Source organism: Vitreoscilla massiliensis (assembly GCF_001457815.1).
GTDB lineage: Bacteria > Pseudomonadota > Gammaproteobacteria > Burkholderiales > Neisseriaceae > Vitreoscilla > Vitreoscilla massiliensis.
Genome location: NZ_LN898218.1, coordinates 1 through 55392, shown reverse-complemented (window position 1 = coordinate 55392; position 55392 = coordinate 1). Strand labels below are relative to the sequence as shown.

The window sequence follows — 55392 nt, the reverse complement described above, 5'->3', positions numbered from 1 at the left end:
TCTGGAAAATAATGAGCAGGTTTTAAACTAAAGTGGGCAGATTTTAATCAGGTTTAAACAGGTGTTAAAAGGCATTTAAACTTGTCGGCCAAACCAAACCACTCTGCCAATAATTTTTACGTCAGAATCTGTTTCAAGTAGATTCACTTCAAACGTCTCGTAAGCAGGGTTAGCTGAGCTAACCAATAAGCGTCCGTTAGGCAGTTGTTGGGTTTGTTTCACAATTAAGTTTTCACCTATTCTGAGGACGTATAAACCGTCGTCCGGTGTATCCAAATAGTGGTTAACCAAAATCACATCACGTTCATTTAAAACGCCATCCATGCTGTCACCCTTAACATCAATAACTGACAGCTCTTTGGGGCAGGCTCTTAAGTATTGTTCAATCCACTTACGGCGAAAAGCCATTGTAAACATTGGCTTTTCCGCATCATTAAAATGTCCACCGCCAGCAGCAGCATGAATGTTGTAGCGAGGGATAAATACAAATTCATTTATATCCACTTCATAACCTAATGTGTCATAAACCATAGGAGTATGAGGGGAGTTATCATTATTTACTTGCAACTGACTATGTTGTGCATCTGGAAATGGCTCACCTTCTCCAGTCATCAGCCAGTTCCAGTCACATTTTTTTAAGGTTTTAATCCTAATTAATGTCTCTGCTTTTGGCATCGTATCTTTTTCAAGAATTCTCAGCACTCCACTAATAGTCAAACCTATATCTTTAGCGATTTGAGCTGGTTTTGTGTCTTGCCATAGGAATAAGAGTCGCGATTTAAAGCTATTTTCCATATATCAGCCCATAAATTCTTTTGTTTAGAAGCCACATCGTTACTAAACAAAAAACTAAACAAAAGAGTTTGTTTTTTGTTTAGTAAATTTACTTAAAAGATTCAACATCTTGCAAATCAACTGCACAAAAAAGAAACTTTAACTTAACAAAAGATTTGCATTGTACTTTTTTGTTTAGTAATATCCCCTACAGATAACCCGTCAAGATAACCCACACAGGTGAATTACTATGCAAAAAAAATCAGCCTCTATTGTGTTAGCCGATTGGCACCCAGCCGATATTAAGGCTGAGTTAAATAAAAAAGGTTTAACGCTACGTGCTTTGTCTCTTGCAAACAATATGCATCAAGACTCATTAAAAACAGCTTTACGAACTCCCTATCCAAAAGGTGAACACATTATTGCTGCTGCACTTGGACATGAGCCTGAAGAGATTTGGCCTAGCCGTTACGCAAAACGTATGTTTAAGGCAGTCATTCCACCTCAAGCAATCAATGCCTGAATGATAGTGGATTTACTAAACAAATGCACATAAAACGATTCGCACACTAAGGTTTTGATGATGAGAAATGGCAAACGAATTTCGCAAAAGCATAAAGCAACGTCGCTTGATCATGCGATTGAGTTAACAGAAGAGTATGCAGAACAGTATCGCATGCCCTCCAAACGCGTCGCTGAACTGATGGGTGTTGAATATAAAACGTATCGCCGTTGGATGTTGGAAGGCACGTTGCCTTTAAACCGTCTGGTAACACTTGAGCACATTGTTGGTGCGCAGTTTATCAGTGAATACCTATGTGTGTTTCAAGGCAACAAAGTGGTGATTGACATTGCACGAGGCAAAAAAAGTGATGTGGTGGATATAGCGGAATTACAGGCACAAATTGCTCAAGCAACGGCATGTTTGGCTCAGTTTTACGCGGGTAAAGCCAGTGCTGACGACACCATTGCAGAGCTTACAGCCAGCATCACAGCTTTAGCCTACCAACGTGAGAATGTGCGCAAAGTTGAAACCCCGGAATTGTTGTTAGGTGAATGCGATGAATAGCAAGTTTTCCTCCGCTGAGTTAGCCGAAATGAACTTACTGAACATGCCAAAAAGTAAGCAAGCTATTGAATATATTGCGAAGCGTGATGGTTGGCAATATGAGTATGTGCTTGGTTTGGGGCGTGGAGGTAAGAAAAAAGTATTTTTGTTAAATGGTTTACCAATGGAATTACAGGATGCCATTAAGCAAAAACAACTTGATGACCTCATGCAAAAAAGCCAACCAGTGTCATTACCAAGTGTTGTTAAGAAAAAGAAGCTACCCGCTAAAACTAAAAAGCTTCCAGTAGGCAAAAAATCACAGCAGTTGGCTTTGGCCATAGATGAAGCCAACGGCTTAAACGATAAACAACGCGATATTGCTCATGCTCGCATGGCCATCGTGGCCGAGGTCAACAAAATGCACCAAGTGGGCGGCTTACCGCTTAAAGAGGCTGCATTTTACGTGACCGAGCAAATCAAAACCGGTGTTGCACCTGAATCCTTGATGTACATGGTTGAAGTGGCCAATGCCCGAGGCAACAAAAAGCGCACAGTAAGTTTTAGCAGTTTGTATCAGTGGACTTTGAAGTTTCGTGAGGCAAAAACACCCAATGAGCGGTTGCTGGCCTTGGCTCCAAAGTTAAGCAGTGTTGAAAAACCGTTAATTGAATATGAATGGCTACCTGAATTTATGCCCATTTGGGCCGATGCAAATAACCCTCCTTTAACACATGTTTATAAGAGCTTTGAAAAAGTGTGGGCCCAAAAAGGATTTGATATGGCACAGCTTCCATCATTTCACACTGTTGAAAGAGTAGTACAAAAAATGCCGTTAATCATGCGTGAGCGTGGCCGTAAAACTGGTGGTGCTTACAAAGCCATATTGCCCTACGTTAAACGTGATTGGTTGATCTTTGAGCCAAATGACATATGGGTGGGTGATGGCCATGGTTTTAAAGCCAAGGTGGCACACCCGATACACGGCCAGCCGTTTCAGCCAGAGATTACCGCCATCATCGACACTGCCACACGCTTTGTTGTTGGTTGGACCGTGAGTTTATCAGAAAGCACAGTTGCCCATGCTGATGCGCTGCGAGTGGCCATGAGCTTTAACGACCCTCCGCTGATGTATTACACCGATAACGGTAGTGGCCCCACAGGCAAGATGGTTGATGCAGACATCACGGGTATTTTGCCACGCTTGGGAATTGAACACCCAACAGGCTTGCCAGGCAACCCGCAAGGACGCGGCATTATTGAGCGCTTATGGGAAACCGTAACGATACCTTTGGCACGCACCTACGCCACTTATGTGGGCAATGATGCTGACAACTCAACCAAAACCATGACATTGCGCAAAGTAAACAGCGCCATGAATGCAGAAAACAAGAAAAAGGAATTAAACACAGAGCAACGGCGCAACCGCGCTAAGTTACCAAAATTTGAACAGTTCATGGTCGATTTGGCTAAGGCTTTTGATGATTACAACAACCGCCATGAGCACAGTGAATTGATGAAGGCCAGTAATAAACAGTATGGAACACCATCGGCATATCGAGCAGCGCGGTTGAAAGAGCTAGGCAAGACCGTGGTGCCATTGAGCCAAGATGAATTGGACATGATGTTTCGGCCAGAAGAAATTCGCACCGCCAATCGCGGACAAGTTGAGCTATTCAATAATATTTATTTTAGTCAGGCATTGGCTGAATTTAGCGGTGGGAAAGTCCGCGTTGGCTATGACTTGCACAACCCCGAAATGGTTTTAATCAAGCGCATGGATGGTCAGTTTATTTGCAAAGCTTTATGGGATGGAAACAAGGTGGCTGCTTTCCCTGTTTCTGTAATTGATCAACAACGTAAGAAGCGTGTTGAAGGCATCACCAAGCGAAAACAGGATGCCATTGCTATTGCTCAAGCCGAGCTATATCCAACAATCGAACACCAACCCGACTTTGGTTTGTTGCTGGCTAATGGTGCCAATGAAGTAGAAACAGTATCGGTTCAAAAGCCACCGCTTTTTATGTTTGAAAGTGACCGTGAAGCTTGGGAAATCGAACAGCGTAATAAATCGAAATAACACTTACTCAGGAAAATACAAATGAAACGTACCAATAAAAACCTTACTGACGGCACCCAAGTGGAAAGCGTTCGACTTGAATTAAAGAACTATATGGATGAGCACGGTATTTCTCGAGTGACCGTGGCGCGCGGCATCGGTAAAACCCATCCTTTGGTAAGCCAATTTTTAAACAATAAATATCCTGGTGATGTGGCGGAAGTGGCCCGTTTGATTGAGAGCTGGTTAGTCAAACAACATGAAAAAGCGGCCAGTAAAAAAGTTGTAATCAATTATGTTCAAACATCAGTGGCCAAGAAAGTGCGTGAAATTTTGCGTATCGCGCACATTGAAGCTGAAACCGTGGCTTTGATTGGCCAAGCTGGACTGGGTAAATCTACTGCGTTGAAAGCCTATTTAAATGAAAACCCAGACGCCATTTTAATCGATACCGACCCAACTTTTACCGCAAAAGTGATGATGCAGACTTTGGCTACATCTATTGGTGAGGATACACACCTCTCACTTCATGATTTGAATGAAAACATCATCAATCGTTTGAAGGGCTCTGGCCGCATTATTTTGGTGGATGAAGCAGAAAACTTACCCCTGCGTGCATTGGAGTGTTTGCGCCGTGTACATGATAAGGCTGGTGTGGGTTTGGTCTTGGCAGGTATGCCACGCTTGATGGTTAACTTGCGCGGTAAAAATGGCGAATTGAAACAGCTTTACAGCCGTGTCGCATTCAAGCTGGACATGGGCGAAGTCATACCTGATAGCGACTTGCGCATGATTGTTGATCAGACATTGCCAGGCATTGAAGAGGATGTTGCTTTGGAGTTTATCGCCGCAGCCGATGGTAATACTCGTAAATTATCCAAATTGATAGGCGGTGTTACCCGTTTGGCAAGAATTAACGATAACGCTGAAATTAGCACAGAAATGGTGCGCCAGTATAAAGAGATGTTGATCCACTGATAAGGGGCTGCAAATGAAAGCACTGATTGCAAAGTTATTGGCCAATGTTTGCCAACGTCAAATTCGCTACAACCAAAACCAATGGCAACTGATTGATGTGGCTCTTTCTTATGAGATGCGCAACATGCCAGTTTATATGGTGCAAGAGCGTGTGGCCACGCGTCAAAACGCTTTGGAAATGCAACGCTTACACACACAAAAACGCGTGGACTGGAGCAACCGCCTGAACCGAATCCAGCAATGGGCGAAGGGGTAAAACAACTATGAAATTCATACGTACTTTATGGTTTTACTTTTGTTTGCTCGTGATTTCATCGCCTTTTTTGCTGTGTTTTGTTTGGTTGGTTTTGGTGCTTAAGGAGTTGTTATGAAATGCATAGATAGAAGTCACCCTAAGTTTTTCAGTTTGTTGGCGGACATAGTAGAAGTAATGAAAAACAAAGGGATAGCGATAAGCGATGAAGAAGCTTTTATGAACACCGTTGAAGCAATTGAAAATGAACATGATGGGGTGAAACTGCGCTTTTTTGATGGGATTGAAGTGGCAAAACAAAGTAATGCTGAACAATCCAAGGTCACCATCACGCTTCAAGGACAAATAAATGAAAGAGCTTAAATTTACCTCATCAATGCAAGTGGCCATTTTGTTTGGCAAGAAGCAACAAACACGCTGCATTGTGAAGCCATTAAATGGTGGCGAAATCCTTGGTCATGGTGGTGTTGGCCTAGCTATGGAATTGGCTGGAAAGGAAGTGGATGAAGATGGCGAAACCACTTCTATGGTTAACACCGTGCCTTGTCCTTATGGCCAAGTGGGTGATGTGTTAAATGCACCGCAATTTCCTTGCTTGAGTTTGAAAATCACAGAAATTCGTGTTGAACGTCTGCAAAAAATCACGGAACAGGATTGTTTAAAAGAAGGTATTGGAAGTCCAATTCTACGCCAATGCTATCGGCCTGAGTTTATCGCCTTATGGAATGCGATTTATGGCTATCAGGCGTGGGATGTCAATCCGTTTGTGTGGGTAATCAGCTTTGAACGCTGTACTGACAATGAAAATGGTGAATGCAATGGATAAAAAAACGGCTTTAGCAAAAATCAAGAAATGCTTGGCGCTGGCCAAGTCAGCCAATGAGCATGAAGCGGCTCAAGCATTGAAGCAAGCACAAGCCTTGATGCGTGAATTTGAAGTAACTGAGCAAGATGTTGAATGGTCGCAAGTGAACGAAGCCTCACAACCGTACACCAGCCGCTGTGCGGTGTGGCAAGTCGGTTTGGTCAATATGTGCGCTAAGGCTTTCGGCTGCAATCATTTTAGCTGCACAAAATGGGACAACGGCCAATATAAAACCCGCATCAACTTTGTCGGCATTGGAGCACGTCCAGAGTTGGCCGCTTACGCTTATGAGGTGTTGTTGCGCCAAGTACGCAAAGCACGGTCTGAGTATCGCAAAACAGCACTGAACCGTTTACGTAATACCAAAACCATCAGCTACCGCTTGGATGCTTTTAGTGTTGGTTGGGTACGCAGTGTGCGTGATTTGGTGACTACATTTGCCAGTTCACCAACGGAACAAGCTATTTTGAACGGGTATATGAAGAAAAATTATCCTGATTTGATTGAGCAAGAAGTGAAACCTAAAGCAGCAAATCAAGCTTTGAAAACAGCAGCAAATATGGACTATTTACACGGGCAAAAGGCAGGTGAAAGCGCACAGCTTAACCATGCAATGGGCCATTCACCAAAACAACTGGGAGTAAATCATGGGTAATCAGGCTTTAAAAGACAAAATTTTAGAATTGTTGGGGCAAGGCCCACTCAGCGTTACTCAACTTGCTGGAAAGCTCATTTGTGCCAATCAGAAGGTGATGGAGGCTGTTGATGAGTTGGATGAGTATGGCTTGATTGTGTCTTCAGTTGAACACGGCTCAGTCTTGTATGCCCTTGTGAATGCTGCCGATGCAGAGCGGCCTGTAAGGTTGGATACCCAAGAAATTGTTGTAACCCGTAAAACAAAGGCTGATGACAAGCAGCTTGGAAGCAACAGCACAATAAGCAGCACCAAGCAAAAAATACTTGTTCTGCTGAGAGAGTCCCCCGATGGCACTTTGACCCGCGGGCATTTGATGACAGGTTTGAAAACAACACCTACCCATGAAATAGACAACGCTTTACCGAAACTCAAATCAGACAATGCGGTGCATTCTGTGTCTCGTGGTGTGATTCGTTTGGGTCCAATGCCAATTGAAGAAGCTACAGATGCCATTGAAAAGATTGTAACGCAAGCCATACCAGAGCAAACGATTGCGACTGAGGTTAATGCAGAAGCCGAACCAGTAGAGGCTATTCAGGCGACACAGGCAAAAGCCATGGAGGTTGAAACACAAGATGTGTGGGCATCAAACGCTGCGCCTTTAATGAGTGTTGTAGGCACGATAGAAGCCCCTGGATTTAATGAAATGAAGCTTGGCATATTTGACGACGGCTCGCTGTTGTTGAAATTTTCTAGCGGTATGAATTTAACGCTAACGCCCGATGAAGCACTGCGTGTATGTAAGTTTTGGAATCAATTTTATGGGAGCAAACAAGCATGAAAACAAGATACCCACGCTGTGAGGCTGAAAACAGCTTAGACGCAATTTTAAGTAACGAGGCAGCCAATGCCGCCTGAACATGATGGCCGCTCAGCCTTAACCCAAGCGATACAAACCCTCAAACAAAAGGACTGATTATGTTAATGAAAGCCAAACAACCCAAGAAAACCCGCAGTAGAACCGAAGCAGCTCCATCAATCACCCAAACGCGTGAAGAAGTGATTGCCAACATTAAACGCATTGGCGATTTACAGCGTGAACGTGAACGTGTGCAAACAAGCATGAATGACGCTGTTGCCCAACTGCAAGAACGTGCGGCCGAAGAAATTGCCCCGTTTGATGCTGAAATTGAAGAACTTCAAGCCAGCATTTTGATGTACTGCACCACCAACCGCGATGTGTTGACTGATGGCGGCAAAGTGAAATTTGCTGACCTGATCACTGGCAAAGTCTTGTGGCGTAACAATCCGCCCAAGGTGCAAATCCGTGGCAACGATGCAGTGTTGGCCTTGTTGGAGCAGGATGAAAAGTATGAGCGCTTTGTGCGTACCAAACGCGAAGTGAACAAAGAAGCGGTTTTGAATGAACCAGACTTTTTTGCAGGTAACCCAGTGCCAGGCTTGAGCATCGTGCAAGGCAAAGAGTTTTTTGTGATTGAACCCTACAACCAAGAATTGCCAGGAGTTTAAACATGAGCAAAGTAACGATAGTGATAGAAGACGGTGACGCAGGAGTCATGATTGGGGTCGTTGGTGATAAAGAATTCACCATGGGTGTCACAAAAGACAACACCTTGGCTGAAAATTTGGCTGTAGTTGCAACTAAATCTATGGAAGCAAATGCTGAAATTTGGGGATGCACACTTCGCGGCTCTTCAAATGTTTTGCGTCACTGAGTGAGGTGCATAAATGACCAATTATGTAACCCGTATTTACAGCGATGAGCATCCAGATTTTGACAAGCTCTCAATTCTCACTGCTGAAAAAGGTTTGGTTGCAGGCTCTTTTACCAACATGCTTCAGGACTGTATTGAATTAGAAGCCAAGGTTGAAGAATTAGAGCAAGAAATTGAACGATTAAGTTAATTAACCCGTGCGGCGCGGAACGCCGCTTTTAAACCACTTTTAAATAGGATTTAAACCATGAATAAAACCGAATTGATTGCAGCCATGGCCCAAGAAGCAGGCATTAGCAAAACCGAAGCAGAACGTGTGTTGAATGCCTTCACCACCACAGTGCAAAGCAGTTTAAAAGCGGGTGCGGATGTGGCAATTTCAGGCTTTGGCACGTTTGCGATCAGTGAGAGCGCCGAGCGCCAAGGCCGCAATCCTAAAACTGGTGAGAGCATCACCATTGCCGCGGCCAAAAAGCCTAAATTCAAGGCTGCTAAGGCATTGAAAGACACTGTTAACAGTTAAAACCCAAATCCTAAGCGGTTGGCAACAGCCGTTTAGTGTGTGAGTTTTATGAGTACAGGAGGAGATTATGGAAAACCGTCGCAAAAAGTTGATTGCCAAAATCAAAATTGCTCAACAACAGCTTGGCTTGGATGACGATACCTACCGTGACATGCTTGAAGGTACAGTCGGTAAACGCTCTGCTGCCCAAATGACCGACAAAGAATTAACTGTTGTCATTGAAGTGATGAAAAGCAAAGGCTTTCAAGATCGAGCCAGTGACCATGAGGCAGACAAGCCAGATGTGACGGAGGCTAAAAAGGCATTGGTGGGTAAGATTGAAGCTTTGCTGGCAGATGGTAACAAGCCATGGCGTTATGCCGAGGCTATGGCTGAACGGATGTTTAACCGTAAACGCATTCAATGGCTGAGTACAGACCAACTGCATCGCTTGGTCGCTGCCTTACAAATCAATGCCAATCGCGCAAAGGAAAAATCATGAACGAATTGCTGGATAAGGATGACTTTTTGGGCTTAGCGCATTTGTTACCAGAAGGCGCAAAAGAATTGGTCCGCTTGATTGGGTTTGAACCCACATTTTTGTTGATTAAACACCACGGTGGCACCCATTTCCCCGTCGGTCAAAACTACAATAAACATGGCAAAGCCTTATTTGCCGCACTGGCCGAGGTTATAGGTGAAGCCAATGCAGAAAAAATCACTCTGACCTTTGCCACAAAACGCCATTTCTTTGTGCCAAAATGCCAAACCCTAATGACGGAATTACGCCGTCGCAAAGTTAGAGCCGAATTTGATGAACTCTCCAAAGACCGGCCTGCCTATATTGCAGTGAAAGAATTGGCCAGAAAGTATGACTTAGTCGAATCCACCATTTGGTACATTTTGAAAACCATTGATGTTGAAACCATCGCAGACATCAGCCAAATGGATTTATTTTCCAAATAATTGCAGCCCCCAAGTTTAAACAGCTTGGGGGTTTTCTTGTACTCTCATTCGGTAAGACACCCCCAAACCATCACCTAACCATAATGAAACCCTATACAGATTAATTTGATATTCAATTTAACAAAGGGTTTTTATGGGCAACATCATCACCATCACAGCAGGCCACAGCAATACTGACCCTGGAGCCTGCAATGGCTTGCACAGGGAGGCGGACAAGGCGCAAGACATGCGCAATATCGTGGCCTATTACCTGAAACAAGCTGACGTGGAGTTTCGTGTCGATGGCGAAGGCAAAGGCAATTTGCCATTGAGTAAAGCCATTGACTTAATCAAAGGCAGCAAGTTAGCAGTCGAATTCCATTGCAATGCCTCTTCTAACAAAACTGCCCGAGGCGTTGAAGCCTTATCTCAACTCAAAGACAAGTCAATAAGCCAAAAACTGTGCAAAGCCGTTGCCGATGTGATGGGCATCCCTTTACGCGGTGATCGCGGCTGGAAGCCTGAAAATTCAGGCCAACACCATCGACTTGGTTATGTGGCTCAGGGTGGCATTGTTTTGGAATTGTTTTTCATCAGCAACGATGCTGAATTGGCCATTTGGGAAGAGCGAAAATGGTTGATTGGCAAGGCTGTGGCTGGCGTATTGATTGAGGTTGCCAATGGCTAGAAAACGCAACCGCTATTTGTTGGTGGGCTTGCTTCATGTGATTGCAAAAAGCCTACGTGATGCCAGTTTACCCCTCCAAAATCTGACCCATGGTTATTTCGCTGGCTATGTCACACCTGAGCGAGTGAATCGCAATAGTGGTGTGGCCAAGGCCAAGCGCGCTAAAAGAAAGGCCAAGCAATGAAAAATCCAATCGCTTCACCTTGGGTAAAGTCTTTTGTTAAAGCCTTGGCTGGCAATGAAGTCACTGGAGCCCCATCGCATACCAAAATTTGGGCCAGTGTTGCCTGTGCCACTGCTACTTGGAAGTTTATTCACATCCCTGAGCCGTCGGTAGATATTTGGATGGCTTATTTGGGTTTGGTCGGCGGGTATGCATTGGGGCGTCGTTGGATTGCTGCCAAGCAAGATGTGGAAACCAAAAAAATTGAAGGTACCAACAATGAAGAATAAGAAACCAACCAGCTTTCGCTTATTACGCTTATTGTTTAAGCGCCTGCAAGCAATCAATACCAGCCTTTTAGATAAGGCCGACATAAGCGCTAAAACAATTGATTTTGTCTTGAGTTTGCATGATGTGGTGTGTAGACGAGACCCAGAAGCACAGGTGCTGGTTAACCATAACTTGGATTTTGTAATTGTCACCGGCTGCCCATTGCCTTTATTGCGTGAAGACATTGCAGACATGGGCTGCTATCTCATCAAAGCCGAAACCAATACAAAAGTATGGGTGATGGATTTGGATGAATGCCCCAATGGTGGCCATCGCCGCATTATCCAACTGACTCAAGCGGAGGCATAAAGATGTTGACCAAAATTTGGCAAAGACTTTTAGGAATGCTTCCTGGCTTGTTTTTTTGTGTGATGTTCTTTGGCTCATATCTGCTTGGTTTTTCCAGTGGTGTGAACAAAATGCAAGAAGAAGTGGTGCAGTTGAAGCTTGACCATGCAGAAGCAAAGAACACAGCCAATGAGCTGCTTGTGAAACAGCTTACTCAATCTCAAAGTGAAATGGCCAAACTGCAAACCAAAGCCCAGCAAACCAGTAAAGCATTGGCCGAAGCCAATCAAACCATACAGCGCCAAGCCGCTGAAACCAAGAAAGGGATTCAAGATGCGATTGCAAAAGATAAAAGTGCTGCTGATGGTAAGTGTATCGACGGCTTCGGCGCTCACGGCTTGCGGCAATACAACCAAGCCTTTGGATACACCCATTAAGGTGGTTGAAAAGGCAGTGATGCCATCGGTGCCAGGTGAATTGATGGTGCAACCATTGCGCCCCAATGCCCCTAGCCAAGGCACCACCCAAGCTTTATTGGAACATGCGGTTGAATTTGGTGCCTATGTGGGCCAATTAGAAAACCAAAACCATGCTTGACGTTTATGGGCAACGGGAGGCACACCATGACCATCGAATTTGCTTTCAATATTTTGATGTCAATTGTCGCTGCTGCGATTGGTTTAATTGTTCGACGTTTGTTTACACAGGTTGATGACATGCAAAAACTCACCCAACAAATGCGTGTTGATTACCAAAGCCGTGAACAGGCTCTTTTAGAAAACCAAACCATCACCAAGGCATTGGACCGTATCGAGCAAAAACTTGAGCGTGTCAATGACAAATTAGACCGGAAGGCAGACAAATGAACGATAACAAAGAAGTCATGGCCATGTTGCAGCAAATCAGCAGCAAGTTAGACATTGTGGATGGCAAAGTAGATGAAATCCAGCGCGAAGCGGTCAAAGCCGGTGCAAAAGCCGGTGCTTTAACAGGTGCCGCTGCTGGCGGTGTGGCAGGTGCTCTGTCCAGTGGTTTGGTTTCAACTGGCATGTCTTTTATCAAAGCTCACTTGGGATTTTGATATGGCGTATCCGCAAGAAACGCGTGACAAGTTACGCAAGGCTTTTGTCTTTGACCAACTTTCCTTAGAAATTGCCGCTTTACAAGTGGGTATAGGCTTTGGGACAGCCCGACGTTGGAAGGCAGACGCCAAAGCCAATGGTGACGATTGGGACAAGGTTAAAGCCGCACATGTATTGGCAGGTGAAAGCACTGAAGACCTTGGCCGTGCCATATTGAGTGCCTTGCTATTGCAATACAACTCAACCATGCAAGAAATGCAAACCGCTCAAATGTCTGCGGAAAACAAAGCCAGTGTGTTATCTAGCCTGGCCGATTCATTCAATAAAGCTATCTCAGCGAGTAAGAAAATCCTACCTGAAACCCAAGAGGCGGCTGTGGCCATACGTACCGTGCGTTTAATGGCTGAGTTTATTGGTGACAAATACCCAGAATTAATGGGTGATTTTGCGATGATGTTTGACGATTTTCAGGCCATTATTGAACGGGAGTTTTAACCATGGCCAGAAGTCCATCGCCAAAACTGAGTAAAGACGAATTACGCCAACAAATGTTGGCCATTCGTGCTGACATCATCCGCAAGATGGAAGCGGTTGAAGTCGGCCTGTCCGATAAGCCAGACGACATCAAAACCCGCCGTGCAAAGGTGTTTGTTGGGGATGAAGCTGGTTTCCGTTTCTTTGCCAAAACCTATTTCCCGCATTACTTCCCTGATGACACGGAGTCAGCATTCCATAAATGGGCTTATAAAACCTTACCCGAAGTAGAAAAAGAAGCCGAGTCCATATCGTTGGTTGTGGCGGCTCCCCGTGGTGAAGCCAAAACCACATTGATAGCCCAAATCAAAACCTTGTATGACGAAGTGCGCAACGTCAAACACAATAATGTGATTGTGTCTGATACCGAAGAACAAGCGGATGGCATTATCGAAGGCATTAAGACCGAATTGGAGACCAACACTGCATTGGCCTTGGACTATCCAGAAGTGTGCGGTAAAGGCGCGATATGGCGCATTGGTGAGGTACGCACACGCCAAGGCAACAAGATTAAAGCCTATGGCCAAGGTCAAAAAATCCGTGGTGCCAAGAATGGTGCCAACCGTCCTGATGTGGTTTACCTCGATGACTTGGAGAACGATGACCACGTTAAAAATGAGCGTTTGCGCAAGAAGTTGAAAGACTGGATTGCCCGCGTGATTCAGCCACTGGGCGGTGCGGGCAATAAGTGCGACATTTTCTATGTCGGCACGGTTTTGCACATTGACAGTGTGCTGGCTCAGACGCTTAAAAACCCATTTTGGCGCAGCAGTCTGTTCTCTTCTATTCTCAAGTGGCCAGATCGGATGGATTTGTGGGATGAATGGGAAAACATTTATCGCACCGAAGGTGAAGAGCCGGCGAAGGCTTTCTATGCCACCCATGAAGCCGAAATGCTTGCAGGCAGCGAAGTAAGTTGGTCGAAGCGGCCTTTGCTTGTGTTGATGAAAATCCGCGCACGTGATGGCGTGGATGTCTTTAACACTGAGTATCAAAACAAGCCTGGCAATCCAGATGAGGCCATTTTCTCTGAATACATTGATGGTTCATATTATGCAGCCATGCCATTGGATGTGGTGTATTACGGCGCGGTTGACCCTTCACTGGGCAAGAAAGGCAAAGGCCGTGACCCTTCTGCCATCCTGGTCGGAGGCTATCAAAAGAAAACAGGCATTTTGTTTGTAGAAGAAGCCAGGATTAAAAAGCGGGTGCCAAGCCTGATCATTCAAGAAGTTATCGAGTTGCAAAAGCAATATGGCTGTCAGGTATGGGTAATTGAAACGGTCCAGTTTCAAGAGTTTTTTAAGGATGAATTGGTAAAAGAGTCTGCCAAGTTGGGCATACACGTGCCAGCGCGTGGTGTTACACCTTCGGTCGAAAAAGAGTTGCGCATTGAAAGCATACAACCGCACTTTGCCAATGGGTTTGTCAAACTCAGCCAAAGCCACCAAACACTGATCAGTCAATTGCGTGAATGGCCAAACCATGAGCACGACGATGGCCCTGACGCATTACAAATGCTGTGGATGGCTGCAACCACTGGGGCCAATCGGAAGCCCACCAAAGTCATACACATCCCAACACCGCAATTGCCACGATTTTAAAGGTAATACAAATGAGCAAATCAAAATCCAAAATCAAAGCACAGAAAAAACAGCTTAAAACCTCCGTTAACAGCCTGACTTCTGCTACCAGTGACGCTTTAGACATGGTGATGGCCAGTGGCGAAAGCACAGACCAGCTTCTGGAGCGCTTGGGTATATCGCGCCAAGAAGCTTATGCCATGATCACATCAGATGATGAAGTCGAAAGTTGCCGTGAAGACTTGCGCATGGCCATGCTGGCCCGCTCATGGCGCTTGTGGGGCGATGGTGCCGATGACGAAGTGGTCAGCAATAGAGACTGTGGCGCATCGTGCGCAAACACCTGCATGTGCTGGCTGAGGCGGTTTTAACAGCAAAACTGAATGGGTATGCAGTTCTGCGTTACATCTATGCAAAAGAAGACGATGGCTTTTTAACCATAGACACGATTAGCGACAAATCTTCGGAGTTGGACAAATACACACCTAAAACCGATGGCAGCCTTGTATATACGGGTGGTAGTGGTGAAGAAACCGTTGACACCAAAGTCATGTATTTGTTGTTGACCCATCGTGCCACCAGTACCAATCCAGCGGGCGAAATGGCGGGTGCTCGTTTGTACCCTGCGGTGGCATTACGTAAACATGGATTCATCTATGCTGCACAATTCATTCAGCGCTATGCCCAGCCGTTGCTGATCACCAAAACTGACAGTATCCGCACTGATGTAGATGACGAAACTGCCAAGGTTTACAGCCTACTCAGTGGTGGTGCCATGAACATGAGCCGTGAAGACGATATTGTGATGTTACAAAACAACGCCGATGGTCAAGCATTTCAACGTCTAGACCGCATGGCCAACTCACGCATTCAAAAACACATGCTGGGTAAGGTCAAGACCTCAGACTTGGAAAATGGCAGCCGAGCAGCTCAAGAAACCGAAGAGAACACCAAAGGTGACCGCATTGATGGTTATTTGCATTTGCTGAATTTGGCTGCACAACACTTGGTTGATGCATTACTGATGGTTAATGAAGCCTATGGCAAAAGCATTACAGCTCCCAAAGGCTTGTGGTTTGAGTTCAACAAAAAAACCGAAATTGACAATAAACGTGCTGACCGCGACACCAAATATGCCAAAGATGCCAATTTGCGTTTTACCGAAGATTACTACATTGATGTGTTAGGTTTTGAACCCAACCACTTTGTGTTGGCGGATGATGTCAAAACACCCAATGTTGGCAATGCATCTTTGTCAGCTAGGCTGTCAGGCAAACACAAGCAAGGCAATCCGTTGAATGGGTTTTCACAACCCAAGATCGATGCCATTGTATCTGCACTGGATGAATGTGAGTCGTTTGCTGATTTTGAAGCCAAACTTTCAGGAATGGACTTAAGCGAGGGTGACAATGCGTTGATCCAACGCGTATTGGGTGACGCCGTGCATGAGTTTATCAAAGGCAGCGAGGCTCAAAGCCATGGATGAAATTGAACTCAACCCCATTGGATTGATAGACCGTGCTGCGTTGGAGTATTTGAAGTCCAAGAAGCTGTTGCCAAGCTTTGCTTATGAAGATGTGTGGATGCATGAACATGCAGTGGCTTTTACGGTTGCAAAAATGCTGGATGCTGACTTATTGGCTGAAGTGAAATCGGCCCTAGAAGATGCTATTACAACTGGCAGTGATTTTAATGCGTTTAAACAGCGTTTAAAACCGTATTTAATGAGCCGTGGTTGGTGGGGCGAGCAAATCATGTTGGACCCTTTGGATGAGCAAGCAAAAGTAGTACAGCTTGGCAGTACCCGCCGTCTTGAAACAATCTTCCAAACCAACATGGCCACCGCATATGCAGCCGGACAATGGCAACGAATCCAGTCAACAAAATCGGCTTTGCCATATTTGCGTTACAACGCCAGTGCGGCCAGTAATCCGCGTGAAGCGCACAAGCGCTATTATGGCTTGGTGTTACCTGTTGAGCATGAGCTGTGGAATACCATTTATCCACCTAATGGTTACGGCTGTTTGTGCAGTGTGACCCAATTGACACGCAAGCAGGCAGAAAAATACGGCATTTCAGATGAGCCAGAGGTTGAAGTCGTCGATGTGGTGAATCAGCGCACTGGTGAAGTGGTCAATATTCCAGCTGACATTACTCCCAGTTTTGCCCATAACCACGGTGATCGTCTGGGTGCATTGGATGCATTGTTTGGTGACAAACACGGCACGGATGCTTTAGACAGTTTGATTCAATCGCGTGAGTCGTGGTTATCCAAGCGATTCAACATGCCAGACAGCATCAAAACCACCACATTACCTGCGAAAGTTTCCAAAAAAGAGATTGGGCGTTTACTGGTCGATGTGTTGGATGGGATTGCAAAACCATCAGAAGCAGATGCAGCAGCGCGGTGGCAAGTCGCTCACAATGTAAAACTTGAGCGTTACGCATTGGAAAACGAAACACCCCCCGACTTCTATATTGTTGATGCTGACAAACCGAAAGAGCAATGGACCACGATTGACTTTATGTACACTCAGGACCCAAGAAACCTGTTTAAAGTTGATAAATTTAACCAATACTTTGCTGATACTGAGCTGCGGTGGAAAGACCATCAGCTAAACATCCAAAAACATTTGGCCAAAGCTGATATTGTTCCATTGGATTTACGCCAATTGAATCAATTAAACCGAATGAAATTAGTTGCCTATGTGTTATCATTGCCACAAGAACAACAAGCAAAAATACAATTTTTAGTAAGCGAGTCATTATGAGCATAGACAATTTAATCATCCATGCAAACGGAGTTATCCGTGATGTGCAGTTGGGTAAACGTGCCGTCTATGATTTGTTTAACTTTATGCTGCCCAAGTTACAAACCCAATTGCCCGATTTTAGCGATGAGTTTGAAGGTCAATACTATGGGGAGGTTTTGTCCATTAGTCATGTGCCTGCTGAACACTTCTCACTTGTTGCCGATTTCATCATGCAAGCCTGTGACGAATTTGACAGTTTGAAACCCCATAAAGCCGTCTTGCAAGCAGCCTTGCAATCTGACCCACGGTATAAGCAATAAGTCTTAAAATTCAAAATCGCCACAGAAGCCCTTAAACGGGCTTTTTTCATGCGGGTGATACAAAGGTATACCCAAAGCATTAAACCCCTCTCAGAATCGTTCTTTACAGGGTCTTTACAGCCTTTACAAGAGCCATGCAGGTTTGCCAAACCCCATTTGCTGCCAATTTGGCAAATTTCAGGATATTGGGGTGTTAGTTTCCCTCTGATTCTCGTACTCGTATCCCGTCAGACACCTTAACGCCATCATGGCGGCACAATTGCCCCATGACTACGAAAACCCCCACCCCCCCAAAAAGCATTGAAGCCAAGTTATCCAGTGGCATCAATGTAGACATCAAGCCAGCTAATGGCGACGACCCACGTAAATTCAGTGGTGTGGCTACCAGCGGTCTCCCTTTTTCTCGCTGGGGCTGGAATACCGTCATTGACCTCGACAACATTCAACACAAACCCAAAGTGGCTATATTGCACGAACACATGCAGCCAGCAGGCAGTGGCACGTTATCGGTAGACCCTGACAAAGGTTTGTTGGTAACTGGCACATTTTTGAGCAATGAATGGGGTCAATTCATTGCCCAAGCTTCGGATGAAGGATTCCCGTGGGAAATGTCGGTTCATGTTGCAGTTGGTCGTTCTGAAGAGTTGGCCGCAGGGGCTACCACTACCGTAAATGGCAAGGAGGTTTCTGGACCTTTGAGCATTTGGCGTGATTGTGTGGTGCGTGAAGTGTCGTTTACGGCCGTGGGGGTGGATCCAAATACAAGCGCATCGGCGTTATCTGGTTTATTACCACAACCATCAGAGGAGCATGTACCCATGACACCTGAAGAACAGCAAGAAATGGACGCTTTAAAAGCTCAAGTGGCGACACTGGAACAAGAAAAAGCAGATTTAAAAACGGCCAATGAAAAATTGGAAGCTGAAAAGGCCGATGCTGAAAAAGCGGCACAAGAAGCCGAAGTGGATGCTGAACTGTCTGCCGCTGGCTTCCATCGCAATGAAGACGGCAAAGGTTTTAAAGGTGTTTCCGCCGCCACTTATGGCGTGCTGTTGTCTGCCAAGCCAGAAGATGCGAAAGCCATGATTGCTGACTTGGCACCAAGTGGCCATGCCAAACCTGCAGTGCCTGGTGGCTTGTTAAGTGATTCAACGCTAAAAGACAAGCAGCCTGGAGCCACCCTATCTGGATTAGCTGCCGATGCAGCTGCCCGCAAAAACAATGGAGCCAATTATGTCTAAAAGCAATCCAGCCACCCTCGGTCCTACTATCAGTGATTTTTTAAAGTGGGATGCCTCTCGTTTAACTCGGACTACCGTGCCCGCAGCCATTGGTACAAAAGCCGGTGCCTTGGTGGAATTCCCACTGCGTGAAATGCCTTTAGTGGCATTGACAGACGAAAGCGATGGCCAAGTGGTGGTGCAACCACACAGCTGCATCATTGATTTATCACTGGTCAGTGAAGCCGCCATCAGCACAGCTTTAGGTGGTACTGAAGAATTGCCCAAAACGGTTGAAGACCTGGCCAAGCAAGGCGATGCCTTTGGAATTATCTACCAAGGCACACCATTAGCCTAATAATACAAGGAAAACAAAATGCCATTAAGCAGCGACAGCCGTTTCGGCGTTCAAGCAATGACCGAAGCCATTAACGCTTTACCCACTAATCCCACTCAAATCCGCAGCTTGGGTTTGTTCACACCTAAGCCTTTAACCACCACTCATGTGGATGTTGAGCACTTGGAAGGCACATTGAAGTTGGTGCAATCCAAAGAACGTGGTTTGCCTGGTGAACCAGTGGAAAGCCGCAAACGCAATATTCGCACCTTCAAAATTCCACATTTGCCGGTGGATGATGTTATTCGCGCAGATGAAGTGCAAAACGTGCGTGCGTTTGGTGGCACCAATGCTCAAACCGTTGATTCTGTGGTCAATGACAAATTGGCAGATTCCAAATCCAATTTGGAATTCACCCGCGAGCACATGCAGTTGGGCGCATTACAAGGCAAGATTTTAGATGCTGATGGCTCGATTTTGTATGACATCTATGACGAATTCAACCTGCCGCGCCAAGTGTTTGACTGGAAATTGGGCACCGCAGGTACAAAAGTCGGTGCTGTGATGGATGAAACCTCAACCAAAATGCGCAAGCATTTGAAAGGCGAATTCCTCATCAAGTGGTTGGTGTTGTGCAGCCCTGAATTTATGGCGGCATTGAAATACCACGATTCCATCAAAGAATTGTATGAGCGTTACCGTGACGGTGCCGCATACCGTGAAGCCAATGAAAATCAAATCATGTTTGAACACAATGGCTACCAATTCATGCAATACGATGGTGAATTTGGTGATTCCGGGGCAAAAATCACTGAAGGCGAAGGTTTGATATTGCCTTTGGGTACGCGCAGCACGTTCGTTGAATACTTTGCACCAGCTGACATGAACGCCACAGTGAACACCAAAGCATTGCCGTATTACGCCAGCCGAGAAAAGTTGCAGCATGACAAAGGCTGGAGCATCCATGCGCAATCTAACCCATTGCCATTGGTGTTGCGTCCTGGTTTGGTTGCGACAGCGAAGGCATAGCCATGGCCATCATCACCCGCGACGATTTGCTCGAGCGCTTTGGCAAAAAAGAGCTGATTGAGCTCACAGACCGAGAAGCCTATGCAGTCCTCAATGACAGTGTGTTGCAAAAAGCCATTGAGGATGCAGAAGCTGAAGCGGGTGCGTATTTACAGGCCGCTGGTTTGGTTTTAAAGACACCGCCTAAAGCATTGGTTATCAAGACTTGCGACATTGCCCGTTACTACCTGTATGAAAACGGTGTGACTGACATTGTTGAAGCCCGTTACAAACAAGCCATAAGCTGGTTTAAAGACGTGGTTAAAAACCCGCAAATGCTTGATGCCAATGCCACCCCCAAGGCCACCAATCCATCTCGTTGCACAGTGATTCCAAATCAGCCCCCAGCATCATGGGCCGACATTGGAGGCAAATACTGATGCGTTTAATCATTCAAGCAGACCTAACCCCCATCAGCCAACGGCTTACCAAGCTTGCTGGCCAAATGGATGATTTAAAACCAGTCATGGCATCAATCGGTGCTGTTTTGGAAGGCAGTACGCGCTTGCGTATTGCCGAGTCCAAAGCCGATGCAGATGGCAAGGCATGGGCAGATCTGGCCAGCTCAACCAAAGCGGCCAAAGGCAAAAAAGGCAGTATTTTGGTGCATCGCGGCACTTTACTGCGTGGCATCACATACGAAGCCAGTAAAGACAGCGTGATTGTCGGCTCTGGCCAAATGTATGCGAAGTGGCTCCAAGAAGGTACCGCCAAAATGCCCGCACGGCCATTTCTGGGTTTGTCATCTGGCGATTACCAAGATGTTGACGATTTACTTGATGATTGGCTTAACGGCCTGATAGGAGCGTAAGTATGGCTTTGCAGATGCATGACAACATGCTGGCGGTTTACCCTGAGTTATTGAACCAGGTCCGCAGCATACCTGGTGTGATGTTGGTTAAAGAAGCCAGTGACTTGGCAGTGTTTATGAACGAGGCCAAGGAAAAACGCAAAACGGCACCGGCACATGGTGCGGTGTATGTGGTTTACGGTGGCCATACACAAGATGGCTCAGCAGGCCAAGGAAAACTGCAAAAGAATACTTTGTTTTTTACCTTGGTTTACTGCGCACGCTATTCAGAAGGCGGCAAATCAACACTGTATGAAACTGGCGCAACCCTAACAGCTATCAAAAAAGCATTGCAAGGTTGGGACCCTGGTAAAGAGTTTGTAGTCAGCCCGTTTGCAGAAAGCAATTCGCCGCCGATTGAATACAACGATGGTTATGCCTTTTACCCGATTAGCTTCACTACCACCGTTTGTGTGAACGCAAATTAACCGCTTTTAAACCGCATTAAAACCTTTGAAATAATATTTTAGAAATGGAGTAAAGACATGGCACGACAAGCAGACAATGGCATGATTTTTGCCGGTAAAACCTACATCAAAAATAAGATGATTCCTGGTGCTGGTTTTGTGGATGTGGGCAACGTAACCTCTTTGGCGCTAAAGTCAGAATCGGAATCGAAAGAACGCATCAGCAAACAAAAAGGCACGTATGGTGTGGCTTTAGACAGCATCACCACCCCAAAACCGACCACATTCAGCATGAAATGTGACACGATTGACCGTCACAATTTGGCAATGGCGCTGATGGGCCAAGACGCTGACTTTAACCAAGCCGAAGAAACCGTGACAGACGCCATTATTGAAATTGGTCAACAAGGCCAGTGGTATGCTTTGGGCAAAACCAACATTGATCCCGACACTGTGGCTCTCAAAACCTCAACAGATACCGTAGTAGACAAAACGGCTTACCAAGTACATGCTGGTTTAGGCATGATTCAAATTAATGAAGGCAGTAACACTGTGTTGGCTGGTGACTCTATCAAAGCATCATTCAAAACCAAAGCGGTTAAAGGCTTCCAAATTCAGGCTGGCGTGCTGGATAACTTGAAACTGGAAATCATGATTGAAGGTGAAAACCGCACTACTGGCAAAGCTGGCACCTTGCACATCCCATCCGTATCGGTTGGCGCAGATTCAGAAATCGACTGGTTTGGTGATGATTTTGCGGAATCGTCTTTGGCCGGCACTGTGGTCAAAAGCGGTACGAATGCGCCATACACGTTCACAGAAATTGAGTAAGTGGTGCAATTTTAAGTGAACATTGGTACATTTTTAGACAATATTTAATGCACAGGCCGCTTAATGCGGCCTGTATTGCAAAGGAAAATCATGAAAAAAATCACTTTTACAGCAGAGTACGACCCAGCAACCGAAGAATTGCGCATTACCTCACCAATTCCTTACCTGGGAACGCAAAGCGGATCCTTTGGCGTGACAGTTAATCAGAGCATGCAAAAAGGCAAATGGCCAGAAAGTGACGATTTTAAGGCCATTTCCAAAGCCCACCTGACTTTTGACCATGCTGGGGACGATTGGGTGCTGACCGAAATGCATGTTCGGAAAGAGCCATCTATACAACCGGAACAATAAAACCATATTCTAACGCGGCACCTAAATTGTGCCGCTGTTTACTGGTACGAACTTTGGCAGTAATTTTACCTGAAAGATAAAGCGTATCTAAAATCGACATGAGTTCATCCTCTTCAATTTCAAGAATGTCGATTAAATCCTTTGGAAAAATACTTTTTTGCTCTTGATGCAAACTTACGATTGCATCTAAAACGGTATTGCTATTGTGCATGAATTCTCCTGTCAAATACGTAAGGTTTTTAAAGTATTTCTCCATTGAAATTATGAGAAATAGCAAAACGAAACAAATATTGCCTTAAATCCGCATAACTTGAAGTCAATAAAATACGCCTTATTCAGGCTGGTTAATTTCAAGTCTGTTTTGATAAGCCAAGCTGCCAAGCATGGTGTAAAGTGGCACAATATCAGTCGATTTTGGAAATTCAAATTTGAATTTAACCATTTGTGCCTGGTGAGCTTTGCGGTAAATATTCTGTAAGCAATAGATGTTGATTTCACTATCATCCAAGCCCATGCCTGCGGTTTCCATTTCCACATCCACAATATTCATCAGATAAATCGATTTAAAACTTTGTTTTTTCCCTGATGCACCTTGCTTATCAATGAATAAGATTCGTTGATCTGTAAAAACTATGACATCCCGCACTAACTTATAACCAACAGTAATTTTTTCTTGATCAAATAGGTAGCGGTTAAATTGTTGTTCCAACTCATCAAGAGTAACTTCGCTCATGTTGCCAAGGACACCTTGGACCAATTTATTTAATCCAAACCCCATTTTTTTTGCTCCCGAAATGAAATTATTATTTTGTGTCTCTGGTGTTGCTTTAGCTGCTTGTGCAAGCTTTTGAGCCTGCAATGCTTCACGATTTTCAATTTCAGCTCTATCAGCATCAAATTGGGCTTTGATATCAGGATAGTTTGCAAATAACTTTGCATCGTATTGAGCACGCGATGAGTCATTCAACAACACGACTTTAATCTTTTCGAGCTGTTCAAGATTCAGAGTTCTTTTTTGTGCTGCATTGATTAATGCCCTTTGAATTTGCTCAACTGTTGCCGATGGTTTGACACTAAGTAAATCATACAAATTAACCATTACCACCCCTTGTACTCTTGTGCCGTCAGACACAATAACCCATTAAAAACGAAATAATTTGCAGCATTATAGACAAATTATATTCATTGGACATGGCTAAAAAATTCGAGGCTGGTTTAGAAATAAAAGCCGATGTAAAAGGCACCGAGTCAGTATCGCGGCTTGCAGATGAAATTGAAGCTGCTGGTATAGACACATCCAATTTAAGGCGTGAAGGCGCTGAATTGACGCAGCAATGGCAACAGTTAGAAAACAATCAAAAACTGATTGCCCGCTTTCGCGAGCTTAAACTTGAAGCGCGAGATGTGGGCCAAGCACTTGAAGCCTCTAAACTTAAAACAGCGGCATTGGCTGCCGAGTTTAACGTCAGCCCGTCGAAATCGCTTGAGAAGCAACTACAGGCCTCCATCAGAGAAACAAAATCACTGACAAGTCAGCAAGAGTCTTTAAATCAAAAAGTATCGCAAACCCGTACCGCAATGGCTGATGCGGGCATTTCTACTAAAAATCTACATCAAACCCTGAAGCAATTACAGGCTGGCTCCGAGGCGGTCAAAGGCAAACTGGCTGAATTAACTACTGAGGCACAGCGCTTAAAAACCTTGGCCGCCGCACGCATTCAGCTAGGATTAAATATTGATGAGCATGCTCGCAATGAGTTGGCCGCTACGCAACAAGCATTTGAAGAACTGAAACGCAGCGGCACACTCAGCCAAGCCGAACTTGGCCGCGCGGCAGAATTGCACGCACAAAAAGTACAAATGTTGGAACGCAGATTGGGCATTGTGTCTGACGAAGCAAAACAGTTACAGCGCATCGCAGCGGCAAAAACCACATTAGGTTTGAATGTCGATGACCGCGCGCGTGCTGAAATTCAGGCTGTCAAACAAGCGTATGAAGACTTAAAAAACAGCGGCACATTGAGTCATGAGGAGCTTGGTCGCGCTGCCGATTTGCACAATCAAAAAGTACGGGCATTGGAACAAAGCCTAGGCATCATGTCCGAAGAAGCCAAGCAACTTCAACGCATTGCGGCGGCAAAGACAGTACTTGGGTTTGATGTGGATGATAAAGCCAGTAAAGAATTGGCTGATGTTCACACAGCTTACGCAACGCTCAAAGCCAGCGGCATTTTGACCAATTCACAATTGGAACGTGCCACCGAGCGTTACACCGCAAAAGTCAAAGCCTTGGAAAGCCAACTCGGCATTGTCACTGAAAAAACCAAGCGCCTAAATCAACTGGCATCCGATAAAGCAAAACTAGGCCTTGACATTGACGAGCGCAATGTTGCCGAAATCAATGCAATACAGGCCGCTTATGAGCGTTTAAAAGCCAGTGGCACATTAAGCAGTACACAACTTGCGCGTGCCACTGAATTGCACCGCCAAAAAATACGCGAACTCAAAGGCGAAGCCGCCAGTATGCCCAGCGCAATGAATCCCATTGCAGAGTCACTGCAAAACATTGGTAAAAAGGCGATGGCATTAACTGGCGTCACCGCTGGTTTGTACGGGGTCAAAGAAAGCTTGAGTGCGGTATTACGTACAACACAAGAGTTCCAAGCCGTGCGCCAACGCCTTGATTATGCTTTTGGAGGCGTTGAAGAAGGTGGTAAGCAATTGGACTTTGTGCGCAATATTTCAAACCAATTGGGTTTGGAAGTATTAGGTGCCGCTAAGGGCTATGGCAGCCTTGCCTCAGCCACAAAAGAATTGAATATCACTCAACAACAAACACAACAAATATTCAGTGGCGTGGCCCATGCAGCCGCTGCAATGCACTTATCGGCCGATGATGCCAACGGTGTGTTCCTCGCGTTGAGCCAAATTGCCGGTAAAGGCAAAGTCAGCATGGAGGAATTGCGTCAACAGCTTGGTGAGCGTTTGACACCTGCAATGGGTATCGCTGCGAAGTCTATGGGTGTAACCACTGCGGAACTGGAAAAAATGGTTGAGTCTGGCATCAGTGCTGAAGACTTCTTGCCAAGGTTTGGCGCGGCACTGGAAGAAGTATTTGCAGGAGAAGCCGCAGCCAATGCAAATACTTTAAGTGGGCAAATCAACATACTAAAAAACCAGTTTAATGAGTTGTTAAATGGTTTTGGCGAAGGCGGTATTGCAGACGCTGCAATCAAGGTGATGCAAGACATCGGTGAATCCATCACGTGGTTGGAAACGCAGATGGCGGGCATGGACGCCACAGTATCGGGTGGTATTAAAGATGCGTTTGTCGGCACGTATGAAGGCGTCAAAGAAGCAGGTCTGACCATTGCACATTTAATTACCTCAATTGTGGATCGTATTAATGCGGTTGGCCAGGCATTTAACACATTAAGCGGCAACGCAGATCAAGATTTTGACATAGTCAAAAGTATTATTGATGGTGTGAATATCACCATAGGCGTGTTACGGGACGGTATAGCGGCATTGGGTATAGGTATAGATTTGGTTGTAGGCACATCATTGGGCGGATTTGCTTTGATGGCTGAGGGCTTGTCCAAAATAACATTTGGTGACATTTCTAAGAATTTTGAAGAGGCAGCTAAAGGCTTATCAGAAGCATCAGATAAGCATTTCGGTAAGGCTCACAATGCTGCTATGAATTTTGAGTCTAAAGCCGTTCAGGCCGCTGACCGTGCAATTGAATCAGAACAGCAACGGTTTTTACGTCTTGAAACCGAAGCTAAGGCAGCGTATCAAGCCGCGGCACAGGCTGCAATAGAGGCTGCCGACAAGGCCAAGGAGGCGCAAGACACTGCCAATGCTGCCATTGGTACAGATGCTGAAGAAACCGCAACAAAACAAGCCGCAGAAGCGAATAAAGTCGCTGTGGCCGCTAAGGTAGCCGCGCAAAAAGCACAAACTGAATGGACTGAGTCAGCTAAAAAAATTGGCGCAAGTGACGAAGAGATTGCCAAGGTCATTAAGCCTTTACAAGAAGCTGGCTTGGCGGCCAAAACTACTACCAAAGAACTTGAGGCAATGTCCCCAGCACTTAAGGCCGCCAAAGGTGCAGCTGACGGCATGGGCATTAATGTACGTGCTGCAATGAGCGAAATTAGTCCAGCAGTAAGCGAAGCCAAGAAAAAAATTGACCTGTTACAAACTGGCTTCAAAGATATGAGTGCTGGTGGAATCAATGCGGGTTCTGTAGTCAGCCAAGCAATGGCCCAAATGCTAGAAGCCGCGGTTAACCCAGCCGACATTGAAGCAGTCAAACAAAAATGGCGTGAATTTGGCGCTACAGGTGCAATGTCGGCAAGTCAGGTCGAACAAGGTTTGATGCAAGCAGAAACCAAGCTGCAAGACATCAACAACACCTTGAACCCAGTCAACGCAGCACTGCAAAACACCACGGCAAAAGCCAAAGAGTTACCCCAAGCCTTGATTGGTGCAAAAGCCGCCGCGCAAACCTTGGGTGTGGACATCACCGCTGCAATGAATGAACCCAGCATGGCCATGCTGACGGCACAGCGTAACATCGACAAAATCCGTGCTGGCTTCAATGAAATGAAAGCCAGCGGCATGAATGCCGGTGCTGTGGTGCGTGGTGCGATTGACGAGATGCTGAAAGCGGCCGCTAATCAGTCTGATATTGACCTTGCTAAGAAAAAAATCAAAGAGTTCGGCACAACCGGCGCGTTGTCCATGCGCGACGTTGAGCAAGGCATCATCAATGCAAACAGTCGATTACAAGAGATTAACAACACTTTAAACCCTGTTAACCAGGCATTTGAAAAGCTTGGAATTAAAACGAAGGAAGCATTAGGCAATTCAGCCAAAGACATGCAAGCCGCATTTGAACGTGTCAAAGACTCCGGAAAAGCAACGACTGATGGGCTTGCAGACGGCTTTAAGCGCGCGGCAGATGCAGCACTGGCCTCGGGTGACATACAAAGCAAATCATGGGTACGAGCACGCGCTGAAACATACGGCTACAAAGTAGTCATTGATGATGCGGGCAAAGCAAGCTTGCAGCTTGCTGAAGACGTTAAAAAATCCAATGCAGAGCAGCAAGCGGCCACTAAAAGCACCACAGAAGCTTTAAAACAGCAAGCAGGTGCCACCAATGGCGTGGCCAGTGCGACAAAATCAGCAACTGGCACAGCTAAGTCGTACAAAGCGATTACCTGGGCAATCTTTGACCGCAGCATCATCAACAATGCTGAAGCATACAAAAATATGATTTCAGCAGTGCGTGAGCAGATGAAATATCATCCAGGCGGCGATGTACTTGCATTTTTCAAAGAGTACAACCGCTACGTCAAGATTTATCAAGACCAGACAGAACGCGCCCAAAAAGCCACTGAAAACTTGAACCAAAAAATTGAAGCCGGCACAGTCAACCAAAAAGACTTAGCCGCCGCGGTAGAAGCAACCAATGCCCGATTTGGTAAGTTGGACAGCACCACACTTAAAAACCTGCATGAAGCCATAGACAAGGCACGGCAAAAGATTAAAGCCATGCGTGACGAGGCCGAAGACACACGTGCAGGCTTAGAAGCTGAGTTGGCCTCTGCGCGCGGCGATGAAACCAAGCGTGAAGCCTTGGAACAGCAATCCAAGATACGTGAGCTGAATTTGAAATTGCAAGAAGCCGAAGCCGCTCAAAACCGTGAGGCTGTTGGCGATTACCGCAATGCAATCAAACTACAAGAGCAAATTTATGCTGAGAAGCAACGCCAAGCAGCACTTGAAAAAGAACGTGCTCAACAGCAAGCCGAAGCAGAACGCATTGCCGCCGAACAAGCCGCGACACAAGCGCAAGCCGAACAAGTACCGATTGAAATCAATGTCGGGACGGCAACCGTTCCTGTAGAAGCCACCGCAGGTATGGCCAATCAGATAGCCAGTGCTTTGAAAAATGCTTTAGCTGGCCGTGACCAAGGCTTGGTAGATGCGGCTGTGAGCCAGTTTATGAATCAAATTTTAGATGAAATGAAAAGGATGGGCATGTAATGGCGAATTGGAAATTAAAACGTAACGACACCGGTGAAACATTGGAGTTTGACCAGGACATGCACTGGAGCGATGAATTTGCATGGTCTGCCATTTCGCAAACACAACCAGTATACAGTCTCGCAGGCGCGGTATTGGTCCAGCAAAGCATTAAACAAGCAGGCCGGCCAATTACGCTTGATGGTGATTGGGTGTGGTTTGGGCGTACATTGGTTGAAACATTACGTACCTGGACTGATGTTCCCAATCTTAAACTGACATTAACCCACTACGATGGCCGCCAGTTTACGGTTGGCTTTCGATACCACGACAATTCGCTCAATAAAGTTGAGCCAGTTCGCTATGCCACGCCTGAAGCTGGAGCGGATCGCTATACCTTGTCAATTCAATTGATGACCATGTAAACCGTTTGTACTCTCATTCCCTAAGACGCTTTAAACAGCGTCTTTTTTTATACTGAAGCTTACTATTTAAAGGCTTCAGTCATGGCACAGCAAACAACACGTTTAACCCAGCAAGACCTCAAAATCTACCCATCCGAACGCTTGACCGACACAGATGATGGCGGCGGCCTGATGCGCGGTACAGCATTAACCGGCGCAGACAATGAGTTATTCCCGCCGGTCTCAGACGTTGACCGCACGATGGGTGCATTCAATGCACGCTTGGTTTACCCAGCAGTGTTGCGAGAGGATGAGGAGCCGTTGTACGGCGGCCATTGCATTATCTCTGAGCGGCCTGTAATGGAGAACGTCTCATTTTTACTGTTCAAAGCACAAAACTATGGCGAAGCACGCAAAGACATTTTGCCGCGCATTGAGGCGTACAGTGTGCCAACCATCGAATCACGCATGACATTGCTCGGCCGACAACTTGCCGGGTCACGCATCATTCAAGCATACCAGCGTGTTGAAGCCCCGTTGCCTATCGTTGGCGAACGCTATTGCTTGTCGTTTGAAGAAAAAAACAAATTGCCAGTGCAAGAATATTTCCGCATTTTGACAATGACACACGAAATTCGCACGTTTGAAGACCCTGAAGGCAAGGAGTTCCAAAGACGTGTAGTTAAGATGGAAACTTCAAACGCATTGGGCCGTGACTTTACTGGTGTAGATTACCCCTCATCCAAAGGCTATACAAACCCACCGACCAAGATTCTTGAAACTCAGGTCGCTGACACAGCCACATATTACGGCTGTCGCGCACTTGTTGAACCGATAACGGCACAATCTGCAACGATCCGTGTCGACGACATCTTTGAAAAAATCGTGCCCACCAGTTTGGTCGAAACAGCGCTAATAGACCAATACCCAAGTAAGACAGCTTATTGGGTAGAAACTGGCGTAAGACAGGCAGTGTTTACTGGCAGCCGCGCTGCCGGCGATTTGTATTTGAATCAGTCTGTACTGCCGGGCAGCGTTGAATTATTGAATTACGAAGACAATGCCCAAGGCCAACTTGTTGATGGCAAGAACGTGCTCACAATCGATTACGACAATGCAGTGATACGCAATGTGCCTGCTTTGTATAACGCGGTAATTCAAGCAGTGCCGGCAGCAAAAGTCAGCAATTCCTCATGCTCTACCATCGTTAATATTGATGACACAAACCAAGGCACAGAATGGGCGCCGCTTTTAAACCCGAAGCCGACGAACGGCTCCGTGTCAGTTGCATGGATGTCGCAAGGCGCGTGGTATGAGCTGACCGACCACGGTGATTATAATTTACGCGACAAAGAAGGCAAAATCCGTGGGTCTGTCGCACGCACCGGGTCGGTTGTGATTTCACTGCCTGAACAGCCGGATGTGGGTTCAAAAATCATCATCACTTGGGCACCAGTCGATTTTTACAAAACCATCAACGACAAAGATGCTGGTAGCGTGATTGTGCCTGTCACGCTGAACCCAGAGCTGTCGCTGTTGCAAGTGCCACAGCCGATTATTAAGCCTGGTACTGTCAAAATTAACACTGGCACCAGCACAGTCACTGACAATGGCCAAGGCACTTTAACTGGAGCACTAACAGGCCGTGTGGACTACGCAGGCGGCCAAATCTACCTAAACGCTGGAAGCAGTATTGCTGAAGCAGACATTGGCTTTGATTACTACGCAGACGAGTACGCAAAAACCAGCTTTACCCTTGAAACCACAGCAACCCAAATATCGGGCAGCATAGGCCCAACTGTGCGCGGCACAACTAAGATTGTGGCCGACTTGTATTACCACGAGGACATCAAAGCCTGGAACTATATGGGCACCGATTTTGTTGAGGTTCAAGAACGCAATATGTTTGTATTCACCGATAACGGCAACGGACAATTGATGCGTAACGGTAAATTGGTGGTTGGATCAAGCATAGACTATTCAACCGGCCTGTTTATCGTGCCTTTTAATTCAATCAAGGGCGATTGTGTTACACCAAGCTGGGAGTCAACCGAAGCGATACTGCATCAAAGCAGTATTGGTGAATGGGGTATTTTTAAAATTGTTAGTCGCGATGTCACTCCATTGCCTGGCCCCAACTCCTATTTTTACAAGCTGCAATCAACCGCAACACGGATTTATTCCAGTAAACAAGCCATCAGCTATTACTCAACCAATGTACTGACGGGCAAGCCACAGCCGCTTCAGTGCGTGCCCAATTCGTTTGTGTTTGAGGTTGGCGGTGCAAAGGTATACGAGCGCATGGGCCGCCTGTATCGCAACATCAACAGCCTGACTGGAAACGGTGAAGAAGTCGGCACATTGTCAGCATACGGCGATTTGGCCATTACCAATCCAAGCCTTGCACTTGGCACCATCAAAGTGTTGGCTGGCGTGTACGCGGTGGGCGGCCTGTTGGGTAAACAAACCTATGGCTACACTCTCGCGGCACCAGTTAAGCCTCAAAGCTTCACAGCTTACGCCAATGGCCAGAGTGGTTTGATTGTTGGCACTGCGGGCGCTAACGGAGTGATTGCGGGCGACATCACCGGCACGATTGAAACCAAAACCGGCTTTTATGAGCTGGCCAGCACAAAAGGCTTTACGCCTGAATCCGTGCGCTACAACACCGTGGTGCAGTCAAATATTCCGCTTGATAGTTCAATCATCGGCATCGATGCAGTGCGCCTGCCACCTGATGGCCGTGTGCCCATTTTCCGCCGCGGTGACATGATAGTGATTGGCAATAAAGTCAAACAAAGCATAGGCAGTGCACACACCGGTAATCAAGTGATACAGCTAGACCGAGGTGATTTAAGCCGCGTGTGCCTGGTTGACGCAAACGCAAAGCACATCAATGCTGAACTGTACACGACCGACTTAACTGATGGCACGGTGACATGGGAGCCGCAGATTGATTTGTCTGCTTATACCATGCCCATCACCGCACACCATGTACAGGAAGAAGAAAACCGTGTTGTGGGCTTGGATATTAACGGCACTTTAAAGCTGCAATTCGGTACATCTCGTGCCTATCCCGTGGACGGAACTACCGTATCGAGCGCCTTTATCGGCGGTGATTTGCTTGTCCGTGCTACCGCGCCATTTTCACAGCAGGCTTGGAATAAGATTTGGAGCAATGAGCGCCAGACCGATGAGATTTTAGCGAAGCTGAATGTGAAGGATTACCCAATTCGCCTAACGTCTAACGGCGCGATCACTGAGCGCTGGTTATTACTGTTTAAGACCGATTCTCAGTTTGATGTTATCGGTGAAAACTTGGGCTTGATTGCAACCGGCGACCGCTTGTCTGATTTGTCACCGCCGAACCCATCAACGGGGAAACCGTATTTTACATTACCACGCGGCGCATTCGGCGGCGGCTGGGCCCAAGGCAATTGCATACGCTTTAATACATTCAGCAGCCAAATGCCGACTTGGGTATTGCGTGCGGTGCAGCCTAGCCCCACAACACAAACGGGCAAAGACGGCTTCACAATGTGCTTGCGTGGCAATACGGTTGATAAGTAAGGAATAGAAAATGGGAACACCTGTAAAAGTTTTCAGAAGTTCAGACACCGATGCGCCTCAAATTGTGGGCGGACGTGGTGATTTTAAAACCGTGCTTAAAGCATGTTTAATAGCTGGTTATGGTTCAGGTGCAAACCGAAAAGAGCCACTTGGCTGGGAAATTGTACCTGGCACAGAGTCATCCGACGGATTTGACTGCGCGTTTAGGCCGACAGACTTGGAATCAGGTAAACGTATTATTCACATTGCCGGAACAGCTACAACTTACGCAACGATTTCAACATATTCAGATACCGATGCAAGCGGAGCATTGATTACAAAGGGGACTGTAACTGACAGCACGTTTCCGACATTTCACTCATCCGGTATTGAGTGGGTCGTGGTTGGGCATCACAGCGCATTCATTATTATTATTGGGGTTAAAGGGATATTTTCAGTAAAAGCACGCGCAAACGGTGCCGGTTTATTTTTTGGTGATATTGAAAACAGAGTCAACAATGCGCGGGGCAACACATTGTTATTGCGAATTTTTCACGCCGGTACATTTGGAGCGGCTGGACTCTCATCAAAAAATAGTAACTTTTGGAATGGCGACTATTCGATCATTTCAAGTTCAACTGATGGCTTGTCAACTTGGCCGAAAGCGGTGCCTTCTTCATTATTTAATGACAATTTATTAGTGGGTAATTCACCAATCAATTCAGAAGTATTGTATTCAAAGGTTGCGGTGACAGAGAGCGGAGCATTGCGAGGATTTTTACCATTCGGTTATTTAATTCATCAATCCTTGCTATCGACTGAACATTTTGCTGAGAAAACCATAGACGGTAAGGATTACTTAGTGTGCAATTTATCTCGCAGCTCATGGGGCGCTAATTACCTTGCCCCCACAATGTTTTTTATGATTAATTTGACTGAGTGGGATTAAGATGTTCAATTATCTTGATGCAAAAATGAGCATTTACAGTGCAAAAGACCCTCAGTACCAAGGATTTATAGCGGGTAATGGCAACGGCATTGTCACAGTCGATGGCAAGCCTAGCCAGAAGCGCATTGTTGTGTTTGAGCGTACCAAGCTGTTTCCATGCCTGCGGCAGACGTGGAGCAATGCAGATGGAACGTATCTCATACCGTGGTTAGATGTGAGCAAGACATACATGGTAATGGCGGTGGACGATAAAGAAAAATATGAGCCTGTAGTGTGGGATTTTATCAAACCGGCATCGAATAATGGCTAGCCCATTCATACCTAACTCATTACCACAGCCACTGTTTAACCGCATTGGGGCTGCGACAGCAAATGCTTTACCAATGGCGTTTAAACGACGTCTGGGCGCAATTCCGACGCCCGATGGCGAGAAGCAAGTCAAAATAAGTCAGGCATTTTACGGCGTGTACACAGGCGCAAGCAAACAGCAATTGTGTTTAAACGCGATGAATACCGTGTGTGTTGATTTGCTTGATTTGCCTGTGTTGTGGTTTGCCGCAAATCAGGAAACAGGCTGCTACAAAGCAACGACAATAGGCATGTATGACTTGGTCAATTGTGACCGTAGCCAAATGGGCACCGCACCTGATTTATCAAGCGCGTTTGATGTGTACAACAGCAGCGTGGCGGGATTAAAGCAATGCGACACCCCGCGTTATATTGAGTCTACCGGAGTATCTGAAAACAGCCACGTGCGTATGTCGTTTGGCAATGACATCAAAACATGCGTGAAACAGAGCCATAGCGCGGTCACGGCATACCAAGAAGTTTTACAGGCCGTATACGAAAGCGGCCATGATGTTGCTGGCTGCCGCAGTTTAAAAGCAAGCGTGGCGCGTGATATCCCTTGTGAGTATTACCCAGTCCCAATACCGCCCAAACCTGTTGACCCGACTGTGAGACCGTGCCCACGTTTTCCGAGTCATCGATTACCGCTGCAAATCAGGCGCCGTCGTATTGAATACGACGCGGCACTGCTGCCGCTGCCATTCCAGTGCTCGGCCATTGACAATATACCTATTTTAAAGAGTTACATCATGCTAAATACAGTCACAGCAAGCGTTGACGGCCTGCCACTTGAATTGTTAAGCGCATCAGTTACAACAGATATGAGCAGCTTCTGTTGGCAAGCAACCATAAGCCTGTACCCAGACGACTTCGCTAAAATCAACATGGACGGTCGAGCGCCCGGTGGCGAGGCCGAAGTCACACTAACAATCAACGGGGAGGCTTGGATATTCATTGCGGAGGACTATTCAGACAGCCGCAGCTTTGGTAAGAAAACATTCACAGTCAAAGGCCGCAGTTTGACAGCTAAACTGACAGGCGATTACGCAGCAAGCAAGTCAGGCACGATACAGGCAGACTTGTATGCGCGCCAGATTGCAGACCAACAGCTTCAATATCTGCCATTCACAATCAAGGCTTGGGATATTGCTGATTGGTTTATACCCGCGGGCAGTTACAACATCACTGACAAAAAACCGATGGATAACCTGATTGACATCGCCACCGCCGCCGGCGGCTTTGTGTACAGCGACCCGGCTAAACCTGAAATCACGTTTAAACCACGATGGCCAGCAGCCGCTTGGGAAGTCAATAAAGCAAGCGCAAGCGTCACCATCCCTGACAGCGTCATTGCTGAAATAAGCGGCCAGAAGCGCGTTAACAAACGCTGCACAAGTGTGTTTGTGTGGGCAGACCATGAGGCGGGCGGCAAAGGCGCAGACGTGTACCGCACCGGCACAGACCGCACAGACCGCGCATCTGCTCAGGTTCATGCCCTCTATACCGATTTGCCGGTGCACCGTGCCGCCGGCGTCGCCGCGCTGTCTGACACTGGGGTGCACAAGACTGAAACGGTCAAGCTGCCGTGGAGCACTGAATATTCAATACCGAGGGCAAATGTGGGCGACATTTGGCAATTTAATGAACAAAGCGGCTATTGGCGCGGCGTGATTACAGGCGTGTCCATCAGTGTTGACGTTGAAGCAGAAGGCGCGGTTGTGCTGTGGCAAAGCCTGACGGTTGACCGTTATCTTGACGTTTAAAGGGGCTTTAATGAACATTTCAAACGTATTTAAAGCGCTGGTAAACCCACAGCAAATTGCGGTTGCAAAAATCACGGCAGACCAAGGTGGTGGCACGTATCAGGCCGAAACCCAAGGCGGCCGTGTTTTGCTTCTCAAAGGCAGCGCATCGGTCGGGCAAATGGTGTTTTATGACATGAAAACAAGAGTAATCACTGGGCAAGCACCGGATATCAGTATGACAGATATAGCTGTGTGACTGTACTCGTATGCACTAAGGCATGAGTACAAACGGGATTTTGTATACTGGGATCATAGCTTGAAAAAGAGAGGTGCAAATTGACTGCATGTAAGCAAAATCAGCATGAATGGGTACATATTGGCAATCGCACACGCACTATTTTAAAAGCTTCAGGTGAGGATTGCACCATCAAACAAGGGTTGTATAAATGCCGGTTTTGTAGTGCTACTGAATTTGGCGAATACCAAGAATTGAAAGAGCCGCCAGCAATCTCATTTATAACGATGTGAAGACGGCGACATGGTAAATGCTATGAACACTTACCATGTCCCTCCGCAGTGTAGACCTGCATCAGAAAGCCGCCACCTGTACAGGTAAGCGGATTCTATATTGATGATGGAGAATCTGCAAGATGATTAATGTAACAGAAATTCGTTGTAAGCATTGTAAGCGTAAATTATGCGAAGCAGCAGGCAAATTTATTTTCATAATCAAATGCCCAAAATGCAAAGCAATGAATGAGTTTAAACACGATCTTTAATAATTCAGAGCGCCACGAGTGCCATAAGAGCACCAAGAGTGCCATGTATTCTTGAAAGGAATATATGGATGCGCCCTCCACAAAATGTCCCACAGTCGGTAGTTTGTTTGCAGGAATTGGAGGTTTCGACCTTGGATTTGAGCAAGTAGGATTCACAACCTCATGGCAAGTCGAAATCAATGATGTGTGCCGAGCAGTCTTGCAAGACCGATTCCCACACGCTCAACAATTCACAGACGTGCGAACCTGCTTTCCTGAACTCTGGCCTGTCGATGTCATTATCGGAGGCTTTCCCTGCCAAGATGTCAGCCAAATGGGAAAGCGGCGCGGCCTTGCAGGAGCAAGAACAGGCTTATTCTTCGACGCACTTAATATCGTCAATACCTTACGACCTCAATGGGTGGTGCTTGAAAACGTCACGGGGTTGCTCACTAGCAACAATGGCCAAGACTTTCAAACAGTCGTCGAGTCCCTTGCCAAATGCGGGTATTTGGGGGGATGGCGGGTGCTTGATGCTCGCTATTTCGGAGTCCCCACGGGACGCCGTCGAGTTTTCTTGGTCGCTGGATTGGGAAAACAACCCCCAGTCGAGTTTATGGCTAACGCCGGACCAATGGAAAACATTTCAGGCAAGACAGCGGCGGGCTCGTGCTGGTCAAACGCGCACCGTACGTTACTTACAGGTATTGGGCATGGCTGCATCGACCTCGGTGGTTCTAATATCATCGCTGTGCCAAACGGATGGGATTCGATGGTTGAGCGGAGCCGAACGATTACAGATGATGGGCTTCTTAAAGGATTGGATGAGGCCAACCATCAAGAAGTTAGGGCTTCCGGAAACGCCGTCTGTCCGCCGGTCGCACGTTGGGTTGCCCAAAAGCTAAAACCGACTTTCATGACTTAAATTAAATTTCACAATCTACCAGTTTTAAATCAATTAGAAATATGTAACAATATTCATGTTTTATTACATTCGGGTTTGAACATGAAAACTGCTTACATAGTTGTGGCTTTTTCTTATCAGTTGAATGCAAAGAAAAAGAAAGAATTAAAAGCTGAGGCCCCCATTGCTTGCCTTACTGCTATAGATGCAAGAAACCGTGCAGAACATTTGGCAGGAAAAAAAGCAGGTGCAATCGCAGTTTCGCAAGAGTATGACGAAGGAAGTGGCGAAATTGGTAAGGTCTCACACCTTGGAACCTATGGTGAAGTTTTACCAGGTTTGATTGATGATTGAGTTATTAAACAATGACATTCTAGCCACCAGATCGGTGGCTTTTTTATTAGGAGATTTCAAATGTGGTTCAAACAAATTAGCTTTTTCGTCTTACCCCAAGATATTGAGTTGAATTTAGAAGAGATTCAAACCAAGCTTGAAGATGCAAGTTTCAAACCTTGCCAAGGTTTGGATTGGAAAAGCGAAGGCTTTGCTCGTGCGGTGCCGTTTCAAGAAGATATGGTATTCAATGCTCAAGAAAGTTGGCGCATCAACTTACGCCAAGAAGACAAGGTATTGCCTGCCAGCGTGATACGTGAAGTTTTGGATGAAAAAATTGCCGAAATCCAAGCCAATGAAGGCCGTAATGTTGGCCGTAAAGAAAAAATGGAACTGAAAGAACAAATTACGGATGACTTGTTACCACGTGCTTTGACCCGCTCACGCTATACAGAAGCCATCATTGATGTGTCTGGTAAATTGCTTTTGGTTAACCAAAGCAATAGCAATAAAGCTGAAAACTTTGTCAGCCAGTTGCGCCAAGCTTTGGGCAGTTTGCCTGCTACCTTACCTCGCACAGCCGAATCGCCCACCTCACTGATGACTGCATGGCTGGAGCAAAGTGAGGCTGCTGGTAATTTTGAGTTAGATAGCGACTGTGAGCTCAAAGGCGTTGGTGATGCAGCACCAGTCATCAAAATCAGCAAACAAGACTTGGCTGCCGATGAAGTAAAACAACACTTAGAGCATGGCAAAATATGCACACAATTGGGTTTAGTTTGGAATAACCAAATTCGCTTTATCTTAAATGAAGATATGAGCCTAAAGCGCATTCAGTATTTAGACATGCTGCAAGAAGAAGCTGCCAATCAAGGCGACGATATGGTAAGTCTAATGACAGCCACCCAAATCATCATGACTCAAAATCTCAGCCTCTTAATACATGAGTTAATAGATCATTTAGGTGGCCTTATACCAGCATAAAAATTGCGGTATTTGGTTCAAAAGCGGATGCTTTTCGCGGTAAGATTTGGTTCAAAAGGCGACGCGGTTTAGTTTAAAAGCCGTCGCCGCCTTACAATTTTGGTTTGCATGACAGATGTCATCAGTTTAAACGTTTATTTCACCACCAACACGCCGCGCATCGTGCCTGTGTGGCCAGGGAAGGTGCAGATAAACGAATACGGCGCTGCTTTTAAGGCAGCCACATCCACTGTCAGGCTGTCGGATTCGCCGCCGCCCAAGAGCTTGGTTTTGGCCAACACGCGTGTGTCACCGACTTTGACGTAATCGGCCGCTGGACCCGCTTTTAAGCCATCTTTAATCACGGCGGTCAAATCTTCGGTTTTGGCGATGACCACATTGTGACCCATGGCCGCCTTAGGCATGCTGCCCGCATGCTTGAAGTGGATGGTGAATTGCTGGCAAGACGCGGGTATGCTGATTTCTTTGACGCTGTATTGCATGGCATCGTTGCCAGACAAATCAAAGCTGCAGGCGCTGTCTGTGGCCACGGCGGAAGCAGCAGGGGCCGTGCTGCTGGCTGCCACGGCACTGGCCGTTACGGCATCGTTGCTTGGTGTGCTGGCAGGCGCGGCGCTACTGGCTGCCGGAGGTGTGGGTGCGGGCGTGCTGGATTCGCCGCCACAAGCGCTCAAGCCCAAAGCCATACAGGCCAAAACGGCCAAAGTAAGCGGATGATGAAGATGGTTCATGACATTCCTTAAGAACGTAACAGTGGGTGAAATCCACTTTACTGCAATGGTTAAAAACGGCCCTGTTTTAAATCAAACCCGCGTTAAGCGGCGTTAAGCTTGCCACATCATGGCAATAAGCGCGCTATTTTACCGCATTCATGGCATGGGCAGGGCGGCTTGATGTCACGGCGATTTTGTATGGCGTCGATGCTGCGCACGGTGAGGGTGTGCAAGCTTAGGGTGCGCAATAAAGATACACAGCAAGGCCGCTAGCCTTTAAAATGGGCGGCGCGAGTGTATATGCGGCCTGTAAGCGCTTTACAGGCCGCATATACACTGAGTAATGCACACACAAACAGCGTCTGTCGGCGTTGAGATAAGATGGAAACAGATGAACAAGCAAAAAGCGGTGTTGTTTTTAGAGAGCTCAAAAAATATGGGCGGGCAAGAGTGGCAATTATTACAGCAAATGCAGGCTTTACAACAAGAAGGCTATCTGTGCGTGTTGCTGTGTGCCGAGCAAGGCTTGATTGCGGCGCATGCTCAGGCCAGACAATTGACCACCATCACCTTGCCGTTTCGCAACAGCGCCCATCTGCCCACCATGCGCGGCATTTTGCAAGCCATCAAACATTACCAACCGACAGCGTGTGTTTGCCACAGCGGCCACGATGCCAATAATTTGAGCATTGCCTGTTTGTGGCTGCGCCAACGCCCGAAAATCATTCGTTCGCGTACGTATTACACCAATGACAAGAAGAAATCTTGGCAATCTGTATTGCCTTTGGATGTGGTGATGGTGCCGAGTCAATTCATGCAGGCACAGATACAAAAACAGTTTCCAAGCAAGCGCGTTGAGGTGGTGTATCCAGGGGTGGATTTTGCCAAGCTGGATGGACAACACGATGCGGTCTTGCCTGAAGATTTGCAACAGTGGTTGGCAGCGCGGCCTGAGGCCGAGGTCATCATCCAAGTGGGCATGTTTCGGCGTGAAAAAGGCCACCACATTGTGTTGGCGGCAATGGCGAAATTGTTGGAACGCCATCCCAAGCTGGTGTTGATACTGGCTGGTGGTGGCAAGAAGCAGCCTTTGTTGGAGCAAATCGCGCAATTGGGTTTGAGCGATAAGGTGTGGCTGGGGGAACTCAGTGCGGTGGCACCGGCGCTGCGGCGAGCGCAATTGCTGGTGATGCCATCGCTGTTAGAGCCTTTGGGCATGGTACAAATCGAGGCTTTGGGCTTGGGCGTGCCAGTTATCGTCAGCAATGTTGGCGGTATCCCTGAGACTGTGCAACACCAGCAAACTGGCTTGATTGTGAGCGAAGCCACGCCAGTGGCGTGGGCAGAGGCGATGGATTACGGCTTGACCCATCCGCAAGAAATGCAACGCTTGGCGGCAGCGGGACAAACGCAGGTCAGACAGCAGTTTTCACCGCAATTCAATACCCAACGTTTGTTGCAATTGTTGGCAGAATAAGGGCGTTAATTCTCAGACAGCAAAGAAAGCGGCCTGTAAACCTTAGCTAGGGGTTTACAGGCCGCTTGTTGTGTGTGATGAAAACCGTTAAGAAGATTGCCTGTGTGGGTCGTAGCGGACATATGTAAGGGGGATTAACCCACTTGCAACACCACTTCATCGTTGTGGCTAAACCAGCGCTTTTGCAATTTCTTAGCCGCGCGATTCCATGCAATAAAGCTGCCTGCCTCTTGCCAAGAAGCATCTTCTGGCAGTTTGCCATTGCTCAAGGTTTCGGCTTGAATGTGGCGCAAAGCCGATTTCAAATTGCTCTGAATCAGCTGGGTCTGGTTTTGCAAACTGAGGTATTCTTGCTCATGTTTGTGCAACAAAGACTTCATGTCGTGCAAGCTGATGTGGTCGACGATGTCGTTCAGGCTTAAATGCTTGAAATACACCGCTTCAGTCGCTTGCAGGTGCAAACAGTAAATGTCGGCATTGTGGGCATACAAACTGCCTGAGGCATAAGCCAATAGCAATTGTTGGCGTATCAAGTCGCGGTTGCGGTTCCAGCTTTTTTGTTGCAAATCGGCGATGTGCAAATTATTGCCCTCGATGTGCAAATGCAGCAGCGCGGTTTCATCATGGCTGTAGCTTTGGTAAGCCTTGATGCACATGGGCATTTGCAGCCATTCTTCTAAATGTACGGCATGAGCGTACACACATTTGACTGCGGCCACGTCATTATTCTGTAAGTCATTGGGCACGGCCAAACCTTGATGGCGAAAAGCCAAACGCACAGCCTTATTTTCAAACAGCGGTTTTAAATGGGGATGCGCCGCCCAAAATGAGAAGTCATGTTGCTGTTGCTGGTAATCCAACAAGGGCTGTAAATCGGGTGTGAGTCGGCCCACTTTCTTTTGCAAATCACCCAAGGCACCCATGCTCAACATTTGTATTTGCTGTGCATCCAAATCAACAATGCGTTGTCGCACGATGTGCTGGCGCAATGATTCTGGCAAGACATGCTGATGGAGGTCTGATGCTGGTGATGTGGGGTCTGTGTGTTGCCACTGCGATTGCAATATTGGCAACATCGCTGCCAAAGAACCACTGTGAGCACAACGCTCTTGTACGTCTGCTACCAAATGCTGCACCGATTCTGCCAACAAGGTCGCACAAGCTTCCACACTGTTTTGGTTCGGCGCTAAGGTAAACGCACAATTCATTTGATTGTATTGTTTGCGTTGCCAAGCAGGGGCGTCATTGCTTAATTGTGGCGTGAGTGTCGCTTGCGCAGATGCGGCCTGTAATTGGCATGCATCGATTAAATCGTCCAATTGTTGGTGCAATTGCAAGTATTGGTGTTGTAAACCGGTGAGCAATTCACTGGCATACAAAGTGGCTTGGTAATGGCTGCGCTGTGCAAACGCATGCACCATTTTGCCCATAGTCTGTTGCAATGGGTATTGCTGCGTCAATTGGTGGCGTGTTGCTTTGTCAGCCTCATGCCAAGTCTGTTCGATGGTTTTAAACCATTTGCTGTAGGCATTGATTTCACGTGCCAAGGTTTCCAATTGCAAGGCCAAGGTTTGGTGGCGTTCGATGTCGTGTCCAATGAGGGTTTCCAGTATGTTTTTCAAATCAAACAAACTGGCATGGCCATCTTGCCACAATTGGATCAGGGCTTGTTCCACTTCACTGGCATGTTCGGTGACCACTTGCTTGATGGCCGCTTCGCTGACATCAAAATAGCGGGTGACGCCGACACCGCAAAACGTCTGTTGGTAGACATGGCGTAAATGTTGGCTTAATTGCTGCAATTGGGTGTGCCAATTGCCTTCAGGCTGGCTTTGTAAATGGTCTTGGGCTTGTAAAGTCCATACCGCATTGATGTCTTGCCAAGCGGAATCTGCGGCATGTGGCACCAAACCCAATTGTGCTGAGCTCAAGATCAATTTCAGTTCTTGCAGCCGTGCCACATCAAAAAAATCGGGTGTGTGGGCTTGGTAAGGCAACCATTTCGCTGCCTGCAACTCGACTTGTTGATTTAATACCTCATTGAGGCCATTCCAATCGAAATCGACATAATTGTGATACAGCGAAGTAAATTGCGGCAAATCGTGGTCTTGCATGGCCACTGATTGGCTGGAGGGACAATAGTTCGCCATCGTGGCGTGCAATTGTTGCTGACGGCTGATTGCCAAATGGACAATGTTGTTGGCCAAATTCAGATAGCAACGCTCATGTTGTTCTTTCGGAATGGCTTGAATGTACGCAGCCGACCACAAAGGCGCATCGGTATTGTAATTTTCACCGGTATTGATGTCTTGTGGCTGCCATTGTTTTGAGCTGAATTGTTTCAATTCCAAGGCCGCTGCACCGATATTGGCTCGCTGTGCTGCGTTCATGGTGCTCATGTCTGGAAACATGAATACTGGGAAATACGAAGCTTCAGGATAACGTTGTTGCAAGGCCATCAAACAATCAATCCAGATTGCATTGGCAAACGCATCTCCCATGTCTATGAACATGATGATGTGTTCAAGATCGTTCTTATGCTCATCAAATAGGGCAGTTAAAGTATTCCAAAACAGCTGTTGGGTATTGCTGAACAAATAGCGCGCATAGCGACGGGAGTGGTGGTAGTCGGTAGGCGCCAGTTCAGATGTGGGATGGCATCCATCCTCCACAAAAGGCAAAATATCGATCAGCAATTGACGTGGTACATCAATGCAGTGTTGTTGCTGTAAAAAGCTTGTTGGCACATGGTTGGTGTCAAGGCTGCTGGACAATTGCGCTGCAAGATAATCCTCTGCTTGTTGATTGAGCATAGTTACAGAGGGGGGCTTTTTTGCTTCGGTGATTAAGCCCAAAGCAATGATTGCTGTTTGTTTATTTGTCATATATTTGTAGAGGAAAAAATAAAAAAAGAAGTGGAAATAAAAGGGTATTTAATTATTAGTATATTAATTAAGTAGTGATTCTACACTAAAGTTTTTTTCAATACTATGATTTAATTTTTATATTAATGATTTATTCAATTGAGATGTTAGATATTGATTTTTATTAGAATATATCTATGTTGAATGATTATGCGTAATAGAAATTTGCAACAATAAGTTTCAATAATGGCGCGTATTGTAGAACAATTAAACCATCATGTTGACAAGTCAACATGTTAATAAACCCATTATTCGGGTTGAATGTAAAAAAATGTTAGCGCGTTAGTTTGTGGCATATTTTGATGGCTTAGTACATCATTATGCTTAAAACTTAAAGCAAATTGGCATAAGTTACAGGCTGAATGCAAGAGTGGGACAAATTGCTTGTGCATAGATGAGCTGGATTCAACCCAAAATAGTTGTGGTGCACAGGGACGTTGAATCTGGGCAAAGGGAAGTGCTTCATTCCAATAGCAGACACTTTAAGCAATGGCTTAGAGAGTGTTAAATGGACATGGCATGGATATTTAATAAATCTCACCATGGATGGACATGGGTTAAATTGGTGGGGCTCACACAAGTGCCAATGATGCTCATATCTGTGATGTGATAGATGACCGTCTACAAAACCGTCTATAAATAAAAACAAAAAAGCCACCGTATTGGTGGCTAATCTGTAAACCTTATCAAATAAGGCAAATTGGTGGGCCCAGAGAGAATCGAACTCTCGACCAAGGGATTATGAGTCCCCTGCTCTAACCGCTGAGCTACAGGCCCTTAAGAAGAAGCGGAAGTATAACAAAAATGCCGCTTGATTAAAAGCCCTTAAAGCAGATTATTGCTTATTTTCTTCACTGTCTAAGAAACTTTTTAAGCGCTCAGAGCGAGTAGGGTGACGCAATTTGCGCAAGGCCTTTGCTTCAATCTGACGTATGCGTTCACGGGTCACATCAAACTGTTTGCCCACTTCTTCCAATGTGTGATCGGTATTCATATCAATACCAAAACGCATGCGCAAGACTTTGGCTTCGCGTGGGGTTAAGCTTTCCAAGACTTCCTTGGTCACTTCACGCAAGCCTGAGTACATGGCGGCATCAGAAGGGGCGACATTGTTCGCATCTTCAATGAAGTCGCCCAAGTGTGAATCATCATCATCACCAATTGGGGTTTCCATGGAGATAGGCTCTTTGGCAATCTTCATGATTTTGCGGATTTTGTCTTCTGGCATTTCCATCAATTCAGCCAATTTGGCAGAATCTGGCTCCTCGCCCGTTTCTTGCAAGTATTGGCGTGAAATGCGGTTCATTTTATTGATGGTTTCAATCATGTGCACCGGAATACGGATGGTGCGTGCTTGGTCGGCAATCGAGCGGGTAATGGCCTGACGAATCCACCAAGTGGCGTAAGTCGAGAATTTGTAACCACGGCGGTATTCAAATTTGTCTACCGCTTTCATCAAGCCGATATTGCCTTCTTGAATCAAGTCCAAGAATTGCAAACCGCGGTTGGTGTATTTTTTCGCAATCGAAATCACCAAACGCAAGTTGGCTTGAATCATTTCTTGTTTGGCCGAAGCAGATTCACGTTCGCCGCGTGCCATGTCTTTGTTGATGTCTTTTAATTCTTCAATCGACAAGCGCGACAGTTTTTGCAAATCCAATAATTTGGTTTGCTTTTCCATGATGGAGAATTTGAAACGCTCTAACGCATTGTTCCAATCTTTGTGGCTGCGGTCTAACTCATTTTCAACCCAGTTCACATCGACCATATTAGGTGCGAAATGCTCACGGAAATACTCCAAAGGCATGTGCACATTGTTGACACAAATATCACGGATGCCGCGTTCCAAATGGCGGATGGTGTTCACGCGTTGGCGCAAGCTTTCACACAGGCTTTCGATTTGGCGGGTAGCAAAACGTACTTTTAACAAGTCTTCGGTAATGGCTTGGCGTGCAGCTACGTATTCAGGATGGGCGCTGCCATGTTTTTCTAACACCACGACCATATTGTCAAATTTCACTGACACGATTTCAAAATGGGCCAAGGCGTTTTGACGCAATTCTTCCAAGTTGGCGCTGGCGATGGCAGCACCATCTTCTTCGCCCACTTCTTCGTCTTCGTCTTCTTCGGCATCCACATCGGCTTCGGCTTCATCGTCTTCTGCCAAAGCCGCTTCAGAGGCTTCTTCGGCGATGGCGTTTAAGGCCGCTTCTTCTTCCTCTGGATCGATAATGGCTTCAACCACCTCGTCAACACGAATTTCATCATCGCGAACGCGTTGCATCAAGCCCAAGATTTCTTCAATGGTGCTAGGGCAGGCGCTGATGGCTTCCACCATATTGCGCAGGGCGCGTTCAATTTTTTTGGCAATGATGATTTCGTCTTCACGGGTCAATAAGTCCACTTGACCCATTTCACGCATGTACATGCGCACAGGGTCGGTGGTGCGGCCAAATTCTGAATCCACGCTAGACAAAGCAGCTTCGGCTTCGGCCACGGCATCTTCGTCGGTCACACCAGTGGCGCCATCGTTCATCAATAATGAATCGGCATCGGGTGCTTCTTCCGATACTTGGATGCCCAAGCCAGAAATCATGCTGACGATGTTTTCGATTTGATCGGTATCGGACACATCGTCTGGCAAATGGTCATTGATCTCGGCATAAGTGATGTAGCCGCGCTCTTTGCCCAAAATAATCAACTGACGCAAACGCGCACGTTGTTCCTCCACACTCAAAGGTGCATCATCATGAGTGTCTTGCTCAAGTTCTTGTTTTTTAGGGTTTTGATTTGCCATACTGTTCTCAAAGCTTAAGGTTGCGGAGGATATCACAAGCAACGTGCTGTCCGTTTGGTTTGCTGTATTGGCTTAAGGCCGGTCACTGATCAGTGCCACTAGCAAACGGTTTTCATCGTTACTCAGACCTACTGTACTGTTTTTAAGCACCAAATCTTGGATTTGCTGTGCTTTTAATTCTTTTAACAAGCGCTGCATGCCGTCCTGAAAGCCTTGTTCGTCTTCAGGACTGGAGTTCACAAAGCCTTCCATGTATTGCGACACATGACGCATTAATTGGTTAATGGCATTTGCATGGATGCTGTCGCGCATCAACTCCAAAACGCGGGCGGTGCTCATTGGTGCGGGTGATGATTTTAACATATCTGCCAGATCTGCTAAACACGCATAATCACCTTGTAAAGGCCAATACTCGGGTAGAGTGATATATGAGGCCCAATTGGGATTTATCAATAGCCACATGATTTGGGTTTCTACCAAAGTATGGCTGACCGCTTGTGGCGGCATGACGGGCAAACGGTAGTTTTTGGCTTTGACAGGCTTGGTTTTGATTTGTTCGCCCATTAATTGGGCCAAATCGTATCTGTCTATGCCAGTTAAATCCATTAAATTGTTTTTAAGCAGCAATTTAAGTGCCGGCGCATTGCCAATTTGAGCGATCAATTGACTGGCTTGTTGTACCAGTCGCGCTTGGTGTTCGTGTTGATGCAAATCCAAACCTTGCGTCAATTTGGCAAACAAATACGCCGATAAGGCTTGGCTGTGGTGTACCAACAAGTCTTCAAAGGCTGCTTTGCCATGTGCGCGGATGTAACTGTCTGGGTCTTCGCCATCGGGCAAAAACAAAAAGGCCAAAGACTTGTCGTCTTTGAGCAGCGGCAGTGCATTTTCCAAGGCGCGCCATGCGGCTTTGTGGCCGGCGCTGTCGCCGTCAAAACAAAAATACAATTTGTCGCTGTGGCGCAGCAGGGTTTTGATGTGGTCGGCGGAAGTGGCGGTGCCCAAAGTGGCCACGGCATAGCCGACACCTTGTTGGGCCAAAGCCACCACGTCCATATAACCTTCTACCACCAATACGCGTTCGGCCTGTTTGATGGCGGCTTTGCCTTCAAACAAACCATACAATTCGCGGCCTTTATCAAACAAAGGCGTTTCGGGCGAATTCAGGTATTTGGGCTCGCCTTTGTCCAAGATGCGCCCACCAAAGCCGATGACTTGGCCAGATGGATTGCGTATCGGAAACATCAAACGGTCCCGAAAGCGGTCGTAACGCTTGCCTTCTTTGTCTATGACCAAACCTGCTTCTTCTAGCAAAGGGTTGTGGTAATCGTTTGGGAAAGCGGCCTGTAAGGCCTGCCAAGCATCGCCGACATAACCGATTTGGTAAGTCTCAATGATGTCGTTGCTCAAGCCACGCTTGTGGGCATAAGCCAGCGCGCGTTCATTTTTGGGCAATTGCTGGTAATAGTATTCTGCCGCCAAGCGGGTGGTGTCTTGCAGCGCCAGTTTTTGCTGTTGCTTGGCTTTTTTTACTGCCGGGTCGACAGCCATGCTGTCTTTGGTGTGCGGCACAACGAGGCCGACACGGTCGGCCAATTTTTCAACGGCATCGACAAACGACATGCCGTTGTATTCCATGGTAAAGCCTATGGCGCTACCATGTGCACCGCAGCTGAAGCAGTGGTAAAACTGTTTGCTTGGGCTGACGGTAAAAGAAGGGGTTTTTTCTTTGTGAAACGGGCAGCAGGCCAGATAATTCTGGCCGCCTTTTTTCAGTGGCACAGCCTCGTCTATGACGTCGACTATGTCCACTTTTTGCAATAATTCGTCGATGAAATCGCTGGGTATCATGAATTTAAAGCGGCTTTAACCCATGCAGATACCTGACCCATGTCGGCAACGCCGTTGAGTTTCGGTTTCAAAATGGCCATGACTTGGCCCATTTGTGCCATAGAGCTGGCACCAGTGGCGGCCACAGCGGCGGCAATTTCAGCTTTGACTTCGGCTTCGCTCAGTTGAGCAGGCAAATAATTGTGCAACAAATCGATTTCGGCTTGTTCTTTGTCGGCAGCTTCATTGTGGTTGTTGTCGCGGTAAATTTTGACCGAGTCGTGACGTTGTTTAATCATTTTGGTCACGATGTCGATGATGCGGGCATCGTCTACTTCGATGCGTTCATCCACTTCGACTTGTTTGATGGCAGCCATAAGCATGCGGATGGTAGAGAGTTTGTCCGCTTCCTTGGCGCGCATGGCGTCTTTCATGTCTTGGCTGATGCGTTGTTTGGTTTGCATGATTGATTTCCTTGGGTTAGCGCAACGGAAAAACACCGCAGCGAGCTGCGGTGTTTTCAAATATGTATCTTAGTACAATTTTGGAGGCAGTGTTTGGCTGCGCAATTTTTTTTGCAAGCGTTTTACTGCAGCAGCTTTTTTGCGTTTGCGTTCGGTAGTTGGTTTTTCGTAAGCTTCACGAGCACGTAACTCAGTTAACAAGCCTGTTTTTTCAACACCGCGTTTAAAGCGACGCATCGCAACTTCAAATGGTTCGTTTTCTTTTACACGAATAGCTGGCATTCGGGAAATCCTTTAAATAAATCTAATAAATAATAGGTACTACAAAGTGATTTTGGCAATGTGCCAAAGTTTTAGGCCGGCCTGTAAGGCTACGCCAATAAAAAATCACCCCCAGACAAGCTAAATCAATTAAAAGAATTCGCTATGATAGTGAGTCTGGCTGGTATTGTCAATCTAAAATTGCTTACAGGCCGCTTGTAAGACAAGAAGCGGCCTGTAAATCCTCATATTGTTTAAGCACGAATGACTTTGCGCACTTGTGGGATTTGTTCTATGGCTTTGGACACTTTTTGCAAATGGTGCAAATTCTTCACTTCTAACTTAAAGCGGAATTCAATAAAGCCTTCAATGCCGTCTACTGAGGTTGATGGGGTTTCAACCGACAAAATGTTCGCGCCGGCACCCGACATAGCGCTGGCCAAGGCGGCCAGCAAGCCTTGTTTGTCGCGGGCATTGATTTGCAATTGCACCGGATACAATTGTTCGGTGTCGATTAAGTCCCAATTGGCTGGCAATTGATGATCGGCATCGATGGATAATATGGTTGCACACTGGTCGCGATGCACCAAGATGCCTTGGTTTTCGGCCAATTGGGCGCGAATGGCATCACCTGGTATCGGGCGACAACACTGAGCCAAATTGATGTTGCCATTTTGGGTGCCGTAAATTTTGACTGGATTGATGTTGCTGATTTCATACGAGGTTTCACCGGCCAACTTGGCCAAGTCTTTGGCCACCACCACCGGCAATAAACGGCCCATACCGACTTCGTACAACACATCTTCAAAATTGGTGTTTTTGTGCGCCAATTGCGACAAGTATTGGTCACGCAATTCTTCTGACAACAACAATTGCTTCGGTAACAAACTCACCAAAGCCTTGTTCAGCAAGCTTTCGCCCAAAACCACCGCATCGTGTCGGTTCATGGTCTTGATCCAAGCACGTATGCCACTGCGGGCGCGGCCGCTGACGACAAAGTTCAACCAAGCCGGATTGGGGTTGGATTTGGTTGAGGTGATGATTTCGATGGTGTCGCCGGTATTCAATACTGTGCGCAGCGGCACCATATTGTTGTTCACACGCGCCGCAACACAGTGGTTGCCGATGTCGGTGTGGACGGCGTAGGCAAAATCAATCGGCGTGGCGCCGCGTGGTAATACAATGATTTTGCCTTTGGGCGAGAACAAATACACTTCGTCCGGGAATAAGTCGACTTTGACGTGTTCCAAGAATTCGATGGCGTTGTCGCTCTCGGCCTGTAAATCCAAGATGTTTTGCATCCATTGATGGGTGCGTACAGAAGCGGCATCAAACGAAGCACCGTTGGATTTGTACATCCAATGGCTGGCCACACCGCCTTCGGCGATTTCGTCCATTTCACGCGTGCGAATTTGCACTTCTATCGGCAAGCCATAGGGACCAACCAGCGTGGTGTGTATGCTTTGGTAGCCATTGTTTTTGGGGATGGCGATGTAGTCTTTGATTTTGCCGGGTTTGGGCTTGTAAATGCTGTGCAAAGCGCCCAAAGCGGTATAGCAAGTGGGCACGTTGTTCACAATCACGCGAAAACCATAAATGTCCATGACCTCGGCAAAGCGCAAATTCTTTTGCAACATTTTGCTGTGGATGCTGAACAGGTTTTTTTCGCGGCCTTTGATTTGCGCTTCAATATTGAAGGCCACCAAACATTGGCTGAATGTGGTCAAGACTTTGCCCACCACATCGCGGCGGTTGCGGCGTGAGGCTTCTAGGGCACGGGTCAAGACTTTGTAGCGATTGGGGTGCAGACTCTTAAACGCCAAGTCTTGCAATTCGCGATAGACCTCGTTCAGGCCGATGCGATTGGCTAATTGCGCATAAATTTCCAAGGTTTCATTGGCAATGCGGCGGCGTTTGTCGGGTCTGACTGCGCCCAAGGTGCGCATATTGTGCAAGCGGTCTGACAGCTTGATGATGATGACGCGAATGTCTTTAATCATCGCCAAAATCATTTTGCGGAAGCTCTCAGCCTGGTGTTCTTCTTTGCTTGAATACTCAAGCTTTTCCAATTTGGACAAACCATCGACAATGTCGGCAATGGTGTCGTCAAATTCGGCCGCCAGTTGCAGCTTGGTGGTGCCGGTGTCTTCTAAGACATCGTGCATCAAACCAGAGGCAATGCTGATGGCGTCCATGTGCCAATACGCCAACTCTGTGGCAACGGCAATGGGGTGGGTGATGTAGGCCTCACCGCTTTGGCGGGTTTGGCCTACATGGGCATCGTTGGCATAGTCGCAAGCGTGCTCAATCAAAGCCACATCTTCTGGCTTTAAATACGTCACAGCGGCCATTAACTTGTCTTTGGCCGCTTGTGATACCGCATCGTATGGGATTTTGCCAACGTATTTCTTCATATCTGCCTTATTTTTGACGGTCTAACAATTCAACACCGATTTGGCCTGCGGCGATTTCGCGCAAAGCAGTCACGGTAGGTTTGTGTTTGCCACTTTCTTCCACCAAAGGCGTTGCGCCGTGAGCCAATTGGCGCGCACGGGTAGCGGCAGTCAAAGTCAACAAAAAGTGGTTAGGGATGCGAGGGACGCAATCTTCAACAGTAACGCGAGCCATGTTAAGACCTTTCTATTTTAATAATTCATCAATAAATGGTAATTGTTTTTGACAGCACAAACGCTGCGTTTCCATAATGCTCAACACATCACAACAAGCACGTTCCAAATCATCATTGATGACGATGTAATCAAAAAAACGTGCTTGATTGATTTCAAAACGGGCTTTGCCCAAGCGTTTGGCAATGACTTCTTCACTGTCGGTGCCGCGTCCTACCAGTCGTTGCTCCAACTCTTGCATGGACGGTGGTGCAATGAAAATGCTGAGGGCATCGGGCAGGATTTCACGAATTTGGGTAGCACCTTGGATGTCGATTTCCAAAATCACATCGTAACCTTGGGCTTGTAAATCGCGCACCACATTGGCATTGGTACCATAAAAATTGTCGTAAACTTGAGCGTATTCTAAAAACTCATTTTTGGCAATCAACTGCTTGAATTCATCCACACTGACAAAGAAATAATCTTCACCGTGTTGTTCGCCAGTACGCACTGGGCGGGTAGTATGTGAAATAGATAAACGCACACGCGGATCACGTTTGAGCACCTGTCCAACTATGGTGGTTTTCCCTGTGCCAGAAGCGGCAGAGATGATGTAAATTTGACCGAGAGTGGGTTTGTCCATGAGTGTGTTGTCCTTACCAAAATAAGATTATGCCTGAAGCCGTGCAGTGCAGCAATTGGTCACGCCATGCAAATTCCGTCTTTAGAGCATTATTTTGGAGAAATGTTGCGGGCGCACATTATAATTTATCTCGGTGAGTTATATAATAGGAAAATTCAAAAATAGTGTTTTAAGGATTACATCATGCTGATACACCCCGAGGTTTTTAATGCGGAGGCGTTGGCGCAGAACATACGCAAAGTGCCGAATTGGCCAAAACCGGGCATTTTGTTTCATGACATTACCCCCATCTTGCAAGACCCGTTGCATTTTCGCTTGTTGGTAGACTTGTTGGTGTACCGCTATATGTCGCAAAAAATTGATGTGGTTGCCGGCTTGGACGCACGCGGTTTCATCATCGGTGCCGCCGTGGCCTATCAATTGAACGTCGGCTTTGTGCCCATCCGTAAAAAAGGCAAATTGCCGTTTACCACCGTGTCGGAAAACTATGCTTTGGAATACGGCGAAGCCTGTGTGGAAATCCATACCGACGCCGTGAAGCCGGGCGACCGTGTGTTATTGGTGGATGATTTGGTGGCCACAGGTGGCACCATGCAAGCCGGTATTAACTTAATCCGCCGCTTGAATGCGGTGGTGGTGGAAGCTGTGTCAGTATTGGAATTCAGTGATTTGCCCGGTGGCGAGCGCATACGCAAACTGGGCGTGCCTTTGTTCAGTCTGTGCCAAAGCGAAGGCGATATCGTGGCCGATGCAAACGAAGCAAATAACGACAAATAATTGGCATGAATCATAAACAGTGTTGCGCAGCTTGAGCCACTGTTTGTTGTATGTCCTTAAGTATGTCCTTAAGCGGCCTGTAAATCATTTACAGGCCGCTTATTATTGTTGGTGCATCAATGTGTAGATCAAACACAGATATGGTTTGATTGAGGTTTGAGGCAATAGATGGCTATGGCTGTCTTGGGCTGAATGCAGCAGTGAGTAATGAATGCGTGAGCTAATTAGCCTTTGGATGGTTGTTGTGATAGTGGATGCTTGCCCAACACAGGCAATGATTTTAAAAGCTTTCAGCGCGTTTGGTGAGCCAATTCCTTGGGCGTATCGCTGCGACAATATGTCGCATTTTCTTTGCCCTCATTTCCCGTATGATGAGCACATCACAGCCTCCCATATTGGCGATGTAAACTTGGGGAGTTTGGTCGGCTTTACAATCAGACCAAGTGAGTTTCAAGATGGGCATTCCGTCTAAGACATGCTTACTTCCATGAAGGGATTATCCGCAAGCCTGCCATTTTGGCAGGCTTTTTTCTTGTCGAGTTTGCCTAATGCGGCACATGAAGCAGGTGGCTATTGCTGTAAGCAGTACACATCGTGAATCACACTGAATGCGGCCTGTAAACGATGTACAGGCCGCATTGGTGTTGGTGTGGCATACGCAGAGTAATGGTATGGACTGATTTGGCGAGTTAATCGTGAGTCTGTGCAGAATTGGTCATGGCTGTCTATCTCAGCAATGCTTAGCTGGTTTCATCGTGGCATGTATAACTTATCAGAATGTTGGCATTACTAAAGGTAATGTTTGGCTGTTGCTTTATTCATTATATTTATCTAAACACTTGGGTTTTAATGTACACAGGAGCCAAGCACTGCAATTAACTGGGGACGAAAGTCATAGACAGGGTTGTTCAGCGCAAGGCTCCAATTCTTTGCTTTAGGCACGCTGTTGTGTGTGATTTGCATAAAACAAAGCCCTGAATTTCAGGGCTTTGTTGTTGGAGAGGGGTAATGCAGATGCATCCCCATTCAACTGTTGCAAGGAAATTAAATGCATTGATTATAAAGGATAAAACGACAATGATAAAACCTTGATACTGTATTTAATACTGTTTTAACAGTTTGCGTCTTGGTTTTCTTCCAAGCTTTGTTTGAATTTTTTAATCTCGTCGCTGCGCCACAATGAGCGCTTACCAATTTTGCGTTGGCGTGGGAAAGTGCCTTTTTGCATCATGCGGTAAATTGTTGCAGTTGAGATGTCAATTGTTGCCTTGACCTCTTTAATATCGATGAGGTCGTAATCTTGATTGGTTTCTGTGCTCATTTTATTCTTTCCTGTAATCAATTGCACCAATAATTTGCTGAGAGCGAATCTATACTATATATATGTACAAATTCACTCCAAAAAAACGCCCCGTTAGGGGTTGTGTGTTCGTTTACTGCAATCCAAGTTCGTCGGCAATTGCGTTTGCTATCTTGCAAATTTCATCATCAAATTGCTGTTGTCCGAATTGCTCAATCGCGGATTCTTCAAACTTATCTTCAATAGTTTCATCAAGCCAGTTACTAAGATGCTCTTTGCTATGAAAATCAACGTATATTGACTGGAGGATTAAATCTGAAAGTTTGATGTAAATAGCATTTTTGGTGTCACCGTACTGTGCAAGGTGGTAATTTAGTAGGTCTGAAGGACTCATATTTGCTCCATAAAAAAAGCGCCCTAAGGCGCTGTGTTCGTCTTGCGGCGGGGTGGGCAGGGGCATCCACTCAGCATCATCCATATTTTCAACAATAAAATAGCCACCACTGTCCAAATGAATCTCATCTTGAAAGCCGAACAAGAAGTGGTGACCAACTGCCATAACGCCTTTTACATTCCATAAAACACGCTGACCATGCTCAGGCATCCGCTCACTGCACTTCACCCAGTCGGTTGCGGGGGTGAGTTGGTTAATCATTACTGCTCTACGCAGCATGTACCGCGCCGCTTTCGTGTCGGTTTCGTTGTAACTGCCTTTAATTTCAAAGCCTGTGCGGTTGAAAATGTATTGACCAAATCGCTCAGGGGTATCAAGTTGCTGATAGTCTGAATAGAGTAGGTCAAATTGTGACTGTGTGGGTATCATCACGCCTCCTCGGGCAAAAATTTAGCCACCTCGGCGGGTGGCTGTTTGTTCGTATTCGGTACACTTCACACCTTGGTGCGTGTCATACCGCTTAATCACTTTCATCTGCGCAAAATTTAACCCGCTACAATCGCGGGCTTTGTGTTTGCATGTGGCGCA

Annotated in this window: 65 protein-coding genes and 1 tRNA gene; 51 read left to right on the top strand and 15 right to left on the bottom strand. The window is 46.5% G+C overall.

The features are described from left to right. Positions 1-75: 75 nt before the first annotated feature. Positions 76-795 carry a S24 family peptidase gene (locus BN3003_RS04350; protein ID WP_058305519.1) on the bottom strand — a complete coding sequence of 240 codons (720 nt, stop codon included), beginning with the start codon at positions 793-795 and terminating at the stop codon, positions 76-78. Positions 796-1024: 229 nt separating this feature from the next. Between BN3003_RS04350 and BN3003_RS04345 the strand changes: the two genes are divergently transcribed. The 37 genes from BN3003_RS04345 (at position 1025) to BN3003_RS04180 (ending at position 22602) form a co-directional block, all read left to right on the top strand. Continuing rightward, the gene (locus BN3003_RS04345; RefSeq protein WP_058305518.1) at positions 1025-1297 is read left to right on the top strand and encodes a helix-turn-helix domain-containing protein; all 273 of its coding nucleotides are present in this window, start codon (positions 1025-1027) and stop codon (positions 1295-1297) included. Between the two features lie 57 nt (positions 1298-1354). Further along, positions 1355-1843: a hypothetical protein gene (locus BN3003_RS04340; RefSeq protein ID WP_234333020.1), complete on the top strand. Its 489-nt coding sequence runs from the start codon at positions 1355-1357 to the stop codon at positions 1841-1843. After that, complete coding sequence (locus BN3003_RS04335) at positions 1836-3902, top strand: Mu transposase C-terminal domain-containing protein (RefSeq protein WP_082625540.1); 2067 nt, start codon at positions 1836-1838, stop codon at positions 3900-3902. Before BN3003_RS04340 ends, BN3003_RS04335 begins: the two co-directional genes overlap by 8 nt. A gap of 21 nt (positions 3903-3923) precedes the next feature. Then, the gene (locus BN3003_RS04330) at positions 3924-4859 is read left to right on the top strand and encodes an AAA family ATPase (RefSeq protein WP_082625539.1); all 936 of its coding nucleotides are present in this window, start codon (positions 3924-3926) and stop codon (positions 4857-4859) included. Between the two features lie 13 nt (positions 4860-4872). Further along, positions 4873-5115, top strand: a complete 243-nt coding sequence (locus BN3003_RS04325; RefSeq protein WP_058305514.1) for a hypothetical protein — start codon at positions 4873-4875, stop codon at positions 5113-5115. Between the two features lie 111 nt (positions 5116-5226). Continuing rightward, entirely contained in the window at positions 5227-5475 is a 249-nt protein-coding gene (locus BN3003_RS04320; RefSeq protein ID WP_058305513.1) for a hypothetical protein, read from the top strand. Beyond that, on the top strand, positions 5462-5938 hold the full coding sequence (locus tag BN3003_RS04315) for an ASCH domain-containing protein (RefSeq protein WP_058305512.1): 477 nt from the start codon (positions 5462-5464) through the stop codon (positions 5936-5938). Before BN3003_RS04320 ends, BN3003_RS04315 begins: the two co-directional genes overlap by 14 nt. After that, entirely contained in the window at positions 5931-6632 is a 702-nt protein-coding gene (locus BN3003_RS04310) for a DUF7168 domain-containing protein (RefSeq protein ID WP_159061385.1), read from the top strand. The genes BN3003_RS04315 and BN3003_RS04310 overlap by 8 nt, the downstream gene beginning before the upstream one ends. Further along, a complete protein-coding gene (locus tag BN3003_RS04305; RefSeq protein ID WP_058305510.1) occupies positions 6625-7455 on the top strand; it encodes a helix-turn-helix domain-containing protein in 831 nt (276 codons plus the stop codon). The genes BN3003_RS04310 and BN3003_RS04305 overlap by 8 nt, the downstream gene beginning before the upstream one ends. 137 nt (positions 7456-7592) lie before the next feature. After that, complete coding sequence (locus BN3003_RS04300) at positions 7593-8144, top strand: host-nuclease inhibitor Gam family protein (protein WP_234333019.1); 552 nt, start codon at positions 7593-7595, stop codon at positions 8142-8144. Between the two features lie 2 nt (positions 8145-8146). Beyond that, entirely contained in the window at positions 8147-8350 is a 204-nt protein-coding gene (locus BN3003_RS04295; protein WP_058305509.1) for a hypothetical protein, read from the top strand. Between the two features lie 13 nt (positions 8351-8363). After that, a complete protein-coding gene (locus BN3003_RS18760; RefSeq protein ID WP_159061383.1) occupies positions 8364-8540 on the top strand; it encodes a hypothetical protein in 177 nt (58 codons plus the stop codon). A gap of 57 nt (positions 8541-8597) precedes the next feature. Continuing rightward, positions 8598-8873, top strand: coding sequence for an HU family DNA-binding protein (locus BN3003_RS04290; RefSeq protein ID WP_058305508.1), 276 nt, complete (start codon positions 8598-8600; stop codon positions 8871-8873). A gap of 67 nt (positions 8874-8940) precedes the next feature. After that, complete coding sequence (locus tag BN3003_RS04285) at positions 8941-9354, top strand: gp16 family protein (protein WP_058305507.1); 414 nt, start codon at positions 8941-8943, stop codon at positions 9352-9354. After that, a complete protein-coding gene (locus BN3003_RS04280; protein WP_058305506.1) occupies positions 9351-9818 on the top strand; it encodes a Mor transcription activator family protein in 468 nt (155 codons plus the stop codon). Before BN3003_RS04285 ends, BN3003_RS04280 begins: the two co-directional genes overlap by 4 nt. 133 nt (positions 9819-9951) lie before the next feature. Next, positions 9952-10485, top strand: coding sequence for an N-acetylmuramoyl-L-alanine amidase (locus BN3003_RS04275; protein ID WP_058305505.1), 534 nt, complete (start codon positions 9952-9954; stop codon positions 10483-10485). After that, positions 10478-10669 carry a hypothetical protein gene (locus tag BN3003_RS04270; RefSeq protein WP_058305504.1) on the top strand — a complete coding sequence of 64 codons (192 nt, stop codon included), beginning with the start codon at positions 10478-10480 and terminating at the stop codon, positions 10667-10669. Before BN3003_RS04275 ends, BN3003_RS04270 begins: the two co-directional genes overlap by 8 nt. Next, positions 10666-10938, top strand: coding sequence for a hypothetical protein (locus BN3003_RS04265; protein ID WP_234333018.1), 273 nt, complete (start codon positions 10666-10668; stop codon positions 10936-10938). The genes BN3003_RS04270 and BN3003_RS04265 overlap by 4 nt, the downstream gene beginning before the upstream one ends. Continuing rightward, entirely contained in the window at positions 10895-11287 is a 393-nt protein-coding gene (locus tag BN3003_RS04260; RefSeq protein ID WP_147645329.1) for a hypothetical protein, read from the top strand. Before BN3003_RS04265 ends, BN3003_RS04260 begins: the two co-directional genes overlap by 44 nt. Positions 11288-11289: 2 nt before the next feature. Further along, positions 11290-11703: a hypothetical protein gene (locus BN3003_RS04255; RefSeq protein WP_058305502.1), complete on the top strand. Its 414-nt coding sequence runs from the start codon at positions 11290-11292 to the stop codon at positions 11701-11703. A gap of 19 nt (positions 11704-11722) precedes the next feature. After that, positions 11723-11863, top strand: coding sequence for a hypothetical protein (locus BN3003_RS18950; protein WP_187119844.1), 141 nt, complete (start codon positions 11723-11725; stop codon positions 11861-11863). Between the two features lie 26 nt (positions 11864-11889). Beyond that, positions 11890-12132, top strand: a complete 243-nt coding sequence (locus BN3003_RS04250) for a hypothetical protein (RefSeq protein WP_058305501.1) — start codon at positions 11890-11892, stop codon at positions 12130-12132. Then, positions 12129-12347, top strand: coding sequence for a hypothetical protein (locus BN3003_RS04245; RefSeq protein ID WP_058305500.1), 219 nt, complete (start codon positions 12129-12131; stop codon positions 12345-12347). The genes BN3003_RS04250 and BN3003_RS04245 overlap by 4 nt, the downstream gene beginning before the upstream one ends. Position 12348: 1 nt before the next feature. After that, positions 12349-12843 (top strand): DUF1804 family protein, encoded by a 495-nt coding sequence (locus BN3003_RS04240; protein WP_058305499.1) that lies wholly within the window; start codon positions 12349-12351, stop codon positions 12841-12843. 2 nt (positions 12844-12845) lie between these two features. Then, entirely contained in the window at positions 12846-14486 is a 1641-nt protein-coding gene (gene terL / locus BN3003_RS04235) for a phage terminase large subunit (RefSeq protein WP_234333016.1), read from the top strand. Positions 14487-14497: 11 nt separating this feature from the next. Beyond that, positions 14498-14836, top strand: coding sequence for a hypothetical protein (locus BN3003_RS19065; RefSeq protein WP_234333012.1), 339 nt, complete (start codon positions 14498-14500; stop codon positions 14834-14836). Next, positions 14797-15951, top strand: a complete 1155-nt coding sequence (locus BN3003_RS04230) for a phage portal protein family protein (protein ID WP_234333010.1) — start codon at positions 14797-14799, stop codon at positions 15949-15951. Before BN3003_RS19065 ends, BN3003_RS04230 begins: the two co-directional genes overlap by 40 nt. Then, positions 15944-17236, top strand: a complete 1293-nt coding sequence (locus tag BN3003_RS04225) for a phage minor head protein (RefSeq protein WP_058305498.1) — start codon at positions 15944-15946, stop codon at positions 17234-17236. The genes BN3003_RS04230 and BN3003_RS04225 overlap by 8 nt, the downstream gene beginning before the upstream one ends. Next, positions 17233-17538, top strand: coding sequence for a hypothetical protein (locus tag BN3003_RS04220; RefSeq protein WP_058305497.1), 306 nt, complete (start codon positions 17233-17235; stop codon positions 17536-17538). Before BN3003_RS04225 ends, BN3003_RS04220 begins: the two co-directional genes overlap by 4 nt. Positions 17539-17804: 266 nt before the next feature. Further along, the gene (locus BN3003_RS04215; RefSeq protein WP_058305496.1) at positions 17805-18779 is read left to right on the top strand and encodes a hypothetical protein; all 975 of its coding nucleotides are present in this window, start codon (positions 17805-17807) and stop codon (positions 18777-18779) included. After that, positions 18772-19116 (top strand): hypothetical protein, encoded by a 345-nt coding sequence (locus BN3003_RS04210; RefSeq protein ID WP_058305495.1) that lies wholly within the window; start codon positions 18772-18774, stop codon positions 19114-19116. The genes BN3003_RS04215 and BN3003_RS04210 overlap by 8 nt, the downstream gene beginning before the upstream one ends. Before the next feature lie 18 nt (positions 19117-19134). Continuing rightward, positions 19135-20124, top strand: a complete 990-nt coding sequence (locus tag BN3003_RS04205) for a major capsid protein (protein WP_058305494.1) — start codon at positions 19135-19137, stop codon at positions 20122-20124. Positions 20125-20126: 2 nt separating this feature from the next. Continuing rightward, positions 20127-20543, top strand: a complete 417-nt coding sequence (locus BN3003_RS04200; RefSeq protein ID WP_058305493.1) for a DUF1320 domain-containing protein — start codon at positions 20127-20129, stop codon at positions 20541-20543. After that, on the top strand, positions 20543-20974 hold the full coding sequence (locus tag BN3003_RS04195; protein ID WP_058305492.1) for a phage virion morphogenesis protein: 432 nt from the start codon (positions 20543-20545) through the stop codon (positions 20972-20974). Before BN3003_RS04200 ends, BN3003_RS04195 begins: the two co-directional genes overlap by 1 nt. 2 nt (positions 20975-20976) lie before the next feature. Then, positions 20977-21441 (top strand): phage tail terminator protein, encoded by a 465-nt coding sequence (locus BN3003_RS04190; RefSeq protein WP_058305491.1) that lies wholly within the window; start codon positions 20977-20979, stop codon positions 21439-21441. Between the two features lie 57 nt (positions 21442-21498). Beyond that, complete coding sequence (locus BN3003_RS04185) at positions 21499-22251, top strand: phage tail tube protein (protein WP_058305490.1); 753 nt, start codon at positions 21499-21501, stop codon at positions 22249-22251. 90 nt (positions 22252-22341) lie between these two features. Then, positions 22342-22602 (top strand): hypothetical protein, encoded by a 261-nt coding sequence (locus BN3003_RS04180; protein ID WP_058305489.1) that lies wholly within the window; start codon positions 22342-22344, stop codon positions 22600-22602. On the opposite strand, the gene BN3003_RS04175 is transcribed toward BN3003_RS04180, so the two are convergent. Both BN3003_RS04175 and BN3003_RS19060 read right to left on the bottom strand, forming a co-directional pair. After that, positions 22583-22813 carry a hypothetical protein gene (locus BN3003_RS04175; RefSeq protein ID WP_058305488.1) on the bottom strand — a complete coding sequence of 77 codons (231 nt, stop codon included), beginning with the start codon at positions 22811-22813 and terminating at the stop codon, positions 22583-22585. The two genes, BN3003_RS04180 and BN3003_RS04175, sit on opposite strands and share 20 nt — an antisense overlap. A gap of 120 nt (positions 22814-22933) precedes the next feature. Beyond that, entirely contained in the window at positions 22934-23701 is a 768-nt protein-coding gene (locus BN3003_RS19060; protein ID WP_234333008.1) for a PH domain-containing protein, read from the bottom strand. 92 nt (positions 23702-23793) lie between these two features. Here BN3003_RS19060 and BN3003_RS04165 point away from each other — a divergent pair, with 92 nt between their 5' ends. The 11 genes from BN3003_RS04165 to BN3003_RS04120 all read left to right on the top strand — a co-directional run bounded on the left by BN3003_RS04165 (position 23794) and on the right by BN3003_RS04120 (position 38615). Next, complete coding sequence (locus tag BN3003_RS04165; protein ID WP_058305487.1) at positions 23794-28662, top strand: tape measure protein; 4869 nt, start codon at positions 23794-23796, stop codon at positions 28660-28662. After that, positions 28662-29066, top strand: a complete 405-nt coding sequence (locus BN3003_RS04160) for a hypothetical protein (RefSeq protein ID WP_058305486.1) — start codon at positions 28662-28664, stop codon at positions 29064-29066. Before BN3003_RS04165 ends, BN3003_RS04160 begins: the two co-directional genes overlap by 1 nt. An 81-nt stretch (positions 29067-29147) precedes the next feature. Then, the gene (locus tag BN3003_RS04155; RefSeq protein ID WP_058305485.1) at positions 29148-32615 is read left to right on the top strand and encodes a hypothetical protein; all 3468 of its coding nucleotides are present in this window, start codon (positions 29148-29150) and stop codon (positions 32613-32615) included. Positions 32616-32625: 10 nt separating this feature from the next. After that, positions 32626-33543: a hypothetical protein gene (locus tag BN3003_RS04150; protein ID WP_058305484.1), complete on the top strand. Its 918-nt coding sequence runs from the start codon at positions 32626-32628 to the stop codon at positions 33541-33543. A gap of 1 nt (position 33544) precedes the next feature. Continuing rightward, a complete protein-coding gene (locus BN3003_RS04145; RefSeq protein ID WP_058305483.1) occupies positions 33545-33853 on the top strand; it encodes a hypothetical protein in 309 nt (102 codons plus the stop codon). Positions 33854-33926: 73 nt separating this feature from the next. Next, complete coding sequence (locus tag BN3003_RS04140; RefSeq protein ID WP_058305482.1) at positions 33927-35654, top strand: hypothetical protein; 1728 nt, start codon at positions 33927-33929, stop codon at positions 35652-35654. A gap of 10 nt (positions 35655-35664) precedes the next feature. After that, positions 35665-35892 carry a hypothetical protein gene (locus BN3003_RS04135; protein WP_058305481.1) on the top strand — a complete coding sequence of 76 codons (228 nt, stop codon included), beginning with the start codon at positions 35665-35667 and terminating at the stop codon, positions 35890-35892. 394 nt (positions 35893-36286) lie between these two features. Continuing rightward, on the top strand, positions 36287-36415 hold the full coding sequence (locus BN3003_RS18335; protein ID WP_082625536.1) for a Com family DNA-binding transcriptional regulator: 129 nt from the start codon (positions 36287-36289) through the stop codon (positions 36413-36415). A 64-nt stretch (positions 36416-36479) separates the two neighbouring features. Next, positions 36480-37319 carry a DNA cytosine methyltransferase gene (locus tag BN3003_RS04130; RefSeq protein ID WP_058305480.1) on the top strand — a complete coding sequence of 280 codons (840 nt, stop codon included), beginning with the start codon at positions 36480-36482 and terminating at the stop codon, positions 37317-37319. 81 nt (positions 37320-37400) lie between these two features. Further along, entirely contained in the window at positions 37401-37652 is a 252-nt protein-coding gene (locus BN3003_RS04125; protein ID WP_058305479.1) for a hypothetical protein, read from the top strand. Positions 37653-37712: 60 nt separating this feature from the next. After that, positions 37713-38615, top strand: a complete 903-nt coding sequence (locus BN3003_RS04120; RefSeq protein ID WP_058305478.1) for a recombination-associated protein RdgC — start codon at positions 37713-37715, stop codon at positions 38613-38615. Between the two features lie 134 nt (positions 38616-38749). Here BN3003_RS04120 and azu read toward each other — a convergent pair whose 3' ends face one another. Further along, a complete protein-coding gene (azu, locus tag BN3003_RS04115) occupies positions 38750-39346 on the bottom strand; it encodes an azurin (protein WP_058305477.1) in 597 nt (198 codons plus the stop codon). A gap of 373 nt (positions 39347-39719) precedes the next feature. On the opposite strand from azu, the gene BN3003_RS04110 reads away from it, so the two are divergent. Continuing rightward, entirely contained in the window at positions 39720-40805 is a 1086-nt protein-coding gene (locus BN3003_RS04110; protein WP_058305476.1) for a glycosyltransferase family 4 protein, read from the top strand. Positions 40806-40939: 134 nt separating this feature from the next. On the opposite strand, the gene BN3003_RS04105 is transcribed toward BN3003_RS04110, so the two are convergent. The 9 genes from BN3003_RS04105 to gmk all read right to left on the bottom strand — a co-directional run bounded on the left by BN3003_RS04105 (position 40940) and on the right by gmk (position 52333). After that, positions 40940-43618 (bottom strand): hypothetical protein, encoded by a 2679-nt coding sequence (locus tag BN3003_RS04105; protein ID WP_058305475.1) that lies wholly within the window; start codon positions 43616-43618, stop codon positions 40940-40942. A gap of 812 nt (positions 43619-44430) precedes the next feature. Continuing rightward, positions 44431-44506: transfer RNA gene (locus BN3003_RS04100), tRNA-Ile, on the bottom strand. A gap of 58 nt (positions 44507-44564) precedes the next feature. Continuing rightward, positions 44565-46526, bottom strand: a complete 1962-nt coding sequence (gene rpoD, locus BN3003_RS04095) for an RNA polymerase sigma factor RpoD (RefSeq protein WP_058305474.1) — start codon at positions 46524-46526, stop codon at positions 44565-44567. Between the two features lie 72 nt (positions 46527-46598). Continuing rightward, positions 46599-48377 (bottom strand): DNA primase, encoded by a 1779-nt coding sequence (dnaG, locus tag BN3003_RS04090; RefSeq protein ID WP_058305473.1) that lies wholly within the window; start codon positions 48375-48377, stop codon positions 46599-46601. Continuing rightward, the gene (locus BN3003_RS04085) at positions 48374-48820 is read right to left on the bottom strand and encodes a GatB/YqeY domain-containing protein (RefSeq protein WP_058305472.1); all 447 of its coding nucleotides are present in this window, start codon (positions 48818-48820) and stop codon (positions 48374-48376) included. Before BN3003_RS04085 ends, dnaG begins: the two co-directional genes overlap by 4 nt. A gap of 69 nt (positions 48821-48889) precedes the next feature. Further along, complete coding sequence (rpsU, locus tag BN3003_RS04080; RefSeq protein WP_058305471.1) at positions 48890-49102, bottom strand: 30S ribosomal protein S21; 213 nt, start codon at positions 49100-49102, stop codon at positions 48890-48892. A gap of 233 nt (positions 49103-49335) precedes the next feature. Then, positions 49336-51495: a RelA/SpoT family protein gene (locus BN3003_RS04075; protein ID WP_058305470.1), complete on the bottom strand. Its 2160-nt coding sequence runs from the start codon at positions 51493-51495 to the stop codon at positions 49336-49338. A 7-nt stretch (positions 51496-51502) separates the two neighbouring features. Then, on the bottom strand, positions 51503-51709 hold the full coding sequence (gene rpoZ, locus BN3003_RS04070) for a DNA-directed RNA polymerase subunit omega (RefSeq protein ID WP_058305469.1): 207 nt from the start codon (positions 51707-51709) through the stop codon (positions 51503-51505). A 12-nt stretch (positions 51710-51721) separates the two neighbouring features. After that, positions 51722-52333, bottom strand: a complete 612-nt coding sequence (gene gmk / locus BN3003_RS04065; protein ID WP_058305468.1) for a guanylate kinase — start codon at positions 52331-52333, stop codon at positions 51722-51724. A 183-nt stretch (positions 52334-52516) separates the two neighbouring features. On the opposite strand from gmk, the gene BN3003_RS04060 reads away from it, so the two are divergent. Further along, on the top strand, positions 52517-53110 hold the full coding sequence (locus BN3003_RS04060; protein WP_058305467.1) for an adenine phosphoribosyltransferase: 594 nt from the start codon (positions 52517-52519) through the stop codon (positions 53108-53110). Positions 53111-53321: 211 nt separating this feature from the next. After that, a complete protein-coding gene (locus tag BN3003_RS18755) occupies positions 53322-53582 on the top strand; it encodes a hypothetical protein (protein ID WP_147645327.1) in 261 nt (86 codons plus the stop codon). 639 nt (positions 53583-54221) lie between these two features. Here BN3003_RS18755 and BN3003_RS04050 read toward each other — a convergent pair. Next, a complete protein-coding gene (locus BN3003_RS04050) occupies positions 54222-54431 on the bottom strand; it encodes a helix-turn-helix transcriptional regulator (protein WP_058305465.1) in 210 nt (69 codons plus the stop codon). 112 nt (positions 54432-54543) lie between these two features. Continuing rightward, positions 54544-55233 carry a DUF551 domain-containing protein gene (locus BN3003_RS04045; protein WP_058305464.1) on the bottom strand — a complete coding sequence of 230 codons (690 nt, stop codon included), beginning with the start codon at positions 55231-55233 and terminating at the stop codon, positions 54544-54546. Positions 55234-55392 lie beyond the last annotated feature (159 nt).

Excerpts from the sequence above, each read along its gene's own strand:
- BN3003_RS19065 (WP_234333012.1), top strand. The coding sequence starts at position 14,498 with ATGAGCAAATCAAAATCCAAAATCAAAGCACAGAAAAAACAGCTTAAA.
- BN3003_RS04045 (WP_058305464.1), bottom strand. The coding sequence starts at position 55,233 with ATGATACCCACACAGTCACAATTTGACCTACTCTATTCAGACTATCAG.
- BN3003_RS04220 (WP_058305497.1), top strand. The coding sequence starts at position 17,233 with ATGAGCATAGACAATTTAATCATCCATGCAAACGGAGTTATCCGTGAT.
- BN3003_RS04155 (WP_058305485.1), top strand. The coding sequence starts at position 29,148 with ATGGCACAGCAAACAACACGTTTAACCCAGCAAGACCTCAAAATCTAC.
- rpsU (WP_058305471.1), bottom strand. The coding sequence starts at position 49,102 with ATGCCAGCTATTCGTGTAAAAGAAAACGAACCATTTGAAGTTGCGATG.
- BN3003_RS04105 (WP_058305475.1), bottom strand. The coding sequence starts at position 43,618 with ATGCTCAATCAACAAGCAGAGGATTATCTTGCAGCGCAATTGTCCAGC.
- rpoD (WP_058305474.1), bottom strand. The coding sequence starts at position 46,526 with ATGGCAAATCAAAACCCTAAAAAACAAGAACTTGAGCAAGACACTCAT.
- gmk (WP_058305468.1), bottom strand. The coding sequence starts at position 52,333 with ATGGACAAACCCACTCTCGGTCAAATTTACATCATCTCTGCCGCTTCT.
- BN3003_RS04325 (WP_058305514.1), top strand. The coding sequence starts at position 4,873 with ATGAAAGCACTGATTGCAAAGTTATTGGCCAATGTTTGCCAACGTCAA.
- BN3003_RS04120 (WP_058305478.1), top strand. The coding sequence starts at position 37,713 with ATGTGGTTCAAACAAATTAGCTTTTTCGTCTTACCCCAAGATATTGAG.
- BN3003_RS04150 (WP_058305484.1), top strand. The coding sequence starts at position 32,626 with ATGGGAACACCTGTAAAAGTTTTCAGAAGTTCAGACACCGATGCGCCT.
- BN3003_RS04260 (WP_147645329.1), top strand. The coding sequence starts at position 10,895 with ATGTGGAAACCAAAAAAATTGAAGGTACCAACAATGAAGAATAAGAAA.
- BN3003_RS04225 (WP_058305498.1), top strand. The coding sequence starts at position 15,944 with ATGGATGAAATTGAACTCAACCCCATTGGATTGATAGACCGTGCTGCG.
- BN3003_RS04285 (WP_058305507.1), top strand. The coding sequence starts at position 8,941 with ATGGAAAACCGTCGCAAAAAGTTGATTGCCAAAATCAAAATTGCTCAA.
- dnaG (WP_058305473.1), bottom strand. The coding sequence starts at position 48,377 with ATGATACCCAGCGATTTCATCGACGAATTATTGCAAAAAGTGGACATA.
- BN3003_RS04270 (WP_058305504.1), top strand. The coding sequence starts at position 10,478 with ATGGCTAGAAAACGCAACCGCTATTTGTTGGTGGGCTTGCTTCATGTG.
- BN3003_RS18950 (WP_187119844.1), top strand. The coding sequence starts at position 11,723 with ATGCCATCGGTGCCAGGTGAATTGATGGTGCAACCATTGCGCCCCAAT.
- BN3003_RS04085 (WP_058305472.1), bottom strand. The coding sequence starts at position 48,820 with ATGCAAACCAAACAACGCATCAGCCAAGACATGAAAGACGCCATGCGC.
- BN3003_RS04060 (WP_058305467.1), top strand. The coding sequence starts at position 52,517 with ATGCTGATACACCCCGAGGTTTTTAATGCGGAGGCGTTGGCGCAGAAC.
- BN3003_RS04330 (WP_082625539.1), top strand. The coding sequence starts at position 3,924 with ATGAAACGTACCAATAAAAACCTTACTGACGGCACCCAAGTGGAAAGC.
- terL (WP_234333016.1), top strand. The coding sequence starts at position 12,846 with ATGGCCAGAAGTCCATCGCCAAAACTGAGTAAAGACGAATTACGCCAA.
- BN3003_RS04350 (WP_058305519.1), bottom strand. The coding sequence starts at position 795 with ATGGAAAATAGCTTTAAATCGCGACTCTTATTCCTATGGCAAGACACA.
- BN3003_RS18755 (WP_147645327.1), top strand. The coding sequence starts at position 53,322 with ATGCGTGAGCTAATTAGCCTTTGGATGGTTGTTGTGATAGTGGATGCT.
- BN3003_RS04195 (WP_058305492.1), top strand. The coding sequence starts at position 20,543 with ATGCGTTTAATCATTCAAGCAGACCTAACCCCCATCAGCCAACGGCTT.
- BN3003_RS18760 (WP_159061383.1), top strand. The coding sequence starts at position 8,364 with ATGACCAATTATGTAACCCGTATTTACAGCGATGAGCATCCAGATTTT.
- BN3003_RS04130 (WP_058305480.1), top strand. The coding sequence starts at position 36,480 with ATGGATGCGCCCTCCACAAAATGTCCCACAGTCGGTAGTTTGTTTGCA.
- BN3003_RS04135 (WP_058305481.1), top strand. The coding sequence starts at position 35,665 with ATGAACATTTCAAACGTATTTAAAGCGCTGGTAAACCCACAGCAAATT.
- BN3003_RS04050 (WP_058305465.1), bottom strand. The coding sequence starts at position 54,431 with ATGAGCACAGAAACCAATCAAGATTACGACCTCATCGATATTAAAGAG.
- BN3003_RS04175 (WP_058305488.1), bottom strand. The coding sequence starts at position 22,813 with ATGCACAATAGCAATACCGTTTTAGATGCAATCGTAAGTTTGCATCAA.
- BN3003_RS04310 (WP_159061385.1), top strand. The coding sequence starts at position 5,931 with ATGGATAAAAAAACGGCTTTAGCAAAAATCAAGAAATGCTTGGCGCTG.
- BN3003_RS04190 (WP_058305491.1), top strand. The coding sequence starts at position 20,977 with ATGGCTTTGCAGATGCATGACAACATGCTGGCGGTTTACCCTGAGTTA.
- BN3003_RS04335 (WP_082625540.1), top strand. The coding sequence starts at position 1,836 with ATGAATAGCAAGTTTTCCTCCGCTGAGTTAGCCGAAATGAACTTACTG.
- BN3003_RS04345 (WP_058305518.1), top strand. The coding sequence starts at position 1,025 with ATGCAAAAAAAATCAGCCTCTATTGTGTTAGCCGATTGGCACCCAGCC.
- BN3003_RS04145 (WP_058305483.1), top strand. The coding sequence starts at position 33,545 with ATGTTCAATTATCTTGATGCAAAAATGAGCATTTACAGTGCAAAAGAC.
- BN3003_RS04295 (WP_058305509.1), top strand. The coding sequence starts at position 8,147 with ATGAGCAAAGTAACGATAGTGATAGAAGACGGTGACGCAGGAGTCATG.
- BN3003_RS04315 (WP_058305512.1), top strand. The coding sequence starts at position 5,462 with ATGAAAGAGCTTAAATTTACCTCATCAATGCAAGTGGCCATTTTGTTT.
- BN3003_RS04275 (WP_058305505.1), top strand. The coding sequence starts at position 9,952 with ATGGGCAACATCATCACCATCACAGCAGGCCACAGCAATACTGACCCT.
- BN3003_RS04200 (WP_058305493.1), top strand. The coding sequence starts at position 20,127 with ATGGCCATCATCACCCGCGACGATTTGCTCGAGCGCTTTGGCAAAAAA.
- BN3003_RS04110 (WP_058305476.1), top strand. The coding sequence starts at position 39,720 with ATGAACAAGCAAAAAGCGGTGTTGTTTTTAGAGAGCTCAAAAAATATG.
- BN3003_RS04180 (WP_058305489.1), top strand. The coding sequence starts at position 22,342 with ATGAAAAAAATCACTTTTACAGCAGAGTACGACCCAGCAACCGAAGAA.
- azu (WP_058305477.1), bottom strand. The coding sequence starts at position 39,346 with ATGAACCATCTTCATCATCCGCTTACTTTGGCCGTTTTGGCCTGTATG.
- BN3003_RS04305 (WP_058305510.1), top strand. The coding sequence starts at position 6,625 with ATGGGTAATCAGGCTTTAAAAGACAAAATTTTAGAATTGTTGGGGCAA.
- BN3003_RS18335 (WP_082625536.1), top strand. The coding sequence starts at position 36,287 with ATGATTAATGTAACAGAAATTCGTTGTAAGCATTGTAAGCGTAAATTA.
- BN3003_RS04165 (WP_058305487.1), top strand. The coding sequence starts at position 23,794 with ATGGCTAAAAAATTCGAGGCTGGTTTAGAAATAAAAGCCGATGTAAAA.
- BN3003_RS04185 (WP_058305490.1), top strand. The coding sequence starts at position 21,499 with ATGGCACGACAAGCAGACAATGGCATGATTTTTGCCGGTAAAACCTAC.
- BN3003_RS04215 (WP_058305496.1), top strand. The coding sequence starts at position 17,805 with ATGACTACGAAAACCCCCACCCCCCCAAAAAGCATTGAAGCCAAGTTA.
- BN3003_RS04240 (WP_058305499.1), top strand. The coding sequence starts at position 12,349 with ATGGCGTATCCGCAAGAAACGCGTGACAAGTTACGCAAGGCTTTTGTC.
- BN3003_RS04265 (WP_234333018.1), top strand. The coding sequence starts at position 10,666 with ATGAAAAATCCAATCGCTTCACCTTGGGTAAAGTCTTTTGTTAAAGCC.
- BN3003_RS04250 (WP_058305501.1), top strand. The coding sequence starts at position 11,890 with ATGACCATCGAATTTGCTTTCAATATTTTGATGTCAATTGTCGCTGCT.
- BN3003_RS04075 (WP_058305470.1), bottom strand. The coding sequence starts at position 51,495 with ATGAAGAAATACGTTGGCAAAATCCCATACGATGCGGTATCACAAGCG.
- BN3003_RS04245 (WP_058305500.1), top strand. The coding sequence starts at position 12,129 with ATGAACGATAACAAAGAAGTCATGGCCATGTTGCAGCAAATCAGCAGC.
- BN3003_RS04340 (WP_234333020.1), top strand. The coding sequence starts at position 1,355 with ATGATGAGAAATGGCAAACGAATTTCGCAAAAGCATAAAGCAACGTCG.
- BN3003_RS04205 (WP_058305494.1), top strand. The coding sequence starts at position 19,135 with ATGCCATTAAGCAGCGACAGCCGTTTCGGCGTTCAAGCAATGACCGAA.
- BN3003_RS04140 (WP_058305482.1), top strand. The coding sequence starts at position 33,927 with ATGGCGTTTAAACGACGTCTGGGCGCAATTCCGACGCCCGATGGCGAG.
- BN3003_RS04290 (WP_058305508.1), top strand. The coding sequence starts at position 8,598 with ATGAATAAAACCGAATTGATTGCAGCCATGGCCCAAGAAGCAGGCATT.
- BN3003_RS04300 (WP_234333019.1), top strand. The coding sequence starts at position 7,593 with ATGTTAATGAAAGCCAAACAACCCAAGAAAACCCGCAGTAGAACCGAA.
- BN3003_RS19060 (WP_234333008.1), bottom strand. The coding sequence starts at position 23,701 with ATGGTTAATTTGTATGATTTACTTAGTGTCAAACCATCGGCAACAGTT.
- BN3003_RS04160 (WP_058305486.1), top strand. The coding sequence starts at position 28,662 with ATGGCGAATTGGAAATTAAAACGTAACGACACCGGTGAAACATTGGAG.
- BN3003_RS04125 (WP_058305479.1), top strand. The coding sequence starts at position 37,401 with ATGAAAACTGCTTACATAGTTGTGGCTTTTTCTTATCAGTTGAATGCA.
- BN3003_RS04280 (WP_058305506.1), top strand. The coding sequence starts at position 9,351 with ATGAACGAATTGCTGGATAAGGATGACTTTTTGGGCTTAGCGCATTTG.
- rpoZ (WP_058305469.1), bottom strand. The coding sequence starts at position 51,709 with ATGGCTCGCGTTACTGTTGAAGATTGCGTCCCTCGCATCCCTAACCAC.
- BN3003_RS04255 (WP_058305502.1), top strand. The coding sequence starts at position 11,290 with ATGTTGACCAAAATTTGGCAAAGACTTTTAGGAATGCTTCCTGGCTTG.
- BN3003_RS04210 (WP_058305495.1), top strand. The coding sequence starts at position 18,772 with ATGTCTAAAAGCAATCCAGCCACCCTCGGTCCTACTATCAGTGATTTT.
- BN3003_RS04320 (WP_058305513.1), top strand. The coding sequence starts at position 5,227 with ATGAAATGCATAGATAGAAGTCACCCTAAGTTTTTCAGTTTGTTGGCG.